This is a genomic window from Marinomonas shanghaiensis (assembly GCF_003259175.1).
Classification (GTDB): Bacteria; Pseudomonadota; Gammaproteobacteria; order Pseudomonadales; family Marinomonadaceae; genus Marinomonas; species Marinomonas shanghaiensis.
In genome coordinates this window covers 115344-173014 of sequence record NZ_QGOK01000011.1, presented here as the reverse complement: position 1 = coordinate 173014, position 57671 = coordinate 115344, and the positions used below count along the sequence as shown (strand labels likewise).

32 protein-coding genes and 1 tRNA gene (1 of these 33 only partly in view) are annotated in these 57671 nt (G+C 44.9%); 20 read left to right on the top strand and 13 right to left on the bottom strand.

The features are described 5' to 3' along the window. The 5 genes in view from DKT73_RS10400 to DKT73_RS10380 are tightly spaced (at most 24 nt apart) and all read left to right on the top strand, a layout consistent with a single transcriptional unit that may run on beyond the window. Positions 1–8662: the 3' portion of a DUF6603 domain-containing protein gene (locus DKT73_RS10400; RefSeq protein WP_111638479.1), read on the top strand. The gene continues 827 nt to the left of window position 1, outside the view; only the last 8662 of its 9489 coding nucleotides appear in the window; its start codon lies off the left edge, out of view; its stop codon occupies positions 8660–8662. Positions 8663–8683: 21 nt separating this feature from the next. After that, positions 8684–10213, top strand: coding sequence for a hypothetical protein (locus DKT73_RS10395; protein WP_111638478.1), 1530 nt, complete (start codon positions 8684–8686; stop codon positions 10211–10213). Between the two features lie 3 nt (positions 10214–10216). Continuing rightward, positions 10217–11212, top strand: a complete 996-nt coding sequence (locus DKT73_RS10390; RefSeq protein ID WP_111638477.1) for a hypothetical protein — start codon at positions 10217–10219, stop codon at positions 11210–11212. 18 nt (positions 11213–11230) lie between these two features. Then, positions 11231–15205 (top strand): hypothetical protein, encoded by a 3975-nt coding sequence (locus DKT73_RS10385; protein WP_111638476.1) that lies wholly within the window; start codon positions 11231–11233, stop codon positions 15203–15205. A 24-nt stretch (positions 15206–15229) separates the two neighbouring features. Then, positions 15230–16654, top strand: coding sequence for a hypothetical protein (locus DKT73_RS10380; protein WP_111638475.1), 1425 nt, complete (start codon positions 15230–15232; stop codon positions 16652–16654). 88 nt (positions 16655–16742) lie between these two features. Here DKT73_RS10380 and DKT73_RS10375 read toward each other — a convergent pair whose 3' ends face one another. Continuing rightward, positions 16743–17498, bottom strand: coding sequence for an aspartyl/asparaginyl beta-hydroxylase domain-containing protein (locus DKT73_RS10375; RefSeq protein ID WP_111638474.1), 756 nt, complete (start codon positions 17496–17498; stop codon positions 16743–16745). Next, entirely contained in the window at positions 17495–24574 is a 7080-nt protein-coding gene (locus DKT73_RS10370) for a type I polyketide synthase (protein ID WP_111638473.1), read from the bottom strand. Before DKT73_RS10370 ends, DKT73_RS10375 begins: the two co-directional genes overlap by 4 nt. Positions 24575–24913: 339 nt before the next feature. On the opposite strand from DKT73_RS10370, the gene DKT73_RS10365 reads away from it, so the two are divergent. Further along, on the top strand, positions 24914–25228 hold the full coding sequence (locus DKT73_RS10365) for a hypothetical protein (protein ID WP_111638472.1): 315 nt from the start codon (positions 24914–24916) through the stop codon (positions 25226–25228). Positions 25229–25380: 152 nt separating this feature from the next. Here the strand turns inward: DKT73_RS10365 and DKT73_RS10360 are convergent, their stop codons facing one another. From DKT73_RS10360 to DKT73_RS10350, 3 genes are all read right to left on the bottom strand, one after another. Beyond that, positions 25381–25881 (bottom strand): hypothetical protein, encoded by a 501-nt coding sequence (locus DKT73_RS10360; protein WP_111638471.1) that lies wholly within the window; start codon positions 25879–25881, stop codon positions 25381–25383. Between the two features lie 20 nt (positions 25882–25901). Then, a complete protein-coding gene (locus tag DKT73_RS10355; protein ID WP_111638470.1) occupies positions 25902–26870 on the bottom strand; it encodes a hypothetical protein in 969 nt (322 codons plus the stop codon). Positions 26871–27363: 493 nt separating this feature from the next. Then, a complete protein-coding gene (locus DKT73_RS10350; protein WP_111638469.1) occupies positions 27364–28248 on the bottom strand; it encodes a LysR family transcriptional regulator in 885 nt (294 codons plus the stop codon). A gap of 98 nt (positions 28249–28346) precedes the next feature. On the opposite strand from DKT73_RS10350, the gene DKT73_RS10345 reads away from it, so the two are divergent. The 8 genes from DKT73_RS10345 (at position 28347) to DKT73_RS10310 (ending at position 39522) form a co-directional block, all read left to right on the top strand. Then, a complete protein-coding gene (locus tag DKT73_RS10345; protein ID WP_198666587.1) occupies positions 28347–29921 on the top strand; it encodes an NADH-quinone oxidoreductase subunit L in 1575 nt (524 codons plus the stop codon). A 37-nt stretch (positions 29922–29958) separates the two neighbouring features. Next, positions 29959–32409, top strand: a complete 2451-nt coding sequence (locus DKT73_RS10340) for a DUF2309 domain-containing protein (RefSeq protein ID WP_111638468.1) — start codon at positions 29959–29961, stop codon at positions 32407–32409. A gap of 154 nt (positions 32410–32563) precedes the next feature. After that, positions 32564–33310, top strand: a complete 747-nt coding sequence (locus tag DKT73_RS10335; RefSeq protein ID WP_111638467.1) for a helix-turn-helix domain-containing protein — start codon at positions 32564–32566, stop codon at positions 33308–33310. A 134-nt stretch (positions 33311–33444) separates the two neighbouring features. Then, positions 33445–34428: an iron-siderophore ABC transporter substrate-binding protein gene (locus DKT73_RS10330; protein ID WP_111638496.1), complete on the top strand. Its 984-nt coding sequence runs from the start codon at positions 33445–33447 to the stop codon at positions 34426–34428. Positions 34429–34439: 11 nt separating this feature from the next. Continuing rightward, positions 34440–35465, top strand: coding sequence for a FecCD family ABC transporter permease (locus DKT73_RS10325; RefSeq protein ID WP_111638495.1), 1026 nt, complete (start codon positions 34440–34442; stop codon positions 35463–35465). Next, on the top strand, positions 35462–36508 hold the full coding sequence (locus tag DKT73_RS10320; protein ID WP_111638466.1) for a FecCD family ABC transporter permease: 1047 nt from the start codon (positions 35462–35464) through the stop codon (positions 36506–36508). The genes DKT73_RS10325 and DKT73_RS10320 overlap by 4 nt, the downstream gene beginning before the upstream one ends. Beyond that, positions 36505–37311, top strand: a complete 807-nt coding sequence (locus DKT73_RS10315; protein ID WP_111638465.1) for an ABC transporter ATP-binding protein — start codon at positions 36505–36507, stop codon at positions 37309–37311. The genes DKT73_RS10320 and DKT73_RS10315 overlap by 4 nt, the downstream gene beginning before the upstream one ends. Positions 37312–37419: 108 nt before the next feature. After that, on the top strand, positions 37420–39522 hold the full coding sequence (locus DKT73_RS10310; RefSeq protein ID WP_111638464.1) for a TonB-dependent siderophore receptor: 2103 nt from the start codon (positions 37420–37422) through the stop codon (positions 39520–39522). Between the two features lie 90 nt (positions 39523–39612). Here DKT73_RS10310 and mdoH read toward each other — a convergent pair whose 3' ends face one another. From mdoH to DKT73_RS10295, 3 genes are all read right to left on the bottom strand, one after another. Then, positions 39613–41766, bottom strand: a complete 2154-nt coding sequence (mdoH, locus tag DKT73_RS10305) for a glucans biosynthesis glucosyltransferase MdoH (protein ID WP_111638463.1) — start codon at positions 41764–41766, stop codon at positions 39613–39615. Between the two features lie 2 nt (positions 41767–41768). Continuing rightward, positions 41769–43373: a glucan biosynthesis protein G gene (locus DKT73_RS10300; protein ID WP_232827840.1), complete on the bottom strand. Its 1605-nt coding sequence runs from the start codon at positions 43371–43373 to the stop codon at positions 41769–41771. A gap of 490 nt (positions 43374–43863) precedes the next feature. Further along, complete coding sequence (locus tag DKT73_RS10295) at positions 43864–44775, bottom strand: pirin family protein (RefSeq protein ID WP_111638461.1); 912 nt, start codon at positions 44773–44775, stop codon at positions 43864–43866. Between the two features lie 313 nt (positions 44776–45088). Here DKT73_RS10295 and DKT73_RS10290 point away from each other — a divergent pair, with 313 nt between their 5' ends. From DKT73_RS10290 to DKT73_RS10270, 5 genes are all read left to right on the top strand, one after another. Beyond that, the gene (locus DKT73_RS10290) at positions 45089–45844 is read left to right on the top strand and encodes a hypothetical protein (RefSeq protein ID WP_198666586.1); all 756 of its coding nucleotides are present in this window, start codon (positions 45089–45091) and stop codon (positions 45842–45844) included. A gap of 1 nt (position 45845) precedes the next feature. After that, positions 45846–46334, top strand: coding sequence for a CS1 type fimbrial major subunit (locus tag DKT73_RS10285; RefSeq protein WP_111638460.1), 489 nt, complete (start codon positions 45846–45848; stop codon positions 46332–46334). Between the two features lie 108 nt (positions 46335–46442). Then, positions 46443–48920, top strand: a complete 2478-nt coding sequence (locus tag DKT73_RS10280) for a TcfC E-set like domain-containing protein (RefSeq protein ID WP_157959171.1) — start codon at positions 46443–46445, stop codon at positions 48918–48920. Between the two features lie 10 nt (positions 48921–48930). Then, positions 48931–50175 (top strand): hypothetical protein, encoded by a 1245-nt coding sequence (locus DKT73_RS10275; RefSeq protein ID WP_111638458.1) that lies wholly within the window; start codon positions 48931–48933, stop codon positions 50173–50175. A 140-nt stretch (positions 50176–50315) separates the two neighbouring features. Continuing rightward, positions 50316–50825 carry a CS1 type fimbrial major subunit gene (locus DKT73_RS10270; RefSeq protein WP_111638457.1) on the top strand — a complete coding sequence of 170 codons (510 nt, stop codon included), beginning with the start codon at positions 50316–50318 and terminating at the stop codon, positions 50823–50825. Positions 50826–50931: 106 nt separating this feature from the next. Here DKT73_RS10270 and DKT73_RS10265 read toward each other — a convergent pair whose 3' ends face one another. The 3 genes from DKT73_RS10265 to DKT73_RS20040 all read right to left on the bottom strand — a co-directional run bounded on the left by DKT73_RS10265 (position 50932) and on the right by DKT73_RS20040 (position 55277). Then, positions 50932–54138: a response regulator gene (locus tag DKT73_RS10265; RefSeq protein ID WP_111638456.1), complete on the bottom strand. Its 3207-nt coding sequence runs from the start codon at positions 54136–54138 to the stop codon at positions 50932–50934. Beyond that, a complete protein-coding gene (locus tag DKT73_RS10260) occupies positions 54135–54758 on the bottom strand; it encodes a response regulator transcription factor (protein WP_111638455.1) in 624 nt (207 codons plus the stop codon). Before DKT73_RS10260 ends, DKT73_RS10265 begins: the two co-directional genes overlap by 4 nt. Positions 54759–55124: 366 nt before the next feature. Next, entirely contained in the window at positions 55125–55277 is a 153-nt protein-coding gene (locus tag DKT73_RS20040) for a hypothetical protein (protein WP_157959170.1), read from the bottom strand. 211 nt (positions 55278–55488) lie between these two features. Here DKT73_RS20040 and DKT73_RS10255 point away from each other — a divergent pair, with 211 nt between their 5' ends. Further along, a complete protein-coding gene (locus DKT73_RS10255; RefSeq protein ID WP_198666585.1) occupies positions 55489–56817 on the top strand; it encodes a Fic family protein in 1329 nt (442 codons plus the stop codon). A 133-nt stretch (positions 56818–56950) separates the two neighbouring features. On the opposite strand, the gene DKT73_RS10250 is transcribed toward DKT73_RS10255, so the two are convergent. Further along, on the bottom strand, positions 56951–57340 hold the full coding sequence (locus tag DKT73_RS10250; protein WP_198666584.1) for a DUF5655 domain-containing protein: 390 nt from the start codon (positions 57338–57340) through the stop codon (positions 56951–56953). Positions 57341–57563: 223 nt separating this feature from the next. Then, positions 57564–57640 (bottom strand) — tRNA-Val (locus DKT73_RS10245). Positions 57641–57671: the final 31 nt, after the last annotated feature.

Sequence of the window (57671 nt, the reverse complement as noted above, 5' to 3'; positions counted from 1 at the left end):
TTCTAGCACTATCCCAAATCACCCTGATTTACCTGATCTGCCTATTCTTCGCTGGGATACTTTATTTTCATCCGAGCAAGCTGGTGATGTCTCAGCACCTTTTAGAAACTGGTTTAGGGAACTTACCGCTAACACAGAGCTGTTGAAAGCGTGGTTAACCGCCGTCGTTGGGTTTACAGGAAACCTTACCGCTAACATAAGCGGCAGCGGTACACGGGAAGATCCACTAAAAGCGCCTATCGTATCAATCGATAATATTGGCGCGTTATCATTTTGTATTGGCTCAAATGTGAATTCTGATGGAACGCGTATTGTGTATCCAGGAATATCATTTAACGCCACACCTTATGCCTTTGACGATGATATTAGTCTATGTGTAGCAGCAGATTTGGAACTTGCGACCTTTATGCTCAGCGCTGGTCGCACAAACTTCGTACCCTCTAACTTACAATTCGATATTAGCATCAGTCTGCAAAATGCATCTGGTCCACTGGCCAGTTACGAAGGCTATCGTTGCGATATGTTAAAGGGTGGCTTAGCGCTTGCGTGGGCAGGAGGGACCATCAAGGTCGTTCCCTCTTTGCAACTTACGGGAGTTAGCATTCCAGATAACGATTTGGGAACCGTCGATTTATTATCACCTTCCTCTTTTTCGAATGCAGCTTCAGCGACGCTGGGCAGTGTTTTAACGCAATCGTTAACCACACTGCTGAACTTAAACAATGGCAATGAAGCCAGTGATAATGCCGCCAGACTGCTTGGTATTCTCCCCCCTATTGAGTCTGGTTGGCCTGAAAATCTTGCACCGCCTTTATCTAGCACAGAGATCGTCAATAGTTTGGCGAACCCCGTTGCAGCAATGGGAAATTATTATCAAAACATCGCCAATTCTTCAACAACGGTCAACAACTCGGCACCTTTCACTTTTATATTACAAGCGTTAGCTGGACTACTCACGGCAGCCACTTCGTCGCAAACCATCTCTGTCACAGGCGAAGGTGCTGAAAACAATCCATGGACAGTGTCCCTAGACACTGGTGACGCAACCCTACCCGCTCATTTATTGATCTGGAAAACACCAGAAAGCGGAAACGTACAAACACTGTCTCTAGCCGTCTCTTTAACGCCTAAAGTCAATGTTGCGGATCTCAATGTTAATCCTTCTATTGTTTTGCAGATTCTAGACATGAATTTTGCTGACTCAAAGGTGAATGGCGTTTGGCTACCAAAAGCCTATGCTGAGATTTCGCTTCCAGACGGTTATACCTCGCCAAGTATTGCGGATGCTTCCTTTTCAGTCACAAACGCGAAACTGTCAGCCTGTTGGGCTCGGGCAAACGGATGGAGTTGGTCTCTGCTGGCAGGCAAACCTACTTTGACAATTGGTAATGACCAGCCAATCGAGTTAGGACAAGATATTAATTTCAGTGATAAATCTAGCCTTGATGATCTGGTCACCACCGCTGCAGATACATTCGCACCTATGCTTACCGGACTAATGGGTGCCGCTTTGATTAATACCAATACACGACCCGGATTAGCCTTTACCGCCCTTGCTGGTCTTTTACCGGATGTTTCATCAGCACCCAATTATCCATCAGGGTTACATTGGCCAACACTGGCGCCCTTGCAGCTGACGGATCTGTTCACCGATCCAAGACAAGCTTTGAGAGACCGTGTTTGCGAACTGTATGCAGATCAAGCAACAGGCTCCCAAACTATGTCTTTACTCAGTTGGGCGCTTACACCCAGTTTGAATTCAGCACCCAATATCAAGGGGGACATGACCTTTGACTCACCGCTCCAAGTTCCGATTGGTGAAACGGGGCTGATATTGCTCAATTGGTTTGTCGCACAACAGAAAACACTAGGAATAGGCCTAGGTAAATGCCTAGACATTGATTATAACAACGACATTTCAGTCGCCATTACCAGTCGGGTTAATGCCGTTGCTTTTGATATGGCCAATGGCAGTGTGATTTTGGATGCCGAGACACCATCAGCCTCGCTGGTAATGAGAGTCTATAGCAAGAATGGTGACTTGATTCCAAATCAGCACGGGGTTCAGCTGGGCGCGTTTGACATTGGACTGAGTTGTGATTTTTCCAACAATCAGGTTCAAGTCACACCTATTGTAAGTTTAATGAATGTCCAATTTCCTGACGAGGCGCTTCAAGCGCTCGTCACACTGGACGAGTTTGAAGAATACAACGCTCAACTCCAACAATCTTTTTTAACACTACTCAACGCAGGGATAACGACACTTGCTGGCTCGGCCGTTGATAATGCATCTTTCCAAACAGCGTACAATCTTTTAGTTTCTCTTGGTATGGCGGTCCCAAGACCAAATGCGGATTCTCTCTATGGTATCAATCCAACAGGCTGGACAGCCTTATTTGCGAACCCAACGGAATTTTCAAAAACACGTCTTCTTAACTTATTGGTGAATCCCGATTTACGTTCCCAACTGTATGATCTTCTCCAAAAAGCATTGGGCATCTCAATTACAACACCACCAACGCCAGTGCTTGCTTTGTTCCAAGCTCTGGACTTTATTGGTGATGAGTTAGAAGGTTATCCGTTAAATCCAACGATTCTTCTACCGTTTTTCAATAACCCCATATCGACGGTTAAACAACAGGCCCAACTATTAGCCAAGGATACAGCGAAGCTGCAAACACTGGTTGCTGCACTAGCCGGAAAGACCAGTATTCAATTCCCAGAAGCATCACCTTGTTTCGAAATGTCATTGGTTCAAGGAGCCAGTATTCAGGTCCGCACCTTGCCTAATGCTTTTATCCTTGGTGACGTAATAGGCATAAACGGATCAATAAGTTTCGATATACCAAACTTGTCTTTAACCACTGACATTTGTCTGGATATGATCCCTGTCTCGGTGTCACTCGACACCGCATTACAAGTTTTCTTCACTGCAAATGCGCCAGCAGCAAACTTTGCTTGTGATTTAGTATGGGGAGATAGAAGTCTACCATCCGCTATTCCCTTAACAGTGTATCCATTCGACGCAGATCAGTTTGTTAATCAGGTCACACAGCTGGCTCCCGTCTATGCTCTCGATGTATTAACAGGCGCAGTCATAGAGTCTGAGTTAGTAAATCAATACCCTCTGCCCAGAATTGTCTTGCAAGGCCTTGGCATGGTGGTCGAAACAGACCCCGGACATTACCGCGTACCTGCCTTAGCAGGATTACTACGCGACCCTCTAGGTTGGTTATTATCCGACTCCGTTTTGGGGACCAATGGGCAATTCAGTATTCCTTCGTTTGGCAAGATTCTCACACGTTTAACCAGCGCCGCTCCTGACGGTTGGCAATCGACAAATAACATCTGTGTTACGCCTAGCAACACGGCTTTAACGGTTTCGGGTCTGCCTTATCACTTTTCGTTGAGTTTCAGTATCAATGACAATAACGATCTGGTTCTGATACAGGCTTCCACTGGTGGCTTCTCTATTGCAGGAGAAACGGCGACATTAAATACGCTATCTGCTGGTTTAACGCTTAATGCGAACTTCCAACCCGCCATAGTGGGAAATACTATCGTCAGTACATCTATGGCTGACGGCTGGTTCGTTAACACAGGCTTTGACAAAAATGTGTTTACCCTAGCTATCGGTCAAGGCGCTGTTGATTCTCCGTCCGGTTTACAATTGGATATCCTGCCATTTTTGGGTTGGGGAAACCTTGCTGAACAAGCCACTAAAATGCTCGCGCCCACCGTTGTCAAAATGGTGGTGCCTAAAGTACTTGATGGTCTCAAGCAAAAAGACGCCACAAAAGCATTCGCGGAAAAATTGCAACAGTTTGGTACAGACCTAAATTTAGCGGGATTAATCGACAACCTAGTACAGGCGTCACCATTCACGGCGGAAAACATTGAACAACAGGCGTTAAACTGGTTGCTACAACGCTTTGACAGCACAAATAAAGACGCCACGGCTAACGCGCTCGTCCTCTTGTTCTCAGAAATTACGCCAATAAAAAATGCCATTTCCAGTAGTGAAGGTCTGGTTAAATATAAGCCCAGTGACAAAATCCCTGTCACCATTGAGCTGGGAGCAAACTCAAATAACCTTCTAGGCCTATGGGCCGCTCTCGAATTGCCAGATAATTTGCCCATCAAAACGGCCATTTCACCAACGGGGATCGGCATACCGTTAACAGGAAGATTTGATCCAGAATTTAGTTTTGGTATCGCATTGACCTTACCTGTGGATGGCGATGTAGGCCCTCAAATTACCCTTGAATTCGAATCAGGCCAACTTGTAATGGGGTTGGATCCCCTTGGCGATTGCTCGGATCTCAGCCTAAAATCGAGCCTTTATCGAGAGTTGTTCCCAGAGTTTTTCCCGAAAACAGACGGACAAAGTAATGACCTTTCCGCGCGAATAGAATCGTGGGTTGTACAGGTGGTTACCAAGGTTCTGCCTCGTTATATTTCTGTGGTTCTACTTAACCAAGACACAGTCAAAAAATGGCTGGAACAACCTCTGTTTAACCCTTCACCCGAACCGACTCCTGCCAGTATTTTGGCTCAAACTGAGTTAATACAGGTCAAAGGAGAAGCCCCTGATCAGACATATATTTTATCTAGTCTGGACACTCTAGAAAGCATCACCGTTTCCGCCTTCATAGGTAACTTGATCAAAGCCATGCTTAGCACGCAAATTACCGTCATCACTTTTAATGGCGGTAAAGGTGAAATCACGGTTGGCCCAAGTCCTACCAACCCTGACGCATTTGGTGCACGTATACAAGTGGCTGATATGGCGTTTAGCAGCCTGCCCTATATCCGACTTCAACTCGGTGCAGAGGATACAAAATGGATTAAACAGGCCAACGGCGACCTTGGCGCACTGGCAAACGCAAAAGGACTTTCTGTTTATATACCAGTGACAGGCAGCGGCGCAGACATCAAGCCCGATTTTGATCACGTCGAATTAAATTTGGTCAATACGGGACTTGATTTCATCGGCAAATCCAGCGCACCACTCGTATCGCTTTCCCGTTTTCAATTAGGATCGGTCTCACCAAGAGGACTTATTGCCTTTGACCTAGGTAAAGACAATAAGGTGACCGCCTACGGTGGTGAGCTATCGTTAAAAGACATGATGCTTAGCTTGGCACCGAATACACTAACTGAAGCTGGAGGAGGCAATCCTGTCGCACAAAACTTACTTGGCTCGGGCACCTCAGACAACACACAAAACCCACCAGCCAACCCTAGTTTTAGCCTAAGCACGGGCTATATTCAGGATCAAAACGATAATGGCGGTCTATACGTCAGTCTGGTTGGTAGTGACGCTGGAGAAAATGCGGTTGTCGTTAAAGTAGACAGAACTTTTGGACCACTCTTTATCGGTTCCGTCGGTCTGGGATGGGAGCAAGCAGACTACTTGCTGGATATCCTTTTTACAGGCAATGTCTCGCTGGCGGGCCTCAAAGCCGACATGACCGGATTGACGGTTGGTATTCCAGTCAAAACATTGGCGGATTTATCGTCTTACAAACTGGATTTACAAGGCCTAGATGTCACCTTTAACGGTGGATCGGTTGAAATCAGCGGTGGGCTGTTAAAGACCACAACGCCACAACTCATGTACACAGGTGCTGCCTTGGTCAAGGCTGCCTCTTTCTCTATTTCCGCAATGGGCTCCTACACCTTGCTCACCGATGGAAAGACAGGAAAGACATCCCCTTCCCTATTCATATTTGGTGCCTTAAATGCCCCACTGGGTGGTATTCCAGCCTTCTTTGTAACCGGTTTGGCAGCTGGATTTGGCTACAACCGCTCCTTGGACATTCCTTCCGTCGGTGAAGTACAGAATTTCCCCTTGGTTTCTGGCGTCAACGATGGCTCATTTAGTGAGGGACAGAATCCGGAAAGTGCTTTAGAAGTACTCAACAATGTCATAGCGCCATGCGTTGGCGACTACTGGCTAGCCGCTGGGTTGAGCTTCACAACCTATAAGTTACTCAACTCTCAAGCGCTTATGATACTGAAATTTGGTCGAGTGTTTGAAATCGACTTACTGGCACTTTCCTCTGCTTTATTGCCACCAGAAGTACCTAAATCGCTCGCGCTTGCCTATGTTGAGCTTGCAATCAAGGTGAGTATTAACCCAGAGCAAGGCGTTGTATCGGCAGAAGCTCAATTAACCCCCAACTCATACATCATTGCGAAAGATTGTAAATTAACCGGCGGATTTGCCTTCTATCTTTGGATGAAGAACATTCAAGCCGAAGATGGCACGCCTATTTCTGCGGGGGATTTTGTCATCAGTCTTGGTGGTTATCACCCTGCGTTTGTTGTCCCAAGCTACTATCCTGTTGTGCCTAGACTCGGCTTCCAATGGTTGTTAGATGTCGGTGATATTGGTCGAGTCGACATAAATGGTGGCGCTTACTTCGCCATCGTGCCTACCGCCATTATGGCTGGCGGCACGTTAAATGTTGTCTTCACCGCTGGCCCTCTTCGCGCATGGTTAATGGCACAAGCCAACTTTTTAATTGAATGGCAACCCTTCTACTTTGACGTTGAAATCAGTGTCAGCATCGGTGCGGCTTTCCATACCGAAATCGCGGGGGTTTCCATCACGATCAGCGCAGAACTTGGCGCAGCACTTTACCTCAGTGGCCCACCTACTCACGGCCATGCAAAAGTATCTTGGTACATTATTTCGTTTACCATTCCAATTGGTGATGAAACAAATGCCACCAGCAACAATAACCTAGACTGGCAAGCTTTCGCTGATAAATTGTTGCCTAGTAGTACAGATAACGGAACCCAGACAAACATTCAAGGAGCGAATAGCTCATTCACCTCTATGACGTTAACCGATGCTGCTAGCGACAAGACGCAACAGGTTATCAAAATTACGGTTGAAAATGGATTGCTGCAAGGTCCAGGCTCAGAGGCTGGAGCGGAAACAGGCTTATGGAAAATCCGCAATGTGCCATTTAGCTTTAATATTTCGAGTGCTATTCCTGTTAGCAAACTAACGGTAACTGGTTTCCAAGACACCATAGGCAGTACGGAAATTGGCGTGAGACCCATGGGGAAAACCACACCGTTAGATGCGCCATTAAGCATTACCATTACCCGAGAAGGCGATGACACACCCATTGACCTAAAGGCACACAATCTTAGTATTGCACCGATAAACAATGGGGTTCCAGCGGCTCTATGGTCCCGTAAACCGCTCGAAAAACAATACGCACCCAATGCATCAGAGATGATTATTTCCGATGTTCTTGTTGGCATACAGTTAATCGCTGACGATTATATCCAGATTCAGGCTATTGCTGAATTTGCGATTAATAATCTTAAATATGACCGCGCGGACGGCATTCTTCCCTATTACTTAACACCACAATACACAGCGTCCACACCCTACGACAAAACAATGCAAGATCAGGCGCTGGAGATATTGCAAGCCAGCATTATGAATAGCGACGTGATTGCTTCAAGAAATGCGGTCTTCGAATCATTACGTTTGCTAGGCATGCAAGCGCCAGCAAATCCGAATCTTTCCGTTATGGCAACGTCTGCGGCTTTGGTTATGCAAGCGCCTCCTGTACTAGCGCCAATAGGCTTGTATCAGAATGGAGGCGTCACTAGCACCAATACCATAATGCTTTCAGAAATCAAAAATACGTCTGCTACCAAAATGACAGCGTCAGCCAAGCCGAAGCTACTGGCCATTCGACGCCAGTACCACAAAATGGGTTCTGATAGCCATGTTTCCCAACAATGCATTCAGCATTGTTGGGTTGACCCTCAAGACAGCACATTGGCACAACATAGCAACAGAGGTGCGGTGCAGAGCATTCACGAAGGAACAATGATGCTATGGGCATTAAAAAATGATGAACCGTATGAACTATCCAATGATGGCTCGGTTGACATCAGAGTTGTCTGTATGGACAAGTACGGCAACCTAGTCAGCGACGCCATCACCAAAGGCGGCGCCACCATAACTTTAAACAATGATGTAGCATCAATCGCTGTTGAAGGCGTCGCAGCCAACCAAAGTACTAACACGCTAGTCGGTTGGGATGCGAATACCATATTAGGGAAAATAAGCGGTGGGCTCTATCTTGGGTCTAATATCGCCGTCCAGACTCAAAATGGAAGCCGTCTAAAAATCAGAGGGAAAAATATCACTCGTGGTTTAGTCAGTGTTAATAGGTTACTAAAGCAGAACAAGTACCTGTCTCCTGATAATACGGAACATTCAGGATGGATTAAAACCATTTTCAGCGATCAGATTCAATACATTGCTGTGACGCTTAATGACATCGTTTCGGATCCTCAGGACCAAATAGTCGTGTCAATCAATCATGATATTCAACCTAATCAGGGTACTTCGGTCACAATAGAGTCCGTGTACTCTGAAACAGTCAATAACCATACCGTACTGATTTATAAGCTGACGGAAGTCTCACTCTATACAGAAGTTGTGGTTCGCCCTCTTAATAATCAAGCCGAGGTAATAGGCATGCAAGCCAGCGTATTTGATCCAGTTTCTACATTAAAAACAAGCCATTCGAACAGTCTACTTATGAGTTCCGCCATCAATCCTAAAGCACCTCATATTATGCAATCCGAGGTGTCATTAACAAAATGTGTCGTCAATTAAACGCCAGAAAAGGATATCGATATGACCATTAAAACATCGAATAGCTCCGTAAGCCCAGGCAATATTCGGTTTCTTAGCGCCGTGCACCCACCACTCGCATCTGGAAGCTATACGGTGAAAGGAACACAACAGATTAATAATCTTGAACAAGGAGGTGTTGATCCTTACATCTCGAACCAAAGCTTTTTTGTTACCGCACCACAATTTACGATAGACCCGTCCAGCATTCATTCCGTTTACCCACCAAAAGGTCAAACGGGGAATTTTTATAAACAAATGCCCTTTATTGTGTTTAACCGCTTTGCTCTTCCTTGGGCTCGAACACTGACACCTGGCGCGGCTCAGACCGACACCTCGCCTCCTTGGATGACCATTCTTTTGGCTTATGAAAGTGACATGCAGGGCGAAACACCTAATATAGGTCGTTATGACACAACAAGCGGAAAGTGGGTTGGTCCAACCACAGTGCCAGCAGAGGATGTGATCGCGGCCAAAACCAATGTCATTGTTCCTGCCATTAGTCATGCAGACATCGCAAATGGACCAGACACCTCAGCACAAATTATGGAGATGAAATATCAATTCTTCTTGGACATAGCCCCTACTCTAGAAGAACTTCCGCTGCTATCTCATGCAAGAGAAGTAGATACTGATAACAAAATCATGTTAGGCATGGATGTTGATGGTTTATTTTCTGTGGTGGTCAGTAATCGAGTGCCTCCTGCAGCAGGAGGAAAATGCACTGCTTTTCTGATTTCCTTAGAAGGTCATCAAGATCATTTACCCACTTACACGCCACCTAAATCAGCCAATGCCGATCAATCTATTCGAGTCGTCGTTTTGGGTGGTTGGGAATTTACAGCAGAAAAAATGCACGGAAGCTTTCGACAGCTAATGATAGATGTCGCAAGCAAAGGTGGTGTCAAGCTGTTACAAGCACCGGGGGATACTAACGATACGATCAATGAAACCGCTAAAGAGGCGGTAGAAATTGGTTATGTAGCACTCAATAATGACTTGCGAATCGGTGAACAAAGTACCTCTTGGTATAGGGGCCCATGTGTTCCCGCGCCGACCAAACAAGTCACTGATTATGCGCCTTATCATTATTCAGATCACGCCATACAGTACGACCCCAAAACCGGGATATTCGATTTATCCTATGCAGCAGCATGGCAGGTAGGCAGGCTTCTAGCACTGTCCGATGGCGCTTTTTCGCAATCTTTATCTAGTTGGCGTCGAACGTATCTCGGAAAAATGCAATCTACTGCAGAACAAACAAGTATTAAATCCAAACTAGTACCTGCTTTGAACGTCGTTTCGAAACCTGCTGAATTAAACGGCACAAACGATAACGTCGTCACTCAACTTCATCATTTTATGCATTTTGTTGCACATCCTGAGACCACCATTTTCCCGAAAGTAAATGTGCGTAAACCGATAAAATCCACAGGAAAACTAAAAGCTAATACGGTTAGCGAATCAAACCGTAAAGAAAGCTCTGACCCTCTGGTGGCACTCGCCAAACAACAAAATGAAGACAGGAGCTAAACCATGAAATCCTGGAAAGACAGACAGTCTATATTTTCTCTGGCGATGCCAAAACCTTCCATTCAGACTTCTGCATTGCGTCAACTTAATACGAGTAAAGCGCGTTCAGATACAAATAATTCATCATTAGAAAATGCCCCACCAAAAGACCTAGTCGATTGGTTAGCACAACTGACATTACTCCAAGGAGTACCGTTTGAGTATCTGGTGCCTTACAGCGCTTTACTGCCCCATGAATCCATTCGTTTTTTCTACATGGATGAAAACTGGCAGGATAGGATGGTAGATGGCGCAATCAGTGTCGGGGTGTCTTCAACTCAGGATAATATGTTCAATGCGGCATGGTACGAAGCGCTTTATGCAGAGGTCCAAGCTCAGCGTCTTAAAATACGAACAGACATGCGCAATCAATCCGCGTTAAGCACCGCTGATTCGGTGATTTCCGGTTTTCTTTTTCGATCTATCGTCGTTGAAGCCTGGCCGGGGATTGAAATCATCGGCACCAAGGACGGAATTCCCCTACCGATTTTGCGTATGGATCGCCTTTCCAGCGGTGTATTACTCTGCTTATTTGCTGGTGTTCCTGACGACGTACAATTTATTGAACCGGGTGAAGGACTGCACTTTGGATTAGATGGTCATGAAGAAGGATCAAGTAAAGTGCTGGTAAGAGGTCTAGGACTGCCTGAAGACAAACCATTAAAAGGTGGAGAGCAGCTCAAAACAAGCGGCGGTTCAGACGACTATTTAACGGCACCAGCCACGTTTCGCGATAACAACAATGGACAAGAAGGTGTTGTCAACGTACTGGATTTACAACATGCCATCAGAACAGCGTTCAGCACTTATACCACGCCTGATGGCTATCAGCCTGGGCTGAGCGCGTTACCAGACGATGGAACCGTGACGCCAGCCGCAATAGCCGTTCAGTTGGTTCGCGGTGCTGGACTCATGGACTATAAAACACCACATTCCGCACACCAGCAGGATAACGAATAGTTAAAGGAGATTCTAATTATGAGTAATGTAGCACCTGTTTGGCCGGGCCCTAGGCTGTTAGTTCCAATGGCATGCGATGTGTTGTTATTTGGTCTCCCCGATCAACAATCCGTAGGAGATTGGGCAAATACTCAAACGAACTACCAAAACCTATATATGGGAGCCGATGCGGGCCCATTACCTTTTAGCACAACGAACCGCCCTGCGCCGGGCGCTCACTTAATGTGGACGCTCCCCAGTACGCTCCGTCATGGTATACAAAGTACAACCACTGGAGAGATGAATTTCCCGTTAGCACCAAACCGTTGGTTGGTCATGCGTATTGCCTATCCCAATAATGCTTCTGCGCCTACTCTAACCGCTGCCGTTATCAATTCGGACGTGCTTAGTACATTTGACCCTAATTTGTCTCAATACCCAGACGGGTCAGGCGCGGCCCCATCTACAATCGGACAATTTCAGAGTTTGCAAGCTTGGACGGCACCACTCAATAGCGGCGGAGATTTCCTCAAGGCACTGGGCCCCGGAAATGTCAGCTGGTCAGCGGGCTACGATAACATAAAGAACGTTTTTTCTTTTCACGACGACCTACCAAATCAGGCCGGAAACTATGCGTATATTGTCGCAGGTTGGTACTCAGCCCCTACCTCTGATCCTGCCTACGCCTTACCAACCGACAATGAGGATGACTGGCAAGACGCATTAGACAAACTAGATTGGAGTATCGGTACTGGTCTCAATGAGGTCACTGATGCCATACAAGCATGGTCTGAGTTTGCCAATGTGTGGGGAGTCAATTCGGGGACGCCTAGCTCTAGCCTTCCAGAGCAATTGCAAAATGCCGCCAAAGCTTGGGCCACTTGGCGCAACACAAACGGTATCAGCGAAGCACAACCAAATTTAGCGAAGCAACTAATCTGTCATTCCCTGATCGCAACCATTAACTGGCAAGGAAAAGACATTGCATACGGTACAGGGGCTCCAGGAGGGGGAACCAAATACCCTACTATTGCTATGGGTAATACCGGGGCTGAGGCCATTGCAGCCTATATGGCGAATCTGGTTGTGAATACCTATCAGCAACAGCCAGACAATATTCCTATTATTGAAAAAGCAATAGAAGCTTTTCAACTCGGTATCCTAAACCAACTCACGACAGATGTGGTTGGAACAGAAGCTCTATTGCAACAAGCAAGATTTAATAGCGTCTCTGGCGGTTCGGTGTGGACTGTGGTTTCAGAATCAAACAGCGATGGGCTCAGTAGTTCAGACACCCAAGTAGTGGCATTAACGGAATCACAAACGGAATCGCTTACGCAACTCAATACACTACAGCAAGAATATAACGAAAAGAACCGAATTCTTGAGTCTCAACGGGGAGAACTGGGAGCGGTTATTTTCAAAGCCAACCATCTAGACCGAAGCTCACCAAATTGGCTAACACCTGACATTTCTGCCGCACTGGATGTTATGGCTCAGGCGGTGTCATCATCTGCATTGGATCTATCTGACCTTACCGATAAAATAAAGCTTCAAAAGGATTCTTTACTCTCTGAGCTTGACGGCGACTTTATTCTTAAACCCATATCCGAATCGCCCTTCTTCCAACCTAATAACCCTGTGGTTCTCGTGGCTGGCGCTGATATCGATACGAAATGGTCCGCTCCGGGTACCTACGGTGGCGAAGATACGCTACGAGTAAGAGTAACAGGCCAAACCGTAACGGGGCTGGAATTGACTTTCACGATCAATTCAGAAGAAAAAACAGCAACATTAGAAGCCAGCGATATTTTCGCCATCAACCAAGTAATATTACCACTAAAAGACAGCGGCTCCCCCACTTCGGTATTAGCTGGTTTACCAAAGGAAATAAGTAGTTTTATTCTGGAAGGTATTTTACTCGATCCCTCAAGTGCCTTGTTTCTAGCAACACTTTGGTTTCAAAAAGTAAACCATACCCCCTCACAAGACGAACTGAATAAACTAACGAATGACATAAAATCAATGCAAACGTCTCTCTGGTCAGAGCCAGGTGGATTAAATGAGCTTTTAGTACAAACCACAACCGGATTCGAAGGCATTGTTCCTTCCGCCGCAGCGGTCAGTTTAAGAAGCGCACAACCTTGGACTCCAGTTTTCGTCGACTGGCAAGTCCGCTGGATACCAAACGCTTCTAGCACTTCACCCTTATCCGACCAGTTAGAAGGCTGGGAACTGAGCGAAATTGATTATTTATACAAGGACACATTTGAGTTAGATAATCCTTCGAATAACGCCTTAAATTTCGTCGGTCGTTCAATAATAAATGTCGAAGCGGCGCAAACTCTGCAAGCGCAATTTTCAAGCTTTAAAGACAACCCAGACTATGATGATTTACCTGAATACATTCGTGACGATCTAGAGTTAGTCGCTGATTTAGTGGGTGGAATTGATATGGTCGCACAATCGTTGAGCGGGTTTAGTGAACAACTAACAACCCGACTGATGAATATGATGCAACCCTATGCGCTTGCTTCTTCAAAGCTTCCGGTTACACAGGAACAAATCGATTTAATCGGTTCTGGGCCTTGGAACTTCCAGCCCAACACAGGAACCGCACCCAATACCAAACCCATTTCTGATGAAGGGTCTTTACCCTTCTTTCCTGTTCGCACAGGCCATATTCAATTAATGAAACTGTGGGTAGTCGACTCATACGGCCAAATACTCGTTGGGCAAAATCCACAAAAAGAGCCAGATCCCATTGACATGCTCGTCTCTCAGAGCATGGTTACAAAAGGTTCTGGAAACGAAAGCGTTGCACAGTTGTCACCACGAATTATTCAGCCTACACGCACAGAACTCAACTTCGTTAATGCAAAGAACGATGGAGAACTGACTAACTCATCCGTACTTACCTCGCCAATCTGCGGCTGGATTATGCCAAATCATCTTGATGACTCGCTTATCGTCTTTGACGCCGAAGGGATAAACCAAGGATCCATCATTGCTATCGAAGGGTCGAACAATACAACGGGGTTAAGATGGGATCAGCCCGTTGGATCTGATGCTCCCTTAGGTTCCTCGCCTGCCTTATCCAACTCCCATTTACAAGGTTTCGTAACCAGCCTATTAAACTTTGGAACTGTCAGTAGCTCAGCTTACGGAGATTTACTTGATATTATCGACTCGGCATTATGGGCAAACGACGCTGCAGGCAGTGTTTCCACTACGGGCAATCTATCTGTTTTACTAGGTAAACCCCTCGCTCTTGTCCGCGCCAAAGTGCAATTCAGCTTACATGGCAGACCTTTATACAATCAATCCTGGGCGAACACTGGGCAATATTATGTCGGAAGTAATGGAAACACCCCAATTTACGACCCTCAACAAACGCCAATCAATCAATTTAACTTCAATATCCGTATTGGAGATCTAGGTTTTCAGACCAACGGTGTCATCGGCTATTTTATTGGCAATCAATACGACACTATATATTCAGCTCATGCTTACACTCCGACTAGCGGTATTAGAGCGGGACTAAGAGTACACCCGATGTCTGGGCAAAGTATTCCTAAAATTCTGGATATGACCTCTACGCCAGATTCAGCATACGTCACCACCAATTATTTGATTGAAATGGCACCGGATGCCGAAGATTTGTACGTTACGCTGCTGGTTGATCCAACCAAAGAAATCCCTCTCATTATGGGAAGTCAACCTGCAATCACTATCGGACTGTCATCAAGCCAATACATCAGTGCACTCAATAGGATGGAAGCAAGTTTCAGGGTAGGCCCTATTTTAACAAATCCGGCTTCGATTCAAATGCCATTACCGGCAGAAATTCGTGGCAAGTGGGGATGGGCTGCACGTACAGACGTCACCGAATGGACAACATCTGACAATGTGGGAAGCCAAAATGGCATTGCCACTCTATCTGATTTGCCTCCGACATTAAGTGAAGGCTGGCTTACTTTATCTCCGAAGAATCTTGGTGGTAACTCCAATTAGTCTCCATTAAAAAGGAATCAAACAATGAACACTTTACTGACGTACCTAATTGAACCACAACAGGTTTTTATCGCAACCACGACAAACCTAACACTGACCATTAGCAATCCGATTACCTCACCTGCTTTGTTATTCGAAGGAGGAAGAGATCCTTCTTCCATAGAAATTACCATCCCCGTAGGTCAAAACGATAACGATTTGACCACAGCGGATACCTTTACGGCATCAACCAATACCACTGGGTTTAGTGTTTCAAAAATCAGTGGTAAATATCAGGTTACATCGAGTGTTGCGTCGGGAACAACACTGAATCCAGGTCAAAGTATTCTTGTCACCTTTACGAATGTCAGTATCTCAGATACGGCTGCGTCAACATCGATTGAGATCGAAGAATTTATTACCTCGTCATCAGCAAGCACATCCATTCCGGTGAATAAAGTAAAAGAAGAACTCGGTATTTATGCTTGGATTGATCCTCTCACCATCGGAGAAAGTGCCACCAGCACGTTATGGTGGCAGACGACCGGAGGCGAAACGGTTACCGTGGCAGGTTCTTCATCACAACCATTTCCAGACAGTTTTCCGGTATCCGGTAAACCACCCCATACCGAAAGCTATACCATTGACGCTCCCATAGGCCAGAACGCTCAGACAACCTATACTTTGCAAGTATTCGCAACTGGTAAAGCACCACAGAAAGCGACGGCGACCTTGACAAAGCATATTCCTGTCATTACCTCTTTCGAGTTAGCTGAAGAAACTCAAGAAGGAGGCATGAACATTGGCCCGACAGAATCAAACAATTTAGCTTGGACCAGCCTGTTCGCCACAGCAGCTTATTGGACTGGTCCTTTAGGTCGCTCACAATGGTATACCAATCCAACCAAATCTCAGTTCCCATCAATCACCCCTGGTCTAGATGTATATAACGCAGCAAATGATAAGAGTAAGCTTCCTGGAACAGCTGAATACAGCCTAACCTTGACAGGTTACGACCCGACGAATAAAGGCCATAGCTTCAGTACATCCATAACACTTGATATCCAGGAAGTTCAACTCGCTTACTTCAAATACGCCAATAATGACGATGGACAACTATCAGGCATCATACACAAAACCATTCCCGACAACTGGCCAGGTTCTCAATATGTTTTCGAACACGATGGTTCTGCCGTATTAACCATTTATCAACCCGGTGGCAATAATAGTATTTACTATTTGGGAGGAGCCGATACATCTCATCCTCAGATTCAATACTTCGGACAGCAAAAAAACATGTCAACCATAAGCTGGGTTACTGCAAACCTTGTCTCTCTCACGTTGAACGGGAAAGACATGAGTGCCATAGACCATGGGCAGTACGAAGCACCTTCTGCCGGTACCTACACGCTGGTAGGAGCCGCGAGTGATGGTACCAAAGTACAAAGTATTTTGTATGTGATTATCTAGCCAAGTAACAATCTGCTATCAAACGCCTCCCTATGCGTTATTCAGGGAGGCGGTTTCATTCTAATTCAAAAATATATAGGCCGATAAACTATAACAACCGAAGCTTATTTTGGATCGGTAACACAAGCCTCAGTACATTACGAATCAAAAAGTGAAGTACGTGATGGGTTTTTCCTGGCAGCCGATTAAGCCAAGAAACATTTTGATAAAGCAACTGTAGCATAGAGGTTGCCAACACATTGACACAGATAGACTGCTTTTTATGCGCAAACTCTGGACGAATAACATCAATAATAAACACCAGCCGTCTTTCATCTGAATGATTCCACGCTGTATGGCGATGTGCGTCGCAAAATAAGAGTAACTCCCCCTCCTTCCAACCACGAATTTCATCACCTACTTGAAAACCACAATCAGGTAAACCTTTTGGAATCGATAATCCGATGTGAACTTTTACATGAGCATTGGTGTCCCCCTGGTGCGGGTTAATGTTCGCTCCCGGTTCAAGAATACTCAGATTTCCACCCGTTAAATTTGGTATGGATTCCAATATTGCCGTGGTTTTTGGGCACCTACGACAGTTTTTATGGAGCCGCCAATTCCAAAAAAAGAATCCCGTTGTTTTCCAATGCTTTGGGGGGAACACCAAGTTTTTACTAAAATATGGTTTAAGTTTTTCAGGATGTTCTTGGAGTAATGCTAACATTTCATCTCGAATAATGTGCCAATTATCCTTCAGTGTTTGCGTCCACTCAAAATCCTTTTCGTCAAAGAAAAAGGGATCATCACTTATGTATCGACCGCCATATATTTCATACCAAATTGCCTGATTTGCTTTGCTCATATATGGGTTTCCTCTCGACGCTCGGATATCAACTGTTTAACACATTGGATCACATCATTTTTCGCCTCACCTCGAATGAACATATGATCCCCTTCAAATAACTCAATAACTGGCAATTTTGTCGTCATTTCCCGCCAATGTTTCATGGATTCAGGTGGTGCCCACTCATCATCGCGCCCAACAAATAAATGAATACGTTCATTAAGTGGGCTATGATCTAAGATTTCCACACTTTCGGAGAGTTGCATGTCAGCCCTCAAAGTGGGAATGAGCGCTTTTTGTAAATCTTCACTCCAACCGCCTCGTGGTACAATGCCGAACCGATTAGACAATGCCTCAAGTAATTCATGATCAGGTAGCCTATGCAGACCTTCGCTTTTCCGATACTGAGAGGGTACACTGCCAGATATAACAATTGGTCCAGGAAGTGGCAGCCCCAAGCTTTGCAGCTTTCTAGCGACCTCAAAACACAACAACCCACCTAAACTATGTCCAAAAAAGCCAAATGGTTTGCCAATATAAGGTTTTAACTCTTCAACAATCGCATCCACTATATCTGGCATTTGCGTCATTGATGGCTCAGATATCCGATTTTCGCGTCCAGGTAATTCCAATGGGATAATATCTACCTCAGCGTTCATTATGGATCGCCATTCAGCAAAAACCGATGCTCCACCGCCTGCGTAAGGAAAACAAAACAGCCTAAAGCCCTTGTCGTTTACATTTGGCACATTAAAAAAACGAGAAGACAACATCTGTTCAGCTTCTCCTTCCGTCGTTTCAGAGCTACGATCCATTAACGAATACAGATAGTCCGCTAGTTTGCCTATCGTTGGGTAGTTATAGACGGCCATCGCTGAAATATCGATGCCCAAGTGGGTTTCTAAACGCGCACACAATGCCATCGCCGTTAACGAGTCCATTCCCATAAAATTAAAACGCGTGTTGTCATCAAACTGCTTATCAGAGGCATGATGCAATACCGAACTGAGATGCGTTTTAATGATCTTAAGCAGCTCTTCCCGCGCTTGCTCTTTAGTAAGATTAGAGAAATTTGCGAGGTTAGGTAAAGACGATACTAAGGCACTTTCCACAGAAATCTTTTCAAACATGGAAGGAGAAAGTGAAAAATTAGCAAAAGACTGAAAACGTTTCCAGTTGAAGCTCGCCACCACAGCCTGAGGCTGGTTATTGACAATTAGGCGCTCCATAAACGCGAGTGCTTGATCAGGCGCTATTAGATTTAGTCCCAACATTTCAAGTAATTTCGTTTCTTCTTCTTTCGCACTCATCCCCACATCAGACCAAGGTCCCCAATCAATACACACCGCCTTTCTTCCTTGCTGATGCCTTAGCTGAGCCAAAGCATCAAGAAAGTAATTCGAAGCCGTATAGTGAGCAAGGTTAACAGACCCCCAGAGCGCCGAAACGGACGAGAATAAAACAAATAGATCAACATCGTCTTTTATCGTCAACTGGTGCAGATTCCATGCTGCCGATACTTTAATGGCCATCGAGTCGAGTAGCTTTTGTCGATCAACGTCAATGGTCTTCGCTACCCAATTCACCCCTGCCGCGTGAAGCACCCCTTTTATCGGTCTAACACTTCTGATTTGGTGTATAACCTCGGATACCTTTTGATGATCCCGAATATCGCAAGCGATCGATTCTACATTCGCGCCTGCCTGTCTTAATTGCTCAACCTTATCCACCACATTCAAATCGGCCTCATATGTGCCTGAAGCAAGGCTAATGTGAGCTTCTATATCAAGCAGTGAACGACGTCCTAATAGATAAATGTGTTTTGCACCCTTTTCAACCAACCAAGCAGCACAAGCTAAACCAATCCCTCCCAGCCCACCGGTGATAATATAGGCTGATTCACTATCAGCAACGTAAGGCAAATGGTTGTTTAATGGCAGTGTTTCAAGTACTTGCACATAACGAATCCCATTCCTAAAGGCGACCTGAGCCTCGTCAATCCCACCCTCCATTTGCTCGATCAATAGGGTAAGTTGCTGTTCATCCGCCAATTTTTCCTCGATATCTATCAAGCCACCTCTTAATTCTGGGTGTTCCAAGTAAGCGGTTTTCATTAACCCCCAAATAGGCGCTTGTGCGACAGACACGTCTGCACATTCAACTTCAGTTGTAAACTCATTCACGACAACCGCATTTTGTGTCACAACCCATAAAGAGGTTCTTAAAGCTACTTTGTTGATTCCTTTGATCAGCGCAAGCAAGCCAGATACGCCAACGCCCGCATGATCCTGTTCTAAACTGTTAGTAGAGGTTTGTGTGCTGATTGTTAAATCCATTGCTCCTAAGTAAACGATACGCCAATTTGTGACATTGTAGCGTGCCAGTTTATTAATAATTCGATTTAAGGTTTTTGCATATTCCTCCGAATCACAAAGATCCCCCATCGATATAGTTGAAGCACTGCCCCAGTTTAAAAACCACAGTATGTCTCGCCATAAGCTATTTTCTTTACCCGCTGCTATACAAAACACAGGCTTATTTTGAGATTCAAGGAGCCTTTGTAAGCGCCTTGCATAACCTCGACCATGTCCGATAATAATCCAACCAGTTGATTTAGTTGCAGGTTTAACCATTTCTGTAAGCGGCCGTGGTTGCCAAACTATGTCATAGATATCTGGTAAAGTATTTTCAACACTGGCTTCAATCGTTGCGATTTCGTTTTCCGGAACGTCATCAAACCAGTAACGTTTTCGGTTAAACGGATGCTCGGGGAGATCACAGGGAGAAAGTTCAGGAGCCTCGTATATTCGATTCCAATCTAATGACACGCCTGCCAAATATAATTGACCAAGCGCTTGCAGAATGGTTGAAAGACCTAAAGAATCATCATTGAGAGACTGACACAAGAGCATATTTTCCGAAATGCTTCGATGATGCCTAACGCACGATATCAATGTTTTTCCAGGACCAATTTCAATACAAATACCTGACAAGGTATCCTTGAGTATTTGATCTATTGCGGTATTAAATTGAACACATTCTCTTAAATGTTGCCGCCAATAAGAAGCACTCGGAGCCATGAGCATTGCCTTACCCGTGACGCTTGAAATAAGAGGTAACACTGGGGCTTTGTAGTCTATTTCTGCGGCGGCCTGTTCGAACTCATCCAAAATAGGATCCATCATTCGGCTATGAAATGCGTGAACAACGTTTAGCCTGCCACTATTGATATGTCTTGTTTTCAGTATCTCTTCCAATGCGTATATTGATGTCATTGGGCCTGACACTATGGTTATGGACTCTCCATTTATGGCAGCAATGTCCAATTCTAAAGCATCCAAATCAACACTTGTGCGAAGATCCTCGTATCCAGCAAGTACACTCAGCATGCCGCCATGTCCAGGGGCATGCATCATAAGTCGCCCTCGGACGATAACAAGAGACATGGTTTCTTCAACTGTCATACAGCCCGCCAGACAAGCGGCTGTTATTTCCCCCAAACTGTGCCCTAACAACACTTTGGGTATGATTCCCCACGATATCCACAGTTGTGCCAATGCGTATTCAACCGCAAACAAAGCCGGTTGCGCATATTCATCGAGCTCTGTGAGGCCATTGCTACCCGGCTCCTGTTCGTCGCAAAAGACTAACTCCACCAGTGACCTTTGTTGTTTCCGTTCAAAAGCATCCGCACATAAATCAAATGCGTCTTTAAAAACCGAAAAGTTACGGTATAAGTACTTTCCCATACTCGCAAAATGACCAGACTGCCCACTAAATAAAAATACGGCTTCTGGTGACATAGCAGCAAGATGACTTGCTGCTATGTCTTTAATATCAAGATTGGATAATGCTTGTCTAAATTCAAACTGGGACGATGCTACGACAGAAGCACGATATCGGAAATGAGAACGACGAGTCGCCGCTACCTGACATAACTGTTTTAACGAGGAAAATCTTCGCTCAGCTAACAGCGTCTTCCACTGATTTATGACGCTATCCATCGCTTCCAATGTGTTGGCTGAAATGGGCAAAATACAATGATAATTGCCACTCTCTTGCCCATGAGAATTTGGCTCATAGCAAGTGTTCCCTTCCTCCAAAAGCATGTGCACAAGAGCACCGCCAAAACCAAAAGAACTAATGGCCGCTAACCTCGCGGAATCAGCTTTTTGCCAATCGGTTTCAGTGGTCGGGATATAAAAACGACTTTGTGATAAGTCGATATCAGAATTCAGCTCATTAAGATGAATTTGTTTTGGAATCTTTTTATGCTGCATGGCTAAGATCAGTTTGATCAAACCAGCAACACCTGCCGCCGCCTCTAAATGGCCAATGTTTGCTTTTACTGATCCAACATAACACCTTTTTTTAGTATCAAGACCGTAAACAGCATTGAGCTGTTCCATCTCGACCGGATCACCTACCTTGGTACCTGTTCCATGTGCTTCAATATAAGTCACATCAGAGGGGTCTACCTGTGCTTTTTTTAAAGTATTTAATAGCAACTGCTTTTGAGCATCTGGATTTGGCGAGGTAATACCATTACTACGGCCATCTTGCCCTTGCCATGATCCTAAAATCCAAGCGAGGATGGAATCTCTATTTTCCAAAGCCAGTTCGGATCGTCGAAGCACGACCATACCGCAACCTTCAGATCGAACATAACCATTTGCAGAGTTATCAAACGTTTTACAGCGTCCATCATCCGCCATCATGCCAAATTGCGATAAAAGAATGGTTGCATCCGGTGCCAACATTAAGTTTATACCGCCAGCAATCGCAGTCTCGCATTCGCCATCTAAAATACTTTTAACGGCCGCATGAATGGCCGTTAAAGAAGAAGAGCACGCTGTATCCACGGCCACACTTGGCCCTCTCAAATCAAACACATAACTGATTCTATTCGCCGCAATGCTATAGGCATTCCCTAAACCAGAATAGGCGTTGAAGTCGATAAAATCTGGGTCTTTTTTACACTTTAAACGTAAATAATCGCCATTGGATATACCGACAAATACGCCCGTATTACTGCCTTTTAATTGCTCTTTCGTAATGCCAGCATGTTCAAATGCTCGCCATGATGTTTCTAATAGTATTCTCTGTTGAGGATCCATTTCCGCGGCTTCATGTGGGGAAATCGAAAAGAACTGAGGGTCGAACTGATCCACATCGTCTATAAACCCTCCCCAACGAGTATTCATTTTTCCCGCTTGAGCAACTTCACTATAATATTGATCAACGTCCCAACGATCCGCAGGCACTTCACTAATCGCATCTCGACCTTCACTTAACAACGCCCAAAATTCATCCAGACTATTAGCGGATCCGGGAAACCGACATGCCATACCCACAATAGGCACTCGATTATTTATGTTTGGTATTTTTCTTTGCTGACTATTCGATTGCTCCGCAAGAGCATCATGGTATTTATTGGCTAAAAAATCTTTCTTACATTGGCTTCTGGATATTTTTCCACTCGTGGTTCGGGCAATAACCCCAGGGTTAACGAACGCCACGTGACTGACCTGTATGGCATGATTGTCAGCGATTTTTGACGCTATTAATTCGCGCCGTATTTTCTGCTCGTCACTCGTCGCACTTCTATTACGACTTTCACGGATCACCACAAGCTGCTCATGCCCTTTTCGCTCGACCGAAAAACAAGCTACTTCATGATGAACTGGGCCTGGATCCGCCATCAAAACCGTCTTCTCAATATCCTGAGGGTAGTGATTCACACCACGAATAATGATCAAATCTTTACTTCTTCCAGTGAGATACAAACGATTATCTTTAAAAAAACCTAAGTCACCAGTACATAGGTAGCCCTCGTTTTCAGCGCCACGTAACTTACGGTTAAATGTTTGATGACTCGCAACGTCATTTTGATAATACCCATCACCTATTGACCGCCCCCTTAGCCAGATTTCACCAATCGCATCATCTGTACATTCGATAAGCGTTTCTGAATTGACAATTTTGACATCAAAATCTGATGAGTTAATCCAATATCCAAATATGGGTTTACCGCGCTGCTCTTCGCTCAATACAGAAACTTGATTTTTTGCTAATGCATCAACATCCAGCATTAATACATTGCGCTCGTTTGTGCCTCCGACAAACAAGGTGACTTCAGCCAGTCCATAACAAGGTAACCAACTGGCTGAATCAAAACCATGTCGACTAAAACGCTCAGATGCATTGTCTAATACTTCTGCAGGTATATGGTCCGAGCCTACATACGCATTTTTCCAACTGCTTAAATCCAGATCAGTATTTTCCTTTAGTTTAGAAGCACACAACTGATAGGCAAACGCAGGCCCACCACTCGTATTAGCTTTGTATTTATCAATTGAGCGAAGCCACAAAAGCGGGTCACGTAAAAATTTAGAAGGGGGAATAAGGACACTACTTCCTCCCTCAAATAAGGGTTGTAGCACATGCCCAACTAGCCCCATATCATGATGCAATGGAAGCCAGCTTAACGTGACTGTTGACTCGGAGTGATTAAATGCCCGCTTGATAGAAGCTAGGTTTTCCAGAACATTTCGATGTGATAAAACAACACCTCGTGGTGCACCGCTAGAACCCGATGTAAATTGCAGATAAGCGGTATCTTTTGCTTCAATATTGGGAGCTATAAAAGTGGGCGTATTACCACTGTTTGTACTATCCAAATCCAATAACTGTACGTTGAAATCGAGATTATCAAACAAAGAAAAGTCTGATGAACGCAACAATAAAGTCTTCGCTCCAGTGACATCTAATGCCCCTAGTACACGTTCAAAACTCACTCTATCTTTGGTGCTTTTAGGAAGGGGAAGTGGAACCGCAATGACGTTAGACACAATGCATGCAAGAAAACTTGTGACAAACTCAAGGCAAGTTGGAAACACTAACAAGGCTATCCGATTACTGCCGATCTCACTCTGTAAAATAGAAGCTTTTTGTAGCACTAATTTATTTAGCTGATCATAACTAATCGCTGTAGATTCATCATTATCGGAGATAAAAGTAAATGCAACTTTGTCTCCCCCACTTTTGAGTCTGGTGAGTATCATGGAAGATAAGTTATACGCTGCATTGTCCATATTATTTTACAAGCTCTTATATCCTGAACGTAAATTTTGCCATTCTTTCAAAGTGCTAAAAATGTCATAGCCTAGCGAGAAGTGACACACTGACCACCAGTTATAGAAAACAGATATCCAATAAGCAATTACACCTAGTTACACTACCTTAACCCACTGATAGTAATATAAATGGCACTTTCAACGATTATTTTTTTTAAAGCAAGACAAACGATATCAAAAAAACCAATGTAATTTAGTGTAATTTTAAAATTAAAATAAAAAGACTACCCTATCAAGGTTGATGATTAAATCATTGATAATTATTCACTTAAAACCATTAAATTCAAGGAGATAAATATGGCTGTTATCAATATCCCATCTCATAGCGGTGATGTTAATTTGGGACAGATAAATACTGAATTGCACATCTATAACGTAGGACCAGAATTAGGGCATTTTGACATCAAGATCGGCAATGCTGCTTGGCAAAATGGCGTAAACATTAATTCAGGGTATACAATTACCTATAAACCAAACGGGCAAGTTGTTTTAATTAACAATTGGGGGATGAGCCGACTTCAGGCATTATTTGGTACTATTGCTTGTTCTCCTGAAGAAGCAGGATTAAAAATTTCCTCAGAAGCACGAGATCTTTCACATACTAAAAAGTAAGGAAACAATATTTCTTCTGCTTTATATATTTAATATCAAGAGTCTCACTATGAGACTCTAATCTTTATTTTATAACTTTTAAATAAATACTTTTATTTTAAAAATACGACCCGATATTTTATTCAAATGGCATAAAAAAAACACTTTAACTCTCAGATCCCAATAAAGGTATTACCACTCGCTCCGAAATCACTAGTAGTTAAATTAGGGGCAAATAATACTTGTCCAGAGGGAATACCAAAATTGACAATACTCTGGGCAGCAGCCACGTAATCGGCATCGGATGGATTTGGAAATGTGTATACCACGAGAATCGAAGCAAGCGGTGGATTACCGAGCGCTGCAACGGCCGTATTAATCACGCTATTACTCACCGTACCAGACAAGGCATGATAAACATAAGTTCCTAAATTAGCATCAGGATCCGTACTGGAAAATAATATCGCAGCACAAGTTAGTAACGGAATCGCAATACTGTGATTCGCAGTCCCGTCGAAAGGAACAAATAACCCTGTTGCTTGGGGAATCGTCGTAGAAAGACCACCACCTGTAAGCCTAGGAATTGGCCCTCCACCTTTCGTTACCCCCAATTGCAACATTCCGCTAATAGACATGCCCTGCTGATAAACGCCATTATAAATGTAGCTAATCATGGTTTCGCCTTATTTGAAATTTACTGATTATAATTGTGGAGCACGACACCAACTGGGTTATAACGACTAGACATGTAAATATTGTCATTATTATTATGGCTCTTGCATATAGGAAAAATATAGGCTGTACCACCTTTTGCAACACTTTTGGCACTCTGCCCAGGAATAACATGGCCACCGACAAAGTCCGTCGTATTACAGTTGAACGGTGTATGACCGTCTGCATAATTAAATGAAGAACAGTGAGTTGTGCCATATCCATTATTGCAGGCATCGGCCCATAGTCTAATCCAACTACTATATCCTTGGGGCTTAGGATCGCTAGTGGAGCCAATAATATTAGCAAAGGCATAATTCAGAGACCAAGTGATAGTACCGTAGTAGGTTGATTCTACAATGCTTTGTACTTCAAACAGATCATCTAATGAAGGTTGTTCTACATCTGCTTTTTCAGGTGCAAACATGGCTTTATAATCTTGGAAATTATAGGGATTCACAACAGGAGCAGAACCCGTTTGAATCACTCCTTGCACCCCTGCACCCAACATCTGATTTACAAGTGTATCCATAACTTGCCGGATAGCTGTTTGATACGCTTGCTTCATCGTAGGGTTGCTATCAATAAAATCCGTCCACATGTTAGGGGTAGCTTCGGTGGTATCAAAACGCTTGCTATTATACTGACCAGCCATCTTAGTATGTTGTTCAAGAGAAGTATGAATAGCCAATTGCTCTCCACTAGTTGCATCAGGCCCACAAATGGTAATATACCCAGTTGATGAGTCATAACTATATGGAATGGATATATGACCATATACTTTAAAGTGAAAAAACGAACCAATTACCGCAGGCACACTCGTAAACAAATGCTTACCAGTGGTTAACTCTAATTCAATAGTTGTATTATATTTACCCTGTCTCAAGGGGCCATGATTTATTGCATTAAAAATAGAGAGATCAAATTTCACTTTTTTTGGGGCTTCATTCATAATATATCTCCAACTTCATACCTGTCTGTATTCTATTATCAATTTTCAGGTGTTTTTTAAGAACTAAGAACAATAAATAAAGTTTTAAAATAAATACCTGTAATATAAAGGTTCTTCTGAGGCTTCATCATTTTTAGCTATAAAAAATAAAGTACTGGCTTAAACAAAAAAGTTATATTACACATCGTTACACGAACGCTTTAGGTGTCTTTGAAAAACGACTATGAAAGTAAGTGGTACGCAGTGGTTATTTGGCGTGAATGCACTCTAGAGAAGGTTGAACAAACCTTTTTGTCTCAGCATGTGGACAAAACCTGTTATTCGAGGCGATTACCGAATGTGATAGGCTTATTCGTACCTTCCCTAGTAACGTGTGACTATCACACCAATACAAACCTGAAAGAAATTGGGGCTAACTTACTCATTAATAATTTGATTGAGCTAACTATATGTAGCAAATAAGATAGTAAAAATTACAGTTGTCGTTCAAAAGCTAAATATTTTGACTCATTTGCAACAATTCCATTAGGACTTGTGGCACAAATTTACGCTGTGTGGTGATGGCGTAAAAGTGTTCGTAGGCATCGGGTAGGCGTTGATATTCTTCCAGCAATCCTTGTCTAATTTCGTCTTTGACTACCACTGGTGGTAGTACCGCTAATGCACCACTGTCCCTCGCTAAAAGACGCAGCATCGCCATGTCATCGGCTTCAGCTTTGACATCGGGCTGATACTGCCATGTGGCGCACAGTAGGTTAAATGCCGTGCGAATTTCGGTGTTTTTTCCAGGTAGTACCCAACGCGCCGATTCATACCCTTGCGGAAATGGTGTGTGTATTTTACCTTCTCTCGGGCCCACAATCGCCAGTGGCTGACGGGAGACTTGCTGCACAATCCAAGGTGCGTCTTTCGTGTCGGCACTAATAGGACGATTGGTCAAGACAAGGTCCAATTCATGATTCGTTAAGCCATTGAGCAAATCGCTCATGCCACGAGCGGTCAATGAAAAACTCACTTCGGGTTTGGCCAAGAGTGGACTAACAAAGTGCTCAACAAAGTTTCTCGATAACGTCGGCAATACGCCAATCGACAAATGCTGAGTTTCCGCCAAAATTCCCTTACTTAAGAAGGACTCCAGCTCTTCGCCCTTATTAAAAATATCATCGGCATAAGCTAAAACACGTCGTCCCATGTCGGTCAAAATAAGACGTCGGCCACTGCGTTCAAATAACGCCACATCCATATTATGCTCGAGTTGCTTAATCTGTAACGACAGGGCCGATTGCGAAATATGCAACTCCTTAGCAACCTGAGTAAGGTTACCCGCGACGGCGATGCGCCAAAAATAATACAAATGGTGATAATTGAGTCGGCTCATAATCATTCTATTTAAGTGAACGTTTAGTTATTTTATATATATTTTTTTAATCAATCCAGTTCTGACATACTTGCCCACAATGAATCAAGGGGCCTACCATGAGTATGTTTGTATCTTCCATATTTTTTATTCTTATTCCCATCAGTTTGGCGTTAGCAGGCTGGTCAGTTGGTCGCAAGCAAACCCGAAGCCAAGGTCGTCGTCTTGTGCATTTGAGTTTTCTGCTCATAGGGCTTTTTACTGTGGGTGTGCTGACTCATTGGCGCCTGCCGACGCCACCTGCTACACAGCAATACATTAGTACAACGAACCTTAGTTTGATTATGCTGGCACTGGTGCTCTTTATGGGCACTATATTGATGACATTTTCACGCAACTACATGGCGACGGAGCCAAGATTAAACGTGTATTGGCGCTGGTTATTGCTCACGTTAGCGGCGGTCTCTTTGGTGGTGATGAGCAACCATTTAGTACTGTTTTGGCTGGGTTGGGTAAGTATTAGCCTAGCACTGCACAAGCTCTTAACCTTTTACCCAGAGCGCCCACGAGCTGCGCTTGCAGCACACAAAAAGTTCTTATTAGCACGAACCGCTGAGCTGTGTTTATTCGTCGCCTTTGTTTTATTGTACCAAGCTCACAACACCTTCTTTATTCATGAACTGGTGAGCGCCTTTAATCAACAAGCAAACAATACCGATCAATCGTTGACCGCATATGAATACATTGCCGCTATTTTAATTGCGATTGTGGCCTTGATTAAATGCGCACAACTGCCAGTACATGGCTGGTTGATACAGGTCGTTGAAGCGCCAACACCAGTGAGCGCATTGCTGCACGCTGGGGTGATTAATTTGGGAGGCTTTTTATTAATACTATTTGGGCCCTTGCTGCTTCAAGTTCCCGACGCTCAGTGGTTGGTGCTCATTGTAGCCGGCCTAACAACCGTGATCAGTGCGCTTATCATGACCACCAGAATCAGCTTAAAAGTGCGTTTGGCTTGGTCTACCAGCGCGCAAATGGGCTTAATGTTATTGGAATGTGCGTTGGGACTATTTGAACTGGCTTTACTGCATTTAGTGACTCACTCGGTGTACAAAGCCCACGCCTTCTTAAATTCAGGCAATGCCATACACGAAGATATTCAGCGTCGTCTGGCACCACCGCAGGCGCCATCGGTTGGGGATTGGCTACTGGCAGCCATCCTTTCAGCTGGCCTAGTGATTGCCGCCGCGTACGCAATCCGTTACCAAGGCGTTTGGAGTCCTTGGGTATTGTTCGGGTTGGCTTTAACTGTGTTAATTGCTCAGCGCCATGGCCAACAGCGTAAAGCCAGTCTCCTCTCCGCTATTGGCTTAACCCTGCTATTGCTAACCCTTTACAGCACCATGAAAGCCTTCTTTGGCCTTGTATTACCAATCAACCCGGCATTGCGTGTAGATGCATTCAGTTTGGCTGATATCTGGGTTATGGGGCTGTTTATCAGTTTATTTGTTTTAAGTTGGTTACTGCGTTATCAAGCACAACGGCCTGCTATACAGCATTTATCCATGGCGTTGTTTGCTGGCTTATACCTTGATGAATGGTTAACGCGCCTAACCTTAAAAGTGTGGCCATTGCGTTTACCCACTCGCATTAATAGCAAAACGTTAACGCAACAAACGTCCATTAAATAAGTACGCCATACCAAGGTTTCTAAGAAGGAGTAACCAGATGAATGCTGACATCAGCGCCACCCAAAGTCCGATGTTAACAGAGAAACAAATGGCGATATTGCAGTCAGCTGGACAACATATTGCGCCCACGTGGCCGTTGGACCAGATGATTGCCGTGAACCCTTTTTGGCCAATGCGCCATCAGCCAATTGAACAAGTTAGCGCCACACTCAGAACCTTAGGCGATGCCCAATTATTGATGCCAAAATCCTATTATTTACAAGGTTATCAATCTGGTGAAATTCAACCCAGCGCTCTAATGCGGGCCGCAAAAACACAACAAACACCACTTGAAGAAGCTGAGCTGGTCGCGTTTTTGCAGGAAGACACGCCCACTGCAAACTGGCACAACCTGTCAGACCTACTCGACAATCAACGCGACCCTCACAAAATGGCTTGGCGCGATGAAATCACGCATCAAATTAGCCAGTTTTGCGCCGCGCATTATCAGCAATTACGCCCGATTCTTGGACGGCAAGACACTTCGCACCAGCCCGACTTATATCAACATTGGCTCGATGTTACCCGCCGAGACAAAGGCCTCAGTATTATCTTAGATGAGTCAGGGTTACAGGCCTTCTTTCAACAACTGCCCACTGCTCCCGAGCAAGTCATTGCTCACGCCATTGATACTCTAACACTCAGTGACGATCTACTCGGTCATTATGCCCATGCGTTATTACTCGACATTAATGGTTGGGGGTCATGGGTGGCGTACTTGCGTTGGCAAGGGAACCTTTATGATCAGCCACACGACGACATGATGTCACTCTTGGCCATTCGCATGGCGTGGGAACTGGTCATCTGGCATTATTATCAGGCAAAAGAACCGGATACCGCCGAACTGTTAAAAGTCCTATGGACACGAGAAAAGCATCAATTGCCTGACTTGATTCGACAGCAACAAGAGAGTCAACGTCTCTTATGGGTGTGGGCCAAAGCCGCGGAAATTAGCTATCAACAAAGGCTCAACAACACCTTACTGACAGCAAAACCACAACCTGTCGTTCAAACCCCCACACTGCAAGCGGCGTTTTGTATTGATGTGCGTTCTGAAGTGATACGTCGAGAATTAGAAGCGCAAAGCGATCATATTCAAACACTCGGATTCGCGGGATTTTTTGGCCTGCCATTGGAATACCAACCACAAGCCAGTTCTCTCTCTCGCCCGCAATTACCCGGACTGTTAAAACCAGCGATTCGTGCCACCGAAGCCATTGCATCAGACAACCGCCCGTTCGACTCCACCTCTGTCATAAAGACAGCCGTTGGGCTCAATAAACGCGCTCGTTGGCAAGGCTGGTCACAAGCCGCCCCCTCCACCTTTTCTATGGTGGAATCCATGGGGTGGCTTTACGTCTTCAAAATGCTGAAAAAGTCGTTCTTTCCCAGCAGCACAGAAAATCCACTGAACCGTCTCAGCCATCAACACAAATGGACGCTGACAAAAGAAGACAGACCATTAACCATAGAAGAAAAAGCAGGTTTGGCAAAAGGCATTTTGCACGCCATGGGGTTAACGCGCTTTGCGAAGACCATTTTATTGGTTGGACACGGCAGCCATACCACCAACAATCTCCATGCAGCAGGCCTAGACTGTGGCGCATGTGGCGGACAAACGGGGGAAATTAACGTACGAGTGCTCGCCCAATTACTCAATGATCAAGACGTTCGAGCGAAGTTGCAAACATTAGATATTGAGATTCCAGACAACAGCCAATTCGTTGCGGCCCTACACAACACCACAACAGACCACATACGTTGCTTTGATGATCATCTCGATGAAGAAATTCAACACTGGCTCGACGCAGCAACCAAAAGCGCTCAACGGGAACGCATCGCCCAAATAGACTCAACGCTACTCAACATCGATGATGACAAACTCAATAAAGCGTATCTGACACGCAGTCAAGATTGGTCTCAAGTTCGTCCCGAATGGGGGTTGGCAAATAACGCCGCCTTTATTGTGGCGCCAAGAGATTGGACTCGCCAAGTGGATTTACAAGGTCGAAGCTTTTTGCACGATTACCAATGGCAAAATGACACTGGATTTGCGGTACTCGAACTCATTATGACGGCGCCCATGATCGTCACTAATTGGATCAATATGCAATACAACGCCTCTGTCACCGACAACCTAAAATACGGCAGTGGCAACAAGGTATTGCATAACGCGGTCGGAGGAAACATAGGGGTCTTTGAAGGCAATGGCGGCGATCTGCGTATTGGCCTTTCAATGCAATCCTTGCACAACGGCGAAAAATGGATGCACCAACCACAACGACTCGCTGTGTATATCGCTGCACCGAGAGAAGCCATTGAACAGATCAGCGCGAAACACGATAACGTTCGCCACCTGATCGACAACGAATGGCTGTACCTACTACGCTGGGATGAAAAGGGAACAATTGAACGCTTTTACCAACAAAAATGGGAGAGGCAGGTATAACGCAACACTATTTTTATCGAAATAACGTCGCGTTCAGAAAATAACAATAAAAATGCTTTTACTGTAGAGATATGACCGCTTGTTGGTTACTCTATTGTCCCTGCAACTTGTCATCCATGGGGTGATTGAACAATGAACCTTGTGCTATTGAACAATGAAATCAACCATTAAACTGGCGTCGTTGGCACCAAAAGATGAACTGTCTCCCTTCATCGAAAGCTATTGGATGATCAAGAATCCGACTCATAAAGACGAGGAACTTGTCACCTTTCCTGATGGGGGGATCGATTTGTACTTTTTTCACAGCGATCAGTACCCGCTTCATGTGTCTTTGGTGGGGTTAGAGACCCATTCCCAAAAAGGGTACATGCCAGCCAAGTCGGTTCTTTTTGGGGTTCGACTAAAACTGCTGGCCGCAGAGTACTTGTTGCATAGATCGGTGGCTGACTTAATCAATGATCGCGTTACGCTACCAAACGGCTTTGCTGGCATAGAAATCAATGATTTGCAGCAATTCTCTCTTTTCTGTGAGAAGTTAGGTCAGTATTTTACGGCGCAAATGACAACGCCAATCGACCCTCGTAAAAAAATCATGTCCGACTTAATTTATCAGTCTAAAGGCGCCATATCAGTAGCCGACATCGCCTCGGGGGCGAATTGGAGTAGTCGACAAATAAATCGCTATTTCAGTAAATGGCTTGGTCTACCACTGAAAAGTTATTGTGATATTTTGCGTTTTCGTAGCAGTTTTGAGTTTTTAGAAGTCGGTCAGTTGTTTCCTGAAGACGGCTTCAACGATCAATCGCACTTCATCAAGCTGGTCAAAAAATACTCAAGCCTTACCCCTAAGCAAATAGCCCAAGACAAAAACGACCGATTTGTACAATTATCCTCAAAATAATCCCTCTATCATTGCCTACTGCATAAAATGAGTAACGTTTAACGCTACCATTTAAGTGACATCACAGTCTGGTTTTACAATCCTATCAATCCCATTGCACCCAATAACGACTCTGTTGAATGTTTGGCGAAAAAATGAATTTAGTATCGATTATCATTACCACCACTATCTTTATCTTCTCTAGTGTCTCTTTGGCGCAAGAAGATACTCCGTTTCCCATTACCATTCAGCACGCTTTTGGCACATCGGTTATTAAGCAACAGCCGAAACGCGTTGCCACTGTCGCGTGGGCAAACCATGAAGTGCCGTTAGCCTTGGGGATCGTTCCGGTTGGTTTCGCCGCGGCCAAATTTGGCGACGATGACGGTGATGGTGTTTTACCGTGGGTCGCAGCTAGGCTGAGAGAGTTAAACGCCAAAACACCTGTTTTATTTGACGAAGGAGATGGCATCGATTTTGAAGCGGTCGCCGCCACACAACCAGACGTGATTTTAGCGGCCTACTCTGGCTTGAGCCAATCGGACTACGATACTCTCAGCATGATAGCGCCTGTCGTTGCTTTTCCTGACGCGCCTTGGTCGACAAACTGGCGCAGTATGATTCGCATTAACAGTGCGGGTCTAGGTATGCAGAAAGAAGGCGAAGCGCTGATCAATAAAATTGAGACAGACATTGCCAAACAAGTGGCGCTCTATCCGGAATTACAGGATAAATCCGCCATGTTTATCACCCATCTTGATCCGACAGATTTAAGTGTCATACGCTTTTACAGTACCAACGACACACGTGTGCGTTTTTTTGATGATTTAGGTCTGCATTCTCCAGACAGCATCAAAAAAATAAGCCGTAATGGGCAATATTCTGGCGAAAGCAGCATTGAACAAATAGACGAATTTAATGATGTCGATATTTTTGTCACCTACGGCAATGACAATCTACTCACACCGCTGAACGCGAATCCCCTCATGTCAAAAATGCGCGCCATTAAAAATGGCTCCATTGTCATGCTTGGCAACAGTCCGTTGGCGACCGCTGCCAATCCAACCCCCTTGTCGATATCTTGGGTGCTCAATGATTACATTAAAGCGCTCGCGGCAGCAGCACGCAAAGCACAATGAATAAAAGTGCCATGAATAAAAGCCATAGCCTTAACTCAGAGATTCAATGTAAACGTAACATGTTTGCGTTTTTTGTCTCGGCAGCTGTGTTAGTAGCCTTGTGCTTACTGTCTATTGCGGTTGGCACCAGAGACGTGTCTTGGCCAGAAATCGTCGCCGCCCTGCAAGGCAAGATGGAGACAATGGGGGAAGCCTCAGTGGCTATGCGAATACCACGTACAGTATTAGCCGTATTAGCGGGCAGCGCCTTGGGTTTATCGGGTGCCATTATGCAAAGCGTTACGCGTAACCCTTTAGCTGACCCTGGCATCTTGGGCGTCAATATAGGCGCGGCATTTTTTGTGGTCATAGGACTTGCCTGGTTTGGCATCGATCAACCTAATAGCTATATCTGGCTTGCTATTCTTGGTTCTGGAAGCACCGCTCTTTTTGTCTACATCATAAGTTCATTAGGACGAGGAAAATCGACCCCGCTGAAATACGCACTGGCGGGAGCAGCCACTTCTGTCGCTCTATCGTCTTTTACCATGGCGGTTATCTTACCAAGAAATGACATCGCCGGTGGCGCACAGTCCTGGCAAATTGGGGGCGTTGGCGGCGCGACATTTGACAGCATACAACTCATACTGCCGTTTCTGTTCGTGGGTTATCTAATGAGTGCCATGGTCGCCAGAAAGCTCAATATCTTAGCACTAGGAGAGGACCTCGCCGCAGGACTGGGAGAAAAAGTAGTGTGGACTCGGTCTATGGCGTGGTTATCCGCGGTGATACTCTGTGGGGCAACCACAGCCGTTTGTGGCCCTATTGGCTTTGTTGGCTTGGTTATTCCTCACCTATGTCGACTCATAGTTGGCGTTGATAATCGCTGGTTATTGGTGTTCTCAGCACTAAGCGGAGCCAGTTTACTGTTAATGGCCGATGTACTTGGCCGCATCGTATCTAGACCCAGCGAATTATCCGTCGGTGTCGTGACAGCCTTCGTCGGCGCGCCCTTTTTTATCTGGATTGTTAGACGTCAGCGGGTGAAGGAACTATGACAAAGAGTCTAGACCACACCATTCAACAAGTCAGAACGACCCGCCAGCTACGATCAAAAAAATGGACAACCATTGTAGTCATCTTGTGTCTGCTGCTGGCAACCGTTTTTATGGTCACTCTAAGCATGGGTCAATCCTTTACCCCACCTAATCAGGTTTTACAGGTACTCCTAGGAAAAAATGTACCCAGCGCCTCTTTTACCGTTGGTCACCTTCGCTTACCGCGAGCGGTCATTTCCATGCTAGTCGGCATGAGTTTTGGCATGGCGGGCGTAGCGTTTCAAATCATGCTGAGAAACCCGCTTGCTAGCCCAGACATTATCGGAGTCAGCTCTGGTGCCTCTGCCGCCGCCGTGTTTGCCATTATTATGCTCAATATGAATGGAAGCAGCGTGGCCTTTTTCTCTATTATGACGGGGCTATTAGTCGCTCTCGCCGTATACGCGTTATCCTTTCGCCATGGGGGTGTCACCGGAACACGGCTTATTTTGGTCGGTATTGGCGTCTCCGCCATGATTGAAAGCGTCATTGTGTATTTGCTGTCGCAAGCTCAATCCTGGGATAGACAAGAAGCCATGCGCTGGTTAACAGGCAGCGTCAACTCAGCGCAATTGGATCAAGCTTACCCATTGCTGCTTTCTTTGTGCATTTTTGGCGGACTTCTATTGAGTCGTGCACGGGAGCTCGATGCTTTACGAATGGGCGATGATACGGCTCAAGCCCTTGGAATTCGCATTGGACTCACACGCATCACGGTCATGGTGTCGGCCGTTGGGCTCATCGCGGTAAGTGTTGCCATCACAGGGCCGATTGCCTTTGTCGCTTTTTTGTCTGGCCCCATAGCCATGCGCTTAATCAAAAACAATGGCTCTTTGATTGTTCCAGCCGGTCTGGTTGGTGCCTGTCTCGTCATGGTGGGGGACTATATCGGACAATTTCTACTACCGAGTCGATACCCAGTTGGTGTCGTTACTGGTGCGTTGGGTGCCCCCTATCTTATTTATCTGATTATTCGCGTGAATCAAAAAGGAAACGCGCTATGACACAAAAACACCAACTTATTGTGGATTCCCTATCGGCAGGGTATGGCGATAAAACCATTTTAGAAGACATCACGCTAAACATTACACCAGGGCAAATCACTTCAATTATCGGTGCTAACGCCTGCGGAAAATCCACCTTATTGCGCACCATGTCACGCTTACTGGCGCCAAGCAAAGGTCAGGTGTTATTAGACGGAAAATCCATACACCAACGTTCAACACGACAGTTAGCGCAGATACTTGGTCTTTTGCCGCAATCACCTACCGCGCCAGAAGGCATTACGGTGGGAGACTTAGTGAGTCGAGGACGCTATCCACATCAAGGATTCCTGTCTCGCTGGAGTAAAGCAGATGATGACGCCGTCGCCAAGGCGCTCGACACCACCCACACCACAGAGCTGCTCGAAAAAGACGTTGATGAGCTCTCTGGAGGACAACGACAACGGGTATGGATCGCCATGGCCTTGGCACAAGAAACAGACATTTTGCTGCTTGATGAACCAACCAATTTTTTAGATGTGGCTCACCAAATTGAGGTTTTGGATCTGCTCGTTGATTTAAACCAGAGCCGAGGCACAACCATCGTTCTCGTCTTGCATGATCTCAATCTCGCAGCTCGATATTCAGACAAGCTTATTGCCATGCAACAAGGGCGCGTCTTTGCCTATGGCACAGCACATGAAGTCATCACCGAAGCCACCGTTCAGACGGTATTTGGCTTGAATAACCAGATTGTGTCCGACCCTATTTCGGGTTCACCGATGGTCTTACCCATTGGGCGACACAAGAACACCACACTTTAATAAGCTTTACGTCATTGGAGCCGTCTTATTAAATATTTTAATTAATAATCATTAACAACAGCATTTTTAAATAGATTCATGCAATAATTTCATTAGAGGAACCCAAAAATGAAGAAAAAAAGCACACTTTCGTCAACGTTAAAGCCACATTACTACGCGACTACAGCCCTTTTCTGCTGCTCAATCATGACACCTATGATGGCAAATGCAGAAACAGAAGAGACAAAAGAAAGCGAAACCTTTCGCCTGTCTCCTATTCTCGTCAATGATTACGTCGAAGTAGATAATGATGCCGAATCAGTGGTCGCCAAAGAGTTGTGGGTGGGCGGCAAAGTCGCCACCAGCATTCAAGATACACCGGCTTCTGTTTCCGTTATTACTGAAAAAGAAATCACCGAACGCAACGCCAGCACCACAGAAGAAGTCCTTGAATACACACCAGGCACATTGACCGGCTACTACAGTACAGATGATCGAAATGATTATTTCCAGATTCGTGGCTTTGATGCCACCACCTACCGCGATGGATTAACACTTGGATCACTGCGCGGTGTGCGAGAAGATGCTTACGCCTTTGAACGTGTTGAAGTCATTCGCGGCGCAAACTCCACTCTGTTTGGCCCAGCTGATCCTGGCGGTTCCATTAACTTTGTCAGCAAACGCCCTAAATTTAAAGAGTTCGGTAACGCGTATGTGACTTATGGTTCCAACGACCACAAAGAAGTTGGGGTCGACACTGGCGATACACTGGATGCCGACAAAACCCTTGCCTACCGCTTCACTGGCAAAATCAAAGACAGTGAACGTGAATACGATTATTCAAAAGATGACTCACAACTTTTGATGGGGGGCCTCACTTGGGAACCTACCGATGACACCAGCGCTACCCTCATTGTCGACTACCTGAAAACAGATGCCACACCCAATAGCGGCGGCTACCCATTTGATCGAGAATACAGCCGTAGTGATTTTTTTGGTGAACCAGACTTCAACTACCATGATGTCGAACGAACCAATATCAGTGCTCAAATAACTCATAACTTCAATAACAGTGTCAAGATCAGAGGAAACTTTAGATATAGAGACTCAACAGATTATGCTGGTTATACCTATATTTCTGACAATGATAGCAGAACAGGCACCACAGTAGACCGCGCCTATATTACATCAGAAAAAGAAAACCAACAGTTCAATGGCAACCTCGTTGCGCAATACGATTTAAGCAAAGGCCGTATTGACAGCAGCACTTTAGTTGGAGTTGAGTATCAGGACTCTAAATCTAATTCAGTAAGCGCTTATGGAGCTGCGAATAGCATTGATATTACAAACGTTGTATATAGCGGCACTCCAAATAATCTTAACATTTACAGTAATACAGATACAAAAACTCTTACAAGGGGTGTTTTCTTACAACAAAACTTTGCACTGGATGATAAGTACATTGTGACGCTAGGCGTTCGTAATGACGATATAGAATTGACTGAAGTCAATTATCTAACCAATACAACCACACGTAATGATTTTTCAGAAAACTCTTTCCGTTCGGCCTTCACGTACAAATTTAACGACGAAGTTTCCGCTTACATTAGCCAAGTTGAATCGGTTTCCCCACCGTCTTCTGGTACAGAAATTGTGCGTGGAGAACAACTGGAAGTGGGTGCAAAATATTCACCAAACAGTATAAACGCCATCTTTTCTGTCGCTGTGTATGATCTTACGAAAAACAATGTTGACACTTCTGTGGTTCAGGATAATGGCACTATTGAACGTGAAATCATTGGCGAAAACCGCACAAAAGGAGTTGATCTGGAAGTAAAAGCCGAATTGACAGACAGCCTAAGCATCACTGGCGGCTATTCCTACATGGATTCAGAAGTGGTAGAAGATGACACCTATCAAGGCAATGAAATTAAAATAGCGCCCCATCATACAGCCTCTTTGTGGAGCCACTATACGCTACCAAGACAAGACATGACGGTTGGCTTTGGAACTCGATATATTGGTTCTTATTATTTCAACGAGGCAAACTCCAAAAAAAGCGATGCGGCCGTTCTTTTTGATGCGTCCTACGGCTATGACTTAACACAACAGACTAAGCTGTCACTGAACATCAGCAACCTTCTCGACAAGCAATATGTTGTTGGTTCAGGTACTGCAAACTATTACAACCCAGGTCGTAATATTAGCCTTAAATTGGACCACAGCTGGTAATTAAAAAAACCGTCTTCACATAATCTATTGGGCCAGAATAACGGTTATTCTGGCCCAATATTTTTATCCAAACATTACCCTGTGACGATTCTAGGCCCCCACTAAGGCTTCATCACGCTCAGTAGCGCGTTCCTGTTTAGGCAAATATTTCTGCATGATACTCATCAATTCACGATGTTCCAAAATCGCGAGACACTCTTTTTCATTGAGATGATCCAACAGGTTTTGAATATCGTCACTGTTGAGAATTTGCCACTCAGCACAAATCCACGCACGACAAAACTCTTTATTAGGCTGGTCCTTTCGCATTTGCGCTAGATGCCAATAGAAAAGCTTTGAATCGGACACTAAGCGTTTAAGAGAGGACAAAGAAGCATCAAACGATAGAGTTTTTTGTTCAACACTGTGTCTGTGCTGCATCGCAACGATCGGATGAGGTCTTTTCTCTTCTGGCGCACGCATCAGCCCCAAGTAACGAATCACATTACCGCGTTTAGCACCACCACTGAGCCATGACAACGGAATAGACAGAATCAGACCAAAGCTAATCGGCAACGACCAGTAAAAAAGCTCTCGACTTAAAAACAAAGCCCCAGCAGCCAATACAAATCCTAAAACCGTGTGACTAAAATGAGCGCGAGCCACCACTTTCCACGATGTGGCACCATCATCACGAGATTGAGGTTTCCAACCGCTGTCACGCCCTTTAAATACATCGTACACAACCTGAAACTGAGACAGCATCAAAATTGGCGCATACAAAGCCGATAGAAGGGTTTCAACTAAAGTGCTTAATGTCAGTAATATCGGCCCACCAAATTGCATACAGCGGCGAAGGTTCAACATGGCCGCCAACCAGCCATAGACTTTTGGAGCCAATACCAACGCCATCGACAAGATAAACAAAGAACGTGCTTTTTCAAAATCAAACACAGGCCAAGTAGGAAACAAGGATGGATTAGCAAAATACTCAGGGCGAACAAAATACGCTTGTACCGCCAAGGCAAAACCCACAACGATCAACATTAACCAAAACATAGCACTGAGATAAGACATGATGCCAGACATCAAATGCAAGCGAGTCGCAAAATGAAAACCTTTGGCAAACACAAATGCCTTATGCTGCAAGTTGCCTTGACACCAACGACGATCACGAACAATCACATCCACCAGCGATGGCGGTGCTTCTTCATAAGAGGCTTTTAAGTCAGTATCAAAACGCACACCCCAACCAGCACGACGTAACAATGCGGCTTCCATAAAGTCATGACTCATAACATGACCACCAAAAGGCGCCTTCCCCTCTAACATAGGCAAACCACAAGCGTCAGCAAAGGCTTTGGTTCGAATAATGGCATTATGCCCCCAGAAGTTAGAAGAATAACCATGCCAAGCAGCTAAACCTGAAGCGTATATCGGACCAAAGCAATGGTTAGCAAATTGCTGAATACGGCTGTAAAGCGTATTGGCACGAATAATCGTCGGCAAGGTTTGAATTAACCCCAAACCAGGCTCTGCCGCCATCCTACGCGTGAGAGAAATCAAACATTCCGCCCCCATCAGACTGTCGGCATCTAATACAATCATGCACTCATAATCGCCACCGTAACTCGTCACCCACTCAGCTATGTTACCGGCTTTGCGTTCAGCATTTTTGTAGCGACGACGGTAATAAATTGGACAAGCTTGACCCTCTTCATTTAACAAGGGATAAAAAGCTTGTTCCTCCGCAATCCATGCATCGGCTTTATTAGTGTCACTTAAAATGAAAAAGGCAAATTTACCCGGTGCATGGGCCAGCAAATCTTCTCGCATGGCTTGAATATTCGCGCGAATACGCAAAGGGTCTTCGTTATAAACAGGCAATAAAATCGCTGTCACACCCTCGACATCTTGTTCTTTACGTCGACGCGAAAATGGCCACAACTGAAAAATCAAGCCTAATGTGGCTTGCGAAAAAGCAAAAGAAATCCAAGTAAAGTTAATGCAAAACAACACCAAAAATGCCCACTGCAAACCAGCAATGGCGTTGGTATTCAGTACGTCATACATTTCTGTCGCGCCATACCAAGACAGACCCACAGTCCCCAGTAGAACAAACAGACGCGAAAAAAATGTTGTTAACGCAAAGTTTTGTAGCCTTTTTTTACGTGCTTGAGACGCCTCATTCACCGCATGACGAGGCATATCCAAAGGTGACATTTTTGGTAATGCGAACTTTGTAGCGCTATCCTTTAATAACATGTTTAATCCTTAATCCAACGATATAGCCAAGTAGGGGCAATGGCAGTATCGCCCTGTTTGAGTTGCACTCTTAACTCTGCTAAGTCTGCGTCTTGCGGGTCAAAAGAGAGATAAACACGAACGCCGTTTTGGTGAGGATTCTTCACCACGATGGCCTCGAGTATTTCGCCATTACTAATACCAGCATCAACGGTTAAATCATTCACATTGACCTCTGGCATTTTATTAAAATCGATGACCACCTCAGGGTTGGTTTTAAATAGCTTGATCCCTTTTGAGCTACGTACAACACGAGGCGAGTCCAAAGAAACAGGGGTATCGTTGGACCATGTCATCATATATTGATAAGTGTAAGATTGGTCTTTTTTCAACCCATCTTTGGGTTGCCAATAAGCAACTATGTTGTCGTTCGTCTCAGACTTTGAGGGAATCTCGACCAATTCCACATGACCTGCTCCCCAGTCATTGATTGGCTTAATCCAAGCAGAAGGACGTGTCTGGTAATTAGCTTCTAAATCCTGATAATCTTCAAATTTACGCTTGCGCTGAATTAAACCAAACCCTTTTGGAGAAGTATCACTGAAAGCGCTAACCTGCAATGAACTAGGATTATTCAATGGGCGCCAGATCATCTCATCATTGCCCGTTAGAATCTGCAAGCCATCAGAATTATGAACAGCCGGACGATAATCCGGTATATCTGATACATCCAGAGAACTGTTGTGCATGAACATGGACGTCAGTGGAGCGATACCCACATTTTTCAAATCCGCCCGAGGAAACAGTGTGGCTTTTACATCGATACGTGTTGGTTTGCCGGGATAAATACCAAAGCGATAGGCGCCAGTAATGCTTTTGCTGTCCAGCAAGGCATGGACAACAATCGCGTCTTGACTAGAAGATGGGCGTTCAATCCAGAACTGTTTGAACATTGGAAATTCTTCGCCTTTTGGCTGCGCCACGTCAACGGCAAGTCCTCGTGCAGACAAACCATAAGACTGATCTTTTGATACTGCACGAAAATAACTGGCGCCTTGAAACACCGCAAACTCATCACTCACATCGGCTTTGTTTATTGGGTAATGCAAACGCAATCCAGCGTATTTACCCACTTGAGAAATCAGCGCACTGATTTCAGGATTCGGTGTGGTAAAAGAGTCAGCAGATACAGTAAGCGGGAAAGCTTTTCCACTTTCCACTACATCAATAGACACGAGATCTTTGAATATAAAACCGGGTGCAAATAACTGTACAGAAAATTTGGTTGGCGTGTTTCCCCACACAGCTTGGTTTTGCTGAAAATTAATTTGTCGATAGGTTGGATAATCCATCGTCGTTAATGCTTGAGGCGCTTTATCTGCAGGCTTCATAGGCGACTGCGCCAATGTTCTCGCCAAATCAATCACTGTCTGGTTGGTAAAAACATAGCCTTCTGATTCTTTCTCTAGCTGAGCACTTTCCGCTACTGGAATAGGATCCACCTTTACATTAGATTCTTCCGCCTGTGCATACCCTACTAGATTAATTAACAACGAGGTTAATAAAGGCAGCTTAACAAGAAAAAAGGAATTGGCGCGCATGTGAGGTAAAGAAGTAAATAATTTCAAAAGAAGCTCTCTCGTTGCTTAATTGGACTTAACCAAGCCCCAACATAGGGATGACGTCATAAATTTGACACTTATCATATAATCAAACTTGCGTGAGATTAAGGCAGCAAAGTCGGAGGAATTCATAAAAACTAAGGAGAAATTGTGTTTGAAGAGGTTTCACACTACTTAATCGTCGCTCAACTGGGCCAGCCGCGCCTATCATAATAGAAGATATGAAAATGTTACATGGCTAACACCCTACAAAATATAGAAATAATTCATTGATTTGACCCAGATAAGAACCATGTGCAACTGGACCACAAATTGCCCTATAAAAGCCTTAAAAAACGATGAAATAACAACCTCTTTTAATCATCTGATATAGATCCCCAATTAAACAGGATAACCGCTGACTACCCTGTTTAATTGGGATTCGCACACGTTGGCTCCAATACCTTGAGTTGTGGTAGACCCCATAAAAGCCTACTAAAATGATAGAACTTGGCGTTTAAGGCAAAGGAATAAATTCCTCTTCGTCATCAATGACTTTTGGAAAGGCCCCAGACTGCCAGTCTCGTTTTGCTTGCTCAACGCGCTCTTTACGACTGGAAATAAAATTCCATTCAATAAAACGCTTACCCACTTTTTCGCCACCAATTAAAGCGATGCGCGAATCCGCCGTGGCTTCAATCACTATGTCATCAGCCGCCGTCAAAATGACCATGGCAAACTCAGGTATCACGGTGTCGTTTATTTTCAGACTACCTTTTGCTACATAAATGGCACGCTCTTCGGCATTAGGCAAGACTAAGCTCTGCCCCTCTTGCATGTGAGCTTCAACATACAAGGTCTCAGCATAGGTTTTTACCGGTGAGGTCAACCCGTAAGCACTGCCCATCAATACTCTCAAGGGCACACCTTCTACCGTCGCTGTAGGAATACTGTCGGCAGAGTAATGATAAAAAGCAGGTTCGATCTCTTCGTCTTTCTCTGGCAATGCCAGCCAAAGTTGCAAACCATGCAGCGTATGAGGCACATTTTTTATTTCGGGACGCTCTCGCTCAGAATGGGTAATGCCTTTGCCCGCCACCATGAGATTAATATCCCCAGGCGTAATTGTGGCGTAACTCCCCAACGAATCTCGATGCAAAATCTCCCCTTCAAACAGGTAAGTCACCGTGGCCAAGTTGATATGCGGATGTGGACGAACATTGATACCGGAACCCGCTGGAAAATGCGCTGGCCCCATATGATCAAAGAAAATCCACGGGCCGACCGTCTTTCGCTCCGTCGTTGGCAAGGTACGCCTAACCATGAACTCGCCTAGATCTTTCTCTCGCGGCTTGATAATAATATCAATCGCCTCGCATCCTTTATCGGTATCACACGCCAACTCGACGTTTGCTTTTTCTATGCTCATACTATTCACCTGCTTAAGTCATTTTTTATTGTCGGGTCATGCGCTAGAGCAATGACCTTCAGCGTACCCACCTCGCTTAACACCCCTTACGTTTAAATGCACTTAAACACAGTATGCAAAAAGTCACAGCGGCTTGTAAGTGATTTTTATCTTAACTGAAATTGCCATACGCTCTTTCTTAGTTCATCACCGTTAAAATCAGACAAGTCCGATCCACAACCAACTTGCCACGCTTTAGACTAGCTTGCCTTACTGGTGGTAAATATTTTTAGTATTCCGCCAGGTTAATTCACACTAAGAAGCGACCTATCTAATGCACTACAAACTATGCACTCTGCTCAAAACCTTTGTTGTACTTGCTGGTCTGACGGGGTCAGTCTGTTACGCCGCAGCCCCTAATATTAACGTCGGTACCTTACACGATTACATCAGTGGTAAACAAAGCACTGAACTCAAACGGATTTACAATGCAGGCGATGCCACCGCGTTTGTTCGGGTGACAGTGCACGAAATCGTGTATGACGAAAACGGAACCGCCAAAGAAGTGGAAGCAGGTGAAATTCTAGGTGATAGCCAAAACGCTGACACCTTAATTGTCAGCCCTGCCCGTTTGATTATTCCGGCATCAGGTATTCAGTCAGCTCGTTTGTTGTTTATTGGCCCCCGCGACAAAGAACGTTACTTTAGAGTGCGTTATATTCCTGTGCTGCCAGATATCAACGACAACTTCAACTTAAGCGCCGAAGAAAGTGCGGAATACAACAGCACCTTACAGGCGGGTTTTAACTTGCTGGCGGGGTACGGCACTATCGTCTTTGTGCATCCGGCACATGAGCAGTATGACACTCAGATCACCCCTGATAACGAAAAAATCGTTATCCGCAACAACGGCAATACCACTATCAAACTGGATAAATTGACACAATGTGACTCGGCTAATACCAACTGCGACAAGCCGATACTGGAGCATATTTTGCCGGGTAAAACCAAAACGCTGCACAAAGAAGCAGGCCGCCATTACCGCTTTGAGTTACAAGAAGGTGACCATAAAAACATGCAGGAGTTTTGATATGAGGCAATTTCTGCACTGCAGTGTGCTGCTTTTGCTAAGCCTGAACAGCTTTTTACTCAACGCGGCGGCACTCAAAAAAGATTTTGTACTGGTGCTGCAACTTCCACGCACTCACTTTATCGTCACGGCACCAGATTCTGATCCTTGGTTGGGTAAGCCTCAGCGTATGGAATGGGATATGTCGAGGCGCCAGTTCTACCCACTGAATAAACAATTGTTAATCCAAAGCTCCGTAGGAGCAGTCAGCGCCAGACTATTAGACAATCCTCAGCTCAGCAATGGCGCTGAACACATTAATCTCAACGTTAAGCTGAACCAGGTAGAACTTGGTTTACGTAGCAGTCAAATATTGTCAGCCGCAGAAGCCATAGAACAAACTCTGGTTCAGCTCAGTATTAGTACAAAACCCAGAGCAGATGGTCGATCTTATTTTCCAGGGTCATACAGTGGAATTGTCACCTTACTATTAGAAACTTCCGCCCCCTGATTAAGTAAAACTCACACATCACACACAAACTCAGATTAGTCCGATATTCTCAACCAGCTCCTGTCTTTAGCATAGCGCCAACCAAAATTAAGGCGGGAGGTACTACTATTGTCTCTATGTTCATTGACATATTTAGTCATATTTATCAGTTGTGCTGCACTGAGCATTCCTACTTTTGCTCAGCAACAACAAACGCTCGGAACCCTGAAACAACAGGCAGAGCAACTGCCAGAAGATTTTGCCGCCCATTTATTTAATGTTCCTTTGGCTATCCGCGTAGAGCTTAACGGTAAATATCTGGGCGATGGACTACTGGTGCTGACTCTCGACGAACAGATCCAACTGCTCGACTTCAGTGATGCATACAACAGTCCATACACCGACAGTGACCGTGATTTTTGGCTCTCTGAACTGAAAGAAAAAACAGCATTGGGTCAATGCCAGAGCTGCAAAAGCGGCTTATTAGCTCTTGAATACAGCCTACAGGACGCTCGTTTGTCTATCGTCACCAAAGATGCCGAGCAAGGTTCTACAACAGCAAAATATCAAGCCTTACCAAGTGCTGGCAGTTCGAGTCTGATCATGCAAAATCAATTGAATCTGATGAATGTAGAAGACGCATCCAGCCCACTTTATTACAGTATGGAACTGATGAGCAGCACAGGAAATTGGACCCACTTCACAGGCACACAAATTTCCCGCAGTGGTTTAGGAAATGAGTCTACCTACTATGGTTTGAGTCAACTCTACAGCCAGCGTGAACTTGAAGGCAAAGCACTGCGTGTTGGCTATTTCGCCAGTACGGCACAGGGTCTAAACCTGACTCCAGGCCGTGGTGTTGGCGGTGACAATATGCTGGGAGTGATGCTGAGTTCATCCGATACTTTGGTGGTCGACCACAGTTTCCCTAGCACCACAGCAGTCTATGTCACTGCAGACCGTCCTGCGATCGTTGAAATTTACCGAAATAATCAGCTGATAAACAGCCAGCAAATACAGGCTGGTTTGCAAACGATCAACACTAAAGTGTTACCAACTGGCATTTACGCAGTGCAATTACGTGTTGTACAGGATGGTCAGCTGTTATCTGAATCCGAAGCCATGATCTATAAACCCACCCAATGGCAAGACCCATCCGAACCACTGCGTTACAGCCTATTTGCTGGTAGACAGACTGAACTATTTAATAACACTGAATCGGCATTTGAAGGCAGCGCTACAGTAGGAGCAGCACTCAATTACCTACTCAACCCTAACACTGTTTTAGGTTTTTCTAGCCAGTACAGCGATCAAGCTGTTGCTTTTGGTAGTTCGGTCGATTTCAGTCTTAACGAGCGCAGCAGAGTACTGACCAATATGTATCAAAGTCAAAATGCAGGTTCTGGCCTCAACGGTCAGTTTATTTACGGTTTTGATAGCGGCAGCTTGATGCTTAGCCAGCAATTTAATAGAACCCAAGCAACTGCACTGTCACAGGCAAGGACACAACGTAATTCAGCCCTAAGCTGGCATCATCGAATTAATGCCAGCCAAAGTGGCTCTTTACGCCTAACGCATCAGCCGGGGTTGGGCTCTGGGGTTGACGTGAACTGGCAATACCACCAGCAAAATTTTGATGCCAACAGTAGTTGGCGTTTTACTGCTTTTAACCGCCCTGCTTTGTCAGGCGCTACCGCCTATCGAAATACTGGAGTGGAGCTGAGTTTAAATATTAACTTTGGCAAAAACACCTCACAGTACTATGCAGCACTAGGCAATAGAACATCACGAGATGGTAGCAAAGAAAACACCGCTGAAGCAGGTTGGAGCACTCAAGTTGAAAACAGCAGCATCCAACATCTGGGCGCCAGCGCCAACATAGACAGTTATGGTATGGGACTTACTGCGAATACCAGCCTGAAAAACCAATACCTATACGGGGATCTTTATATGACTCGTTCTTCTTACGACGGCACAATCAGCTCTGGAATCAACTTAAGCAGCACTGTCGCAGCCTCAACCGAAAGCATAACAGCCAGCAGTAATAGCAGTTACGGTGGCGCTAGCCTTATTGTCGAGCTTGAATCAGACGTGGAAGAACTGAAACTCCGGGCCCACGATTCTGGTGGACAAAGTGTTGAACTAGCACCTGGGATGAACCTAGTGCCAGTCAAAGCTTACACTCCAGGTAGCGTCAGCTTTGAGATTGAACAACAGGGAGCTGAGTACGCCAGCTTGTCACAATCCGTAAAGCGTTATCACCTGAATAAAGGCGGTGTGGATTATCTGAAGTTGTCTGCGTTTAAAACCATAACAGTAGCGGGTCGTTTGTTAGACGAGCAAGGAAAACCGCTCTCTGGACAACATGTGCTGAACCATTCTAGCCGCACTGTGACTGAAGCCAGTGGTTTTTTTACCCTAGCAATGCGTCAGTCAAGCCCCACTTTAGACGTACTTCAGCAAGGGGAAACGGTCTGCCATTTTGATGTAGATACTCAACCAAAGCAACAACAAGACTTGTTGTTTATAGGCGATTTACGCTGTGTGCCTCAGCTGGTAAAGGCTGAACATCTACATAAACAAACAATTCCCCTCGCAGCAAATTAAGGAGCCAATGATGAGTTTTTTTCGTATTTTTAGCCTAACTTTTTGCTTGTTACTTGCACTACAAGTCCAGCAACTCATGGCAGCAGAAGTCACCATCAACTCGGAATTCAAGGCCGGTTATTCTGGTACAAACCAACAAAGTTTAACTGATGTCACCCCCTGCATAGATTCGTTCTGCACTTACATATGGAACTACACTCATTACAAAACAATCCTTGTAGACAGTCGTATTAATCACAAGTTTGTCCGATACAGCAACTACGCCAGAGACAATTTGTATCTTAAATTTCCCTCTTCCCGCAAGGTGATATTGCAGCATGAAGGCGGTACGCAAACCGAAGTTACTTTTAAAATCAAACGAATAGGTGGTACCTACGTTAGTCAAGCGGGACAGAACTCCCTTTATAAAATGATTGGCAAAGGTGGTATCGGCATTATGCCAAGCACTAATACAAACGGAAATTGCTCCAGCGTGTTAGCTGGTACGACATCACGTGGTAATACCACTAGTTTTTTATGGGATATTAATTCGCCTTACGACAATATCGGAGGCAATTGCTACAGACTATTGACTAAAAATGACGTATTACCTAACTCTCAAACTTTTACTATGGAACAAACGCAAATCGCCTTTACGTATGAGCTACTGACAGATTCGCCGATGAAGTTGGAGAACGGCAAATACAAAGGCAGACTGATATTTAGTGTTGGCAGTGGCGCTGATTTTGATATGGGAGAAGGCGACTATGCCGACCCTCAACTTATTGTCAACATTAACCTCAATGTGGAACATCAAGCCATGCTGCGCTTTCCAGCCAACAGCACCAAAGTCGTTATGGAGCCAGAGAAAGGCTGGCAAGGCTACTTGGCAACAGGAAAAATGACAGAATCTGTCAAAGCAAATATCCCGTTTCAAATCTGGAGCACTGGACCACTGAATATTTATCTGCAATGCAGTGTCGATATGCCACCTTATTGTGGATTAAGAAACTGGAAAAATGGGCATCGAATTACCGTCATGACGACTATCACCATGCCACAAGGCATGAAAGCCCCCTATGGCATAACTGCTGATGGAATAAGACTCTTCGCCGCCCCCAGCAGGGTTAAATTTACACCAGACCAAAAGATCTCAAACGGCGCAGGGGTAGTGCACTTTGAAATCAGTTCCAAAGAGGTATCGGAAGCCATGCGCAGTAATCCGGGTGGCGAATATTTAGGCTCAGTGTCTTTGATGATCGAGCCTCGTTTGTAATATAGGCTGAAAAGTAAAATCAGATTAGTCCGATAGTCTGCTGTATCGGACTGCCCTACCATAACCTTCATGATGAGTTGCTCATCAATACCGCAGTACCACAAGGGCTGCATACTTTTTGATTTAAGGAGCTTTTAGCTATGAAAAATCTGAACACAGTTCTTGCCTCAGCCATGCTGTTAAGTCTGTCAGCGTCCGGCTTTGCCGCTCAAACTGAACAAAAGCAAATCACCGTTATTGCTGAAGTCCCATCCACCAGTTTTTTCGTCAATGCACTGCCTGGGGACGACGTCTTTACTGCGCCTCAGCGTATGGAATGGAACACTTTTAATAACGTGCTAACCCCTATTCAAAAGCAACTGCATATGGGTAGCACCACTGGCGCGATTCAGGCTGCGGTGACCAGCTCTACCCTGACAGGTAGTTTATTGGCCAATACTATAGACCTTGCCGTTTCTGTAAACGGAGTGACGCTAAGTTCTGCATCAGCCGATGTGCTGGGTGCAACACAGGCCGCTGCAGGTCAGGTGGTCAATATGACAATAGCACCGGCAACAGGCGCAAACTACACGCCGGACAATTATTCAGGTGTGGTTAGTCTATCTTTTGAAACCCCTCTGCCAAATGCAGAGCCTGCGCCAGCCCCATAAGTCTTCATTAAGCACAACCCGCGCCTTTGGCAGGTAGATACTTTACCTGCCTTTTTTTATTCAAAGTTTTTGCTCAAAAATCGAAGTTTTTCCCGTCTGAAACCAGCTACTTTTGACTGTTGTCGCACCATGACTGTGCTTCGCGGTTAAATACTTTTAAAGCCGCCAATAGCCGTAAACTGGCACTGGTGATCTGCTGCTCTGTGGCGTGTTCCATTGTTTCACAGCTATCCAATAGCTGCTCTGCTTGCACCAACACAGCAGCGCCTTTGATTTTATGCGCCAGTTGTTTCAAGCCTTCACAATCCGATCGTTGTAACAACCGTTTCAGTTGTTCAATGTCCTGACTATTGCTTTGGCATAACGTCGATAACATCTGACGAGCAAAAGCTGGATCAGGACCAGACAAGGCAAATAAAGCATCGATACTAAATGCCGCTTTGCCTTTGGCATACTTCTGAATGTTTTGTTGTAATTCATTAATACTGATAGGTTTAAATAAGCAATCATTCATGCCAGCAGCTATACATTTCGCGATCTCATCGGACTGGGCTCTGGCCGTTAGTCCTATGACAGTCAAATGTTTTAAGGCTTGGTCTTCTCGTATGGCTTTAGCCAGTTGATAACCATCCATGCGTGGCATATTACAATCTGTTAGTACCAAATCTAGATGTTGCTGCGTTAAAAGCGCCAATGCTTCGATACCGTCTGCGGCCTGCCACACCTGATGACCTAAATAACTCAATTGACGCTGCAATAGCAGTCGATTGACCTGATGATCGTCCACCACCAACAGCTTTAAGGCTTGTTGATTTTGTTCTGTATTTTCCTCTGATATATCGTGACATTGCTCGACAGTCACAGGCACGGCGGCTCTGCAAGGCAGCTTCAACTCAATCTGAATTTCTGTGCCTTGACCTTTTTCACTCTGAATAGAAAGCTGCCCCTGTATCAATTGCACTATGGTCTGGCAAATACTTAAACCTAAGCCTGAACCACGCTCGCCTGAAACCTGTTCTGAGTTCGCCAATTGCGCAAAAGGTTTCAACACGTTTTTGCCTTGTTCAGGCGTCAAGCCCACCCCAGTATCTTTGACACAAAGCTGCACTAAAAGATGCTCATCCTGCTGCTCCAGCACGATTAACCGTAAACACACACCGCCTTCCGGCGTAAATTTAATAGCATTACTGAGCAGATTCGATAGCAATTGTTTAAACAGTAAAGGATCCAGCTCTACCTGATATCGCTCAAAAGCAGCATCCACCTTGCAGTTCAAATATAAGCCTTTGCTTTTCGCCATACCGACAAACACAAGATACAACCTGTTGATTTCCTCCTTCAAGTTCAGCCAAAACGGGTTAAGTTCCAACTGGCCAGCTTCAATTTTGGCAATGTCCAGAATATCGCCTATGAGTTCTTTTAGGCCTTGAGCTGAATCATAGGCAATATCAATAGCGGTAAAATCCCATAGCTTCTCATCGGCTTGGCGCTTTGCAAGCTCCAACGTGCCTATAATCGCGTGCAGCGGTGTTCGAATTTCGTGGCTCATAGTGGAAAGAAAAAAACTCTTGGCTTTGCTGGCCTCTAAAGCCTGCTCTTTGGCACGTTCAACTTGTTCAAGCAGTAACTGACGCTCCCGCACCTGACGGCGTAAGTAAAAATTCCAGAATAGAAATCCCAGTACAACCAGAGTAAAAACAACTGCCGCCTGGATAAGCTGCTGGCGATAACTCTGCCAAAAGTTTGGAGTAGAAGGGTTAACCGACCAATCTGACAACAGCGCCAATTGATCGGGCGGAATACTCAGCAGAGTTTTATCCAAAATGCTAAACAGCTCAGGTTGCTGCTTGGAGACAGCTAAGGTAAAACGTGCACCAGCGGGTAAAAAACTAGAACTGATTTGCAATTGGTTTTTATAGGTTAATTCAGTATAAAACCTTGCTATCACAAGGTTTTCAACCAAAGCATCAGCCTGCCCCTTTAATACGGCATCCACGCTTTGCTGCAAGTTATCAACAAATGTAAACTTCATATCAGGATACGTTGCCTTAAGATAAGGCACTATTGCATGATTGGTTTGAATGGCTAACGTTTTTCCCGCCATCTGCTCCAACCGCAATTCAGGTGTTGCTGAGTCCTCACGGGTCAATACCGCATACGAAGTCACCAGATAAGGCCGACTGAAATTTAAAAATTCAGCTCGTTCAGCATTGGGCGCCAGAATAGCCGACAGGTCTGCTTTACCCTGCTTTAGCAGTTGCAGCATCTCAGTCAAAGAATATGCAGGCACCCACTCGAACTCCAGCCCAGTCTTGGCACTAATCGCTTCTGTTAAGGACTTTAAAATGCCAACACCTTGGCTTAAATCGTTTGAACCCATTAAAAAAGGAGTGTCGCTCAGCACATGCACAATACGCACAGCGTTATCGCGTTCTATGTAGCGGTGTTCAGCTTCTGATAATTCGATACGCTCTGCCAACATATAAAGCGCGCGACCGGCACTCCAGCGCTGTAAAATCTGTTGCCGCTCAGTATGAGGCACAGCAGAGATCACTTTATTTAACAGTGCCAATAGCTCAGTCTGTTGTTTCGACACATGAAAGGTAAAGTGTCCTGACGCCAGAGGGGTAAAGTCGCTGATATTCAGTTCTGAAAAATGACCGCTGTGAATTAAATAATGCGCGCTGATAGCATTGCCTAAATACCAATCAGCATGACCTAAAGCCACAGCCTCTATTGCCTGAGTTAAATTGTCGTATGGCACTAAATCAGCGTCAGGAAAACTTTGCTGTAACCGTTCCACAGTTAAATAGTGTTTTGAAAAGGCCAACCTGAATTTACGGTTAGCCATCTGTTTTGCGGTTAACTTTGTAGTGGATGGCTGATGTGATGCGGTTACCAACACCGGAATATCATCTGCATAAGGCTCTGTCGCAACGATATCTGCGACATCCAGCTCATTCATACGAGCGTAACTGTAAAAGTCGATGGTGCCTGCGCGCGCAGCGGCGATTAACTCTGCTTTAGTGGCGAAGCTTCGAACTTCTACAGGCTTTGCCAAAGCTGCGCTGATCAGACCCAAATAATCCGCGGTAATACCCTCAAAATCTCTGCCATTGGTTTTAATAACAAAAGGCGGATGCTCGTCGTTCAACGCACCAAACACCAGCTGTTTCTTTGCCATCAACCACTGCTGCTCCGCTCCTGTTTGCTCTATTTGTACCATTGCAGTGCTGCGGGAAAAGAGCTGAAGCTGCTGAGCTGCCGACACTAGCGGAACCAGCAACAGAAAAATCCAAAGCCATCGCCTCATATCAAATTATGCCTTTTGGCAAAATCAAACAGCTCCATAGACGAGCCTAAGTTTAGTTTGGCAAGAATATTGGTTTTGTGGGTGCTGACCGTTTTATGGCTAATGGCCATCGTTTCTGCTATGTCTTTATTGGCATGACCTTTACACAACAATTCAACGATTTGCAGCTCCCTGTTGGTTAAACTGGCTAATAATTCGCTCTCAGAGCCTGCCAGCGGTTCGCCGTAAAACTCTGGTTGTGGGAATACTTTTTTGCCTTTCAGCACCAAACGTGCGGCTTCTGCTAATTCTTCCAGAGGCTGCGCTTTAGAGAGAATCCCATAAGCGCCAGCTTCAATGCAGCGCACCGCATACACCGATGGATCCTGAGCGGTAAGCACTAAAATGCGGGTGTCAGGATAACGCTGGTTAACACGGCGTATCACTTCCAAGCCACTCATTTGCGGAATATCCAAATCCAAGATCATCAGCTGGCAAGGGGTGTTTTTTAGTAATTGAATGGCGTCTATGCCATTGTCCGCTTCCGCCATTACCACAAAATTATACCGCTCCAGTACCGCTTTTACTGCCAAACGTAAAAACGGATGATCATCCACTACAGCAACAGAGATGGGTAACATGCTTTACTCCAGCGACAATTTATTTTACAAAGCATACACAATTACGGACTGGATAGCATATGCAGATCCGCCAGTTACCACTATAGGATTAATCTAATTTTATTATCACCCTCTCGAAACACCCAGTGACCTAATGAATTCAGTCATCCAGTTACAGGGATTAAATTCGACTAGAAGCCGTATCGCTCGTCGTTTATCTACATCACCGTTCGAGAATCAGCAGAAGCGATGAATATCGGTCACTCAACAATGGAGAAATGGATACGACAAATGTAGCCGATCACTCAGACCTCATCTCTCATTTCAAGCCTTAACGATAGTAGACAATCGACGTACAAATTCGACAGTATTGTCCGTGAATGACCTCTACCCGCCCACCTTGTTATAGGCCATTTGTATAAAGGCTTTTACTGGCTCAAAGTCCAATTCTGAGGCAAGCGTAAATTCCACATCGCCCGTACCGTAATGCCCTATTGATGTCACATCACGATAACGATTTTTCATTAACTTAGTCTTCATAAAAGCTGGTGATCCGCCCACTAGATTTCAGTTAAACAGTTCTTTAATAAACAAAGCCGCCAAAATCGCGCCAAACAACGCGTTTAAACTGGCGCCATCCTAGAAATTGCGCCACAATTGCGCCAACACTAACTTAAAATTGCGCCAAAACACTATGTCATCTACCAACGATTTGTTGAAAAGCATTAATACATCCACCAATGGGGTGTCAATGGCAGAGCTCATGACCATGCATCCCGATATAGCCAGACGTTCAGCGCAGCGACAAGTTGCCAAGCTGGTTGAAGAGGGGCTGGTCGTTGCTCAAGGGGATGGTAGAGGGCGGCGTTATTTTGGTGCTGATGTTCCATCAGAAGCACGATCAAAAACAAATGTTATTACGAATAAGGACGATGTTTTTCCTATCTCTATCCCGATATCTGCGGATAGTCAGGACATATTAAGTTATATCAATCAACCGCTTGAAGCCCGCAAACCTATAGGCTATCAACGGGATTTTTTGGATTCTTATCAGCCTAATAAGACATGGTATTTGTCAGAGTCATTGCGTCGCCAATTACACAAAATGGGCAAAACTACGGACCGTCAAGAACCTGCTGGAACTTACTCTCGCGCTATTTTAAATCGGTTGCTGATCGATTTGTCATGGGCATCAAGTCATTTGGAAGGAAATACCTATTCTCGCTTAGATACCCGTGAGCTGATCGAACATGGTAAGTCCGCACAGGGTAAGGCTACCATTGAGACACAAATGATACTAAACCATAAATCGGCTATTGAGTTATTGGTGGACAATATCGACTCAGCTGAATTTAATCGCTATACCCTGATGAATATACACAGTACATTGTCGGAAAACTTGCTACCCAACCCGGCCGATGAAGGTCGAATTCGACAACATGCTGTAGATATTGGCAAAAGTGTCTACCGTCCATTATCGGCTTTGGCGCAAATAGAAGAGACGCTCGATGTACTGCTTAACAAAGCGAACCAGATTGGCGATGCTTTTGAGCAATCTTTTTTTATGATGGTGCACTTACCTTATTTGCAACCATTTGCTGATATTAATAAACGCACCTCCCGCTTGGCTGCGAATCTGCCACTATTTCGGGCTAACCTATGTCCGTTAACTTTTCTAGATGTGCCAGAGCAAGCCTATAGCAGAGCGACGTTAGGCATTTACGAAATGGCGCGAGTCGAATTATTACGCGATCTTTATGTTTGGGCTTATGAGAGATCGACCCAAGAGTATTTAGCGATAAAGCAAGATTTAGCAGAGCCAGACCCATTACGCCTGACTTGGCGAGACTTTATCAAGCAAACGATTCATCTGGTTGTGACGAGCCCTGAACAAGATCCGTTTACACTTATTCAGCAAACAGTAAAAACAGAAATTCCTGCTGCAGAGCAAAATGATCTACAAGCTTTAATTGTCGAAGAACTGAGACGAATGCATGAAGGCGTTTTAGCTCGTTATGGTTTGCGGCCCTCTGAATTTTCTACATGGAAGGCTGTGCAACAGCATGAAACTCGGAGCTGAAACTGTGAAACAGCCGAAGGTTATGGCGCTCTCCCCTATAAATTCTCGAGACTAGGTTTATGGGAGTATTGTCCGTGAACGATCTCTACCCGCCCACCTTATTATAGGCCATTTGTATAAAAGCTTTTACTGGCTAAAAGTCCGCTTCTGATCCAAAAGTAAACTCCACATCACCCGTACCGTAATGCCCTATTGATGTCACATCACGATAATGGGCTGTCTGTGTTGGTACATCAGAGGGTTTAAGCTTCAAAAATAGCTTAACGTTGCGACCTTTGACTTCCATACAGACGATATTTTGCGAGACTTTGTAGGCCACGTAATACTTTTTCGGCACTTCCTCGATGGACTCGTCTAAGCCAAGGATAAACTCACGAATAGTCGCCGTTAGCTCGCGTACGTCATCAGTTTTCCCCTCTAAATGTTCATCAAAAGTATACGCGCCCGTAGCACGCGACAACGCCACAATAGACATGACCAACATAAACTGGAAAGACCAGCGAATACCATGAGAACTCGCCAAACTAATCGACGAAGAAGAGAGCTAAAAGCTCTCTTTTTTTATGCCTGAACGAAAAAGCCAGCACAGAAAGCCTAGCCAGCACCCGCTAAGAAGCCAAAAAACACCATGAAAAGCGCTTAAAAATAACTATCAATTGGAAATTTTTCGGAAATTTTAAGGAGATTAAATACAAAAAAAGGGCTTACGAATTAACGTAAGCCCTTGATTTTATTACTTTATTCGGTGGTAGGACTAGGCGAACTCGAATCGCCGACCTCTACCATGTCAAGGTAGCGCTCTAACCAACTGAGCTATAGTCCTAAAAAGTGTTGGCTATTATACGCAGAGGTTT

What these genes read in the sequence shown, in the direction of transcription:
- DKT73_RS10295 (WP_111638461.1), bottom strand. Translation starts at nt 44,775, where the DNA reads ATGAGCATAGAAAAAGCAAACGTCGAGTTGGCGTGTGATACCGATAAA.
- DKT73_RS10350 (WP_111638469.1), bottom strand. Translation starts at nt 28,248, where the DNA reads ATGAGCCGACTCAATTATCACCATTTGTATTATTTTTGGCGCATCGCC.
- DKT73_RS10315 (WP_111638465.1), top strand. Translation starts at nt 36,505, where the DNA reads ATGACACAAAAACACCAACTTATTGTGGATTCCCTATCGGCAGGGTAT.
- DKT73_RS10395 (WP_111638478.1), top strand. Translation starts at nt 8,684, where the DNA reads ATGACCATTAAAACATCGAATAGCTCCGTAAGCCCAGGCAATATTCGG.
- DKT73_RS20040 (WP_157959170.1), bottom strand. Translation starts at nt 55,277, where the DNA reads ATGAAGACTAAGTTAATGAAAAATCGTTATCGTGATGTGACATCAATA.
- DKT73_RS10380 (WP_111638475.1), top strand. Translation starts at nt 15,230, where the DNA reads ATGAACACTTTACTGACGTACCTAATTGAACCACAACAGGTTTTTATC.
- DKT73_RS10335 (WP_111638467.1), top strand. Translation starts at nt 32,564, where the DNA reads ATGAAATCAACCATTAAACTGGCGTCGTTGGCACCAAAAGATGAACTG.
- DKT73_RS10285 (WP_111638460.1), top strand. Translation starts at nt 45,846, where the DNA reads ATGAGGCAATTTCTGCACTGCAGTGTGCTGCTTTTGCTAAGCCTGAAC.
- DKT73_RS10255 (WP_198666585.1), top strand. Translation starts at nt 55,489, where the DNA reads ATGGCAGAGCTCATGACCATGCATCCCGATATAGCCAGACGTTCAGCG.
- DKT73_RS10365 (WP_111638472.1), top strand. Translation starts at nt 24,914, where the DNA reads ATGGCTGTTATCAATATCCCATCTCATAGCGGTGATGTTAATTTGGGA.
- DKT73_RS10330 (WP_111638496.1), top strand. Translation starts at nt 33,445, where the DNA reads ATGAATTTAGTATCGATTATCATTACCACCACTATCTTTATCTTCTCT.
- DKT73_RS10275 (WP_111638458.1), top strand. Translation starts at nt 48,931, where the DNA reads ATGAGTTTTTTTCGTATTTTTAGCCTAACTTTTTGCTTGTTACTTGCA.
- DKT73_RS10290 (WP_198666586.1), top strand. Translation starts at nt 45,089, where the DNA reads ATGCACTACAAACTATGCACTCTGCTCAAAACCTTTGTTGTACTTGCT.
- DKT73_RS10270 (WP_111638457.1), top strand. Translation starts at nt 50,316, where the DNA reads ATGAAAAATCTGAACACAGTTCTTGCCTCAGCCATGCTGTTAAGTCTG.
- DKT73_RS10355 (WP_111638470.1), bottom strand. Translation starts at nt 26,870, where the DNA reads ATGAATGAAGCCCCAAAAAAAGTGAAATTTGATCTCTCTATTTTTAAT.
- DKT73_RS10320 (WP_111638466.1), top strand. Translation starts at nt 35,462, where the DNA reads ATGACAAAGAGTCTAGACCACACCATTCAACAAGTCAGAACGACCCGC.
- DKT73_RS10375 (WP_111638474.1), bottom strand. Translation starts at nt 17,498, where the DNA reads ATGAGCAAAGCAAATCAGGCAATTTGGTATGAAATATATGGCGGTCGA.
- DKT73_RS10345 (WP_198666587.1), top strand. Translation starts at nt 28,347, where the DNA reads ATGAGTATGTTTGTATCTTCCATATTTTTTATTCTTATTCCCATCAGT.
- DKT73_RS10390 (WP_111638477.1), top strand. Translation starts at nt 10,217, where the DNA reads ATGAAATCCTGGAAAGACAGACAGTCTATATTTTCTCTGGCGATGCCA.
- DKT73_RS10385 (WP_111638476.1), top strand. Translation starts at nt 11,231, where the DNA reads ATGAGTAATGTAGCACCTGTTTGGCCGGGCCCTAGGCTGTTAGTTCCA.
- DKT73_RS10310 (WP_111638464.1), top strand. Translation starts at nt 37,420, where the DNA reads ATGAAGAAAAAAAGCACACTTTCGTCAACGTTAAAGCCACATTACTAC.
- DKT73_RS10260 (WP_111638455.1), bottom strand. Translation starts at nt 54,758, where the DNA reads ATGTTACCCATCTCTGTTGCTGTAGTGGATGATCATCCGTTTTTACGT.
- DKT73_RS10370 (WP_111638473.1), bottom strand. Translation starts at nt 24,574, where the DNA reads ATGGACAATGCAGCGTATAACTTATCTTCCATGATACTCACCAGACTC.
- DKT73_RS10360 (WP_111638471.1), bottom strand. Translation starts at nt 25,881, where the DNA reads ATGATTAGCTACATTTATAATGGCGTTTATCAGCAGGGCATGTCTATT.
- mdoH (WP_111638463.1), bottom strand. Translation starts at nt 41,766, where the DNA reads ATGTTATTAAAGGATAGCGCTACAAAGTTCGCATTACCAAAAATGTCA.
- DKT73_RS10265 (WP_111638456.1), bottom strand. Translation starts at nt 54,138, where the DNA reads ATGAGGCGATGGCTTTGGATTTTTCTGTTGCTGGTTCCGCTAGTGTCG.
- DKT73_RS10325 (WP_111638495.1), top strand. Translation starts at nt 34,440, where the DNA reads ATGAATAAAAGCCATAGCCTTAACTCAGAGATTCAATGTAAACGTAAC.
- DKT73_RS10340 (WP_111638468.1), top strand. Translation starts at nt 29,959, where the DNA reads ATGAATGCTGACATCAGCGCCACCCAAAGTCCGATGTTAACAGAGAAA.